48 protein-coding genes are annotated in these 57,142 nt (G+C 73.2%); 29 read left to right on the top strand and 19 right to left on the bottom strand.

Annotation, left to right across the window (positions count from 1 at the left end):
* Positions 1–221: 221 nt before the first annotated feature.
* Positions 222–893: a DNA-binding response regulator gene (locus ACIG3E_RS20370; RefSeq protein ID WP_399618110.1), complete on the bottom strand. Its 672-nt coding sequence runs from the start codon at positions 891–893 to the stop codon at positions 222–224.
* Positions 894–1,009: 116 nt separating this feature from the next.
* On the opposite strand from ACIG3E_RS20370, the gene ACIG3E_RS20365 reads away from it, so the two are divergent.
* A complete protein-coding gene (locus tag ACIG3E_RS20365) occupies positions 1,010–1,903 on the top strand; it encodes an oxidoreductase (RefSeq protein WP_399618108.1) in 894 nt (297 codons plus the stop codon).
* Between the two features lie 11 nt (positions 1,904–1,914).
* On the opposite strand, the gene ACIG3E_RS20360 is transcribed toward ACIG3E_RS20365, so the two are convergent.
* Complete coding sequence (locus ACIG3E_RS20360; RefSeq protein WP_399618105.1) at positions 1,915–2,361, bottom strand: acyl-CoA thioesterase; 447 nt, start codon at positions 2,359–2,361, stop codon at positions 1,915–1,917.
* Positions 2,362–2,913: 552 nt separating this feature from the next.
* Between ACIG3E_RS20360 and ACIG3E_RS20355 the strand changes: the two genes are divergently transcribed.
* From ACIG3E_RS20355 to ACIG3E_RS20345, 3 genes are all read left to right on the top strand, one after another.
* Positions 2,914–7,344 (top strand): RICIN domain-containing protein, encoded by a 4,431-nt coding sequence (locus ACIG3E_RS20355; RefSeq protein ID WP_399618103.1) that lies wholly within the window; start codon positions 2,914–2,916, stop codon positions 7,342–7,344.
* Between the two features lie 66 nt (positions 7,345–7,410).
* Complete coding sequence (locus tag ACIG3E_RS20350) at positions 7,411–7,869, top strand: hypothetical protein (RefSeq protein ID WP_399618100.1); 459 nt, start codon at positions 7,411–7,413, stop codon at positions 7,867–7,869.
* Positions 7,870–7,899: 30 nt separating this feature from the next.
* Positions 7,900–8,511, top strand: coding sequence for a hypothetical protein (locus ACIG3E_RS20345; protein WP_399618098.1), 612 nt, complete (start codon positions 7,900–7,902; stop codon positions 8,509–8,511).
* A gap of 370 nt (positions 8,512–8,881) precedes the next feature.
* On the opposite strand, the gene ACIG3E_RS20340 is transcribed toward ACIG3E_RS20345, so the two are convergent.
* The 4 genes from ACIG3E_RS20340 to ACIG3E_RS20325 form a co-directional block, all read right to left on the bottom strand.
* Positions 8,882–9,481 carry a histidine phosphatase family protein gene (locus ACIG3E_RS20340; protein WP_399618096.1) on the bottom strand — a complete coding sequence of 200 codons (600 nt, stop codon included), beginning with the start codon at positions 9,479–9,481 and terminating at the stop codon, positions 8,882–8,884.
* Between the two features lie 89 nt (positions 9,482–9,570).
* Entirely contained in the window at positions 9,571–10,788 is a 1,218-nt protein-coding gene (locus ACIG3E_RS20335; RefSeq protein WP_399618832.1) for an FAD-dependent monooxygenase, read from the bottom strand.
* A gap of 48 nt (positions 10,789–10,836) precedes the next feature.
* Positions 10,837–11,454: a C39 family peptidase gene (locus ACIG3E_RS20330; RefSeq protein WP_399618093.1), complete on the bottom strand. Its 618-nt coding sequence runs from the start codon at positions 11,452–11,454 to the stop codon at positions 10,837–10,839.
* Between the two features lie 44 nt (positions 11,455–11,498).
* Positions 11,499–12,710 (bottom strand): pyridoxal phosphate-dependent aminotransferase, encoded by a 1,212-nt coding sequence (locus ACIG3E_RS20325; RefSeq protein WP_399618090.1) that lies wholly within the window; start codon positions 12,708–12,710, stop codon positions 11,499–11,501.
* An 84-nt stretch (positions 12,711–12,794) separates the two neighbouring features.
* Between ACIG3E_RS20325 and ACIG3E_RS20320 the strand changes: the two genes are divergently transcribed.
* The gene (locus ACIG3E_RS20320; RefSeq protein ID WP_399618087.1) at positions 12,795–13,430 is read left to right on the top strand and encodes a winged helix-turn-helix transcriptional regulator; all 636 of its coding nucleotides are present in this window, start codon (positions 12,795–12,797) and stop codon (positions 13,428–13,430) included.
* Between the two features lie 114 nt (positions 13,431–13,544).
* Here the strand turns inward: ACIG3E_RS20320 and ACIG3E_RS20315 are convergent, their stop codons facing one another.
* Positions 13,545–14,297, bottom strand: coding sequence for a hypothetical protein (locus ACIG3E_RS20315; protein ID WP_399618085.1), 753 nt, complete (start codon positions 14,295–14,297; stop codon positions 13,545–13,547).
* Positions 14,297–15,586: a VWA domain-containing protein gene (locus ACIG3E_RS20310; RefSeq protein ID WP_399618083.1), complete on the bottom strand. Its 1,290-nt coding sequence runs from the start codon at positions 15,584–15,586 to the stop codon at positions 14,297–14,299. The genes ACIG3E_RS20315 and ACIG3E_RS20310 overlap by 1 nt, the downstream gene beginning before the upstream one ends.
* A 71-nt stretch (positions 15,587–15,657) precedes the next feature.
* Here ACIG3E_RS20310 and ACIG3E_RS20305 point away from each other — a divergent pair, with 71 nt between their 5' ends.
* Both ACIG3E_RS20305 and ACIG3E_RS20300 read left to right on the top strand, forming a co-directional pair.
* The gene (locus ACIG3E_RS20305; RefSeq protein ID WP_399618080.1) at positions 15,658–16,572 is read left to right on the top strand and encodes a HipA family kinase; all 915 of its coding nucleotides are present in this window, start codon (positions 15,658–15,660) and stop codon (positions 16,570–16,572) included.
* Between the two features lie 162 nt (positions 16,573–16,734).
* Positions 16,735–20,310 carry an AAA family ATPase gene (locus ACIG3E_RS20300; protein ID WP_399618077.1) on the top strand — a complete coding sequence of 1,192 codons (3,576 nt, stop codon included), beginning with the start codon at positions 16,735–16,737 and terminating at the stop codon, positions 20,308–20,310.
* Between the two features lie 58 nt (positions 20,311–20,368).
* Here ACIG3E_RS20300 and aceB read toward each other — a convergent pair whose 3' ends face one another.
* Together aceB and ACIG3E_RS20290 are read right to left on the bottom strand one after the other, a co-directional pair.
* Positions 20,369–21,991 carry a malate synthase A gene (gene aceB, locus ACIG3E_RS20295; RefSeq protein WP_399618074.1) on the bottom strand — a complete coding sequence of 541 codons (1,623 nt, stop codon included), beginning with the start codon at positions 21,989–21,991 and terminating at the stop codon, positions 20,369–20,371.
* Positions 21,992–22,290: 299 nt separating this feature from the next.
* A complete protein-coding gene (locus ACIG3E_RS20290; RefSeq protein ID WP_399618071.1) occupies positions 22,291–22,914 on the bottom strand; it encodes an NTP transferase domain-containing protein in 624 nt (207 codons plus the stop codon).
* A 97-nt stretch (positions 22,915–23,011) separates the two neighbouring features.
* On the opposite strand from ACIG3E_RS20290, the gene ACIG3E_RS20285 reads away from it, so the two are divergent.
* Positions 23,012–23,323 carry a DUF5955 family protein gene (locus ACIG3E_RS20285; RefSeq protein WP_399618068.1) on the top strand — a complete coding sequence of 104 codons (312 nt, stop codon included), beginning with the start codon at positions 23,012–23,014 and terminating at the stop codon, positions 23,321–23,323.
* Positions 23,324–23,537: 214 nt separating this feature from the next.
* On the opposite strand, the gene ACIG3E_RS20280 is transcribed toward ACIG3E_RS20285, so the two are convergent.
* Positions 23,538–25,007 carry a PLP-dependent aminotransferase family protein gene (locus ACIG3E_RS20280; RefSeq protein ID WP_399618067.1) on the bottom strand — a complete coding sequence of 490 codons (1,470 nt, stop codon included), beginning with the start codon at positions 25,005–25,007 and terminating at the stop codon, positions 23,538–23,540.
* Here ACIG3E_RS20280 and ACIG3E_RS20275 point away from each other — a divergent pair.
* Positions 24,984–25,814, top strand: coding sequence for a universal stress protein (locus ACIG3E_RS20275; RefSeq protein ID WP_399618064.1), 831 nt, complete (start codon positions 24,984–24,986; stop codon positions 25,812–25,814). The genes ACIG3E_RS20280 and ACIG3E_RS20275 overlap by 24 nt on opposite strands.
* On the opposite strand, the gene ACIG3E_RS20270 is transcribed toward ACIG3E_RS20275, so the two are convergent.
* A complete protein-coding gene (locus ACIG3E_RS20270; protein WP_399618062.1) occupies positions 25,741–26,553 on the bottom strand; it encodes an IclR family transcriptional regulator in 813 nt (270 codons plus the stop codon). The genes ACIG3E_RS20275 and ACIG3E_RS20270 overlap by 74 nt on opposite strands.
* Before the next feature lie 299 nt (positions 26,554–26,852).
* Between ACIG3E_RS20270 and allB the strand changes: the two genes are divergently transcribed.
* Together allB and alc are read left to right on the top strand one after the other, a co-directional pair.
* Positions 26,853–28,190, top strand: a complete 1,338-nt coding sequence (gene allB / locus ACIG3E_RS20265) for an allantoinase AllB (protein ID WP_399618060.1) — start codon at positions 26,853–26,855, stop codon at positions 28,188–28,190.
* 5 nt (positions 28,191–28,195) lie between these two features.
* Positions 28,196–29,308 (top strand): allantoicase, encoded by a 1,113-nt coding sequence (gene alc / locus ACIG3E_RS20260; RefSeq protein ID WP_399618057.1) that lies wholly within the window; start codon positions 28,196–28,198, stop codon positions 29,306–29,308.
* Positions 29,309–29,483: 175 nt separating this feature from the next.
* On the opposite strand, the gene ACIG3E_RS20255 is transcribed toward alc, so the two are convergent.
* Positions 29,484–30,224 carry an SDR family NAD(P)-dependent oxidoreductase gene (locus ACIG3E_RS20255; RefSeq protein WP_399618054.1) on the bottom strand — a complete coding sequence of 247 codons (741 nt, stop codon included), beginning with the start codon at positions 30,222–30,224 and terminating at the stop codon, positions 29,484–29,486.
* A 239-nt stretch (positions 30,225–30,463) separates the two neighbouring features.
* Between ACIG3E_RS20255 and ACIG3E_RS20250 the strand changes: the two genes are divergently transcribed.
* Both ACIG3E_RS20250 and ACIG3E_RS20245 read left to right on the top strand, forming a co-directional pair.
* The gene (locus ACIG3E_RS20250) at positions 30,464–31,072 is read left to right on the top strand and encodes a dihydrofolate reductase family protein (protein ID WP_399618051.1); all 609 of its coding nucleotides are present in this window, start codon (positions 30,464–30,466) and stop codon (positions 31,070–31,072) included.
* Between the two features lie 175 nt (positions 31,073–31,247).
* Positions 31,248–31,682, top strand: a complete 435-nt coding sequence (locus tag ACIG3E_RS20245; RefSeq protein ID WP_399618048.1) for a ribonuclease domain-containing protein — start codon at positions 31,248–31,250, stop codon at positions 31,680–31,682.
* A gap of 16 nt (positions 31,683–31,698) precedes the next feature.
* Here the strand turns inward: ACIG3E_RS20245 and ACIG3E_RS20240 are convergent, their stop codons facing one another.
* On the bottom strand, positions 31,699–31,908 hold the full coding sequence (locus ACIG3E_RS20240; RefSeq protein ID WP_399618045.1) for a hypothetical protein: 210 nt from the start codon (positions 31,906–31,908) through the stop codon (positions 31,699–31,701).
* A 283-nt stretch (positions 31,909–32,191) separates the two neighbouring features.
* Between ACIG3E_RS20240 and ACIG3E_RS20235 the strand changes: the two genes are divergently transcribed.
* From ACIG3E_RS20235 to ACIG3E_RS20210, 6 genes are all read left to right on the top strand, one after another.
* Entirely contained in the window at positions 32,192–33,409 is a 1,218-nt protein-coding gene (locus tag ACIG3E_RS20235; RefSeq protein WP_399618042.1) for a histidine kinase, read from the top strand.
* 123 nt (positions 33,410–33,532) lie between these two features.
* The gene (locus ACIG3E_RS20230) at positions 33,533–34,738 is read left to right on the top strand and encodes a hypothetical protein (protein ID WP_399618039.1); all 1,206 of its coding nucleotides are present in this window, start codon (positions 33,533–33,535) and stop codon (positions 34,736–34,738) included.
* A complete protein-coding gene (locus ACIG3E_RS20225) occupies positions 34,735–35,922 on the top strand; it encodes a hypothetical protein (RefSeq protein ID WP_399618036.1) in 1,188 nt (395 codons plus the stop codon). The genes ACIG3E_RS20230 and ACIG3E_RS20225 overlap by 4 nt, the downstream gene beginning before the upstream one ends.
* A 59-nt stretch (positions 35,923–35,981) precedes the next feature.
* Entirely contained in the window at positions 35,982–36,650 is a 669-nt protein-coding gene (locus ACIG3E_RS20220) for a response regulator (protein WP_399618034.1), read from the top strand.
* Between the two features lie 305 nt (positions 36,651–36,955).
* Positions 36,956–38,140 carry a cytochrome P450 gene (locus ACIG3E_RS20215; RefSeq protein WP_399618031.1) on the top strand — a complete coding sequence of 395 codons (1,185 nt, stop codon included), beginning with the start codon at positions 36,956–36,958 and terminating at the stop codon, positions 38,138–38,140.
* Positions 38,141–38,224: 84 nt separating this feature from the next.
* On the top strand, positions 38,225–38,659 hold the full coding sequence (locus tag ACIG3E_RS20210) for a PaaI family thioesterase (RefSeq protein WP_399618028.1): 435 nt from the start codon (positions 38,225–38,227) through the stop codon (positions 38,657–38,659).
* Positions 38,660–38,689: 30 nt separating this feature from the next.
* On the opposite strand, the gene ACIG3E_RS20205 is transcribed toward ACIG3E_RS20210, so the two are convergent.
* Positions 38,690–39,709, bottom strand: a complete 1,020-nt coding sequence (locus ACIG3E_RS20205) for a Gfo/Idh/MocA family oxidoreductase (RefSeq protein WP_399618025.1) — start codon at positions 39,707–39,709, stop codon at positions 38,690–38,692.
* Positions 39,710–39,850: 141 nt separating this feature from the next.
* On the opposite strand from ACIG3E_RS20205, the gene ACIG3E_RS20200 reads away from it, so the two are divergent.
* The 8 genes from ACIG3E_RS20200 (at position 39,851) to ACIG3E_RS20165 (ending at position 47,997) form a co-directional block, all read left to right on the top strand.
* Complete coding sequence (locus ACIG3E_RS20200) at positions 39,851–40,600, top strand: GntR family transcriptional regulator (protein WP_399618829.1); 750 nt, start codon at positions 39,851–39,853, stop codon at positions 40,598–40,600.
* A gap of 132 nt (positions 40,601–40,732) precedes the next feature.
* A complete protein-coding gene (locus ACIG3E_RS20195; RefSeq protein WP_399618022.1) occupies positions 40,733–41,422 on the top strand; it encodes a substrate-binding domain-containing protein in 690 nt (229 codons plus the stop codon).
* Between the two features lie 161 nt (positions 41,423–41,583).
* Positions 41,584–42,597, top strand: coding sequence for a sugar ABC transporter substrate-binding protein (locus ACIG3E_RS20190; protein ID WP_399618019.1), 1,014 nt, complete (start codon positions 41,584–41,586; stop codon positions 42,595–42,597).
* Positions 42,594–43,652 carry an ABC transporter permease gene (locus ACIG3E_RS20185; RefSeq protein ID WP_399618016.1) on the top strand — a complete coding sequence of 353 codons (1,059 nt, stop codon included), beginning with the start codon at positions 42,594–42,596 and terminating at the stop codon, positions 43,650–43,652. Before ACIG3E_RS20190 ends, ACIG3E_RS20185 begins: the two co-directional genes overlap by 4 nt.
* Entirely contained in the window at positions 43,649–44,485 is an 837-nt protein-coding gene (locus ACIG3E_RS20180; protein ID WP_399618013.1) for an ATP-binding cassette domain-containing protein, read from the top strand. The genes ACIG3E_RS20185 and ACIG3E_RS20180 overlap by 4 nt, the downstream gene beginning before the upstream one ends.
* 239 nt (positions 44,486–44,724) lie before the next feature.
* Entirely contained in the window at positions 44,725–45,882 is a 1,158-nt protein-coding gene (locus ACIG3E_RS20175; protein ID WP_138962531.1) for an ROK family glucokinase, read from the top strand.
* Positions 45,883–46,473 (top strand): sugar kinase, encoded by a 591-nt coding sequence (locus ACIG3E_RS20170; RefSeq protein ID WP_399618010.1) that lies wholly within the window; start codon positions 45,883–45,885, stop codon positions 46,471–46,473.
* Positions 46,474–46,728: 255 nt separating this feature from the next.
* Positions 46,729–47,997 (top strand): sulfite oxidase, encoded by a 1,269-nt coding sequence (locus tag ACIG3E_RS20165; protein WP_399618007.1) that lies wholly within the window; start codon positions 46,729–46,731, stop codon positions 47,995–47,997.
* 6 nt (positions 47,998–48,003) lie between these two features.
* On the opposite strand, the gene ACIG3E_RS20160 is transcribed toward ACIG3E_RS20165, so the two are convergent.
* Complete coding sequence (locus tag ACIG3E_RS20160; RefSeq protein ID WP_399618004.1) at positions 48,004–49,002, bottom strand: ornithine cyclodeaminase family protein; 999 nt, start codon at positions 49,000–49,002, stop codon at positions 48,004–48,006.
* Positions 49,003–49,246: 244 nt separating this feature from the next.
* On the opposite strand from ACIG3E_RS20160, the gene ACIG3E_RS20155 reads away from it, so the two are divergent.
* Positions 49,247–51,370 carry an ATP-binding protein gene (locus tag ACIG3E_RS20155; RefSeq protein ID WP_399618001.1) on the top strand — a complete coding sequence of 708 codons (2,124 nt, stop codon included), beginning with the start codon at positions 49,247–49,249 and terminating at the stop codon, positions 51,368–51,370.
* Here the strand turns inward: ACIG3E_RS20155 and ACIG3E_RS20150 are convergent.
* Positions 51,341–52,612: a hypothetical protein gene (locus ACIG3E_RS20150; protein WP_399617998.1), complete on the bottom strand. Its 1,272-nt coding sequence runs from the start codon at positions 52,610–52,612 to the stop codon at positions 51,341–51,343. The two genes, ACIG3E_RS20155 and ACIG3E_RS20150, sit on opposite strands and share 30 nt — an antisense overlap.
* A 13-nt stretch (positions 52,613–52,625) precedes the next feature.
* Positions 52,626–53,135: a hypothetical protein gene (locus tag ACIG3E_RS20145; RefSeq protein WP_399617995.1), complete on the bottom strand. Its 510-nt coding sequence runs from the start codon at positions 53,133–53,135 to the stop codon at positions 52,626–52,628.
* Positions 53,136–53,331: 196 nt separating this feature from the next.
* Here ACIG3E_RS20145 and ACIG3E_RS20140 point away from each other — a divergent pair, with 196 nt between their 5' ends.
* Positions 53,332–55,425, top strand: coding sequence for a hypothetical protein (locus ACIG3E_RS20140; RefSeq protein WP_399617992.1), 2,094 nt, complete (start codon positions 53,332–53,334; stop codon positions 55,423–55,425).
* Here the strand turns inward: ACIG3E_RS20140 and ACIG3E_RS20135 are convergent.
* A complete protein-coding gene (locus tag ACIG3E_RS20135) occupies positions 55,413–57,026 on the bottom strand; it encodes a translation initiation factor 2 (RefSeq protein WP_399618826.1) in 1,614 nt (537 codons plus the stop codon). The two genes, ACIG3E_RS20140 and ACIG3E_RS20135, sit on opposite strands and share 13 nt — an antisense overlap.
* Positions 57,027–57,142 lie beyond the last annotated feature (116 nt).

The following is a 57,142-nucleotide window of genomic DNA, read 5'->3' as shown; positions in this document are numbered from 1 at the left end:
CCCCCCCCCCCCCCCGGGAGCCCGGCCGGGCCCCCCCCCCCCCCCCCCCCACCCCCCCCCCCCCCCCATAAATGCCCCCCGGCAAACCCCGCCCCCCCCGCCCCCCCCCCCGCGCCGCCCGCCCCGCCCCCCCCCCCCCCCCCCCCCCCCCCCCCCCCCCCCCCCCCCCCCCCCCCCCCCCCGGATCGGGAAGGGGCGGGCCTGGGGCGCCCCCGCGAGGCCTACCGCCCCCGCACCCGCACCCCCGCCTGGAAGCGAGACGTCGCCCCCACCCCCGCCATCAGCTCCGCCACCCGCCGCCGATACGTCCGCAGGGACATCCCGAGCCGCCGGGCCCCGGCCTCGTCGGTCAGCCCGTCGGTCAGCGCCCCGAGCACCAGCCGAGCCTCCTCGTCGAGCGCGGGCCCGGACGCCCGCAGCGCGTCGGCGAGGGGCTCGGCCGCCTCCCAGGTCGCGTACAGCAAGGACCGCACTCCGTCGACGACTTCGGGCACCCGTACCACCGTGTACGTACGGGGGCCGCGGGACTCCGACCCGGCGAGGACGGCGATGCGCCGGTCGATGACGATGGCCTCGCGGGCGAGGGGCGCGGACGAGATCCGCACGTCCGCGCCGGAGGCGGCGATCGCCGCGAGCCGCCGCTCCGAGTACGCGTCGCCGAGGGCCCGCCGCGTGTACACCTTGCGCATGGCGAGGCCGTCGCGCGGCGCGGGCTTCGGCAGGGGCGGGCGCTTGCCCTCGGCGAAGACGGCGTTGACGCCGCCCGACCAGGTGACGAGGTCGGCGGCCCCGCACAGGAACTCCTCGCGCGCGGCGGCGAACAGGTCCCCGGCGCGCAGCACCAGCTCCCGCTCTCCGCGCAGGGTGACGACGTCCTCGTGGCCCTCGCTCATCCCGCCCACCTCTCTCCCCGGCCCCTCTCTCCCCGGCCTCTCCCGGCTCGCGCTCCGGCTGGCAACAACCTGCCACCCTCCCCGCCCCGGTCCGCACCGGCTCCAGAATTGTCCCCATGCCGCACGAGAACACCACCCCGCACGAGACGAAGTCGCCCGCTGCCGCCGCCGGGCGCTGGAACCTGGGCGGCGACCTGCCCGTGAACCGCATGGGCTTCGGCGCGATGCGGCTGCCCGGCCGCACCTGGGAGGGCCCCGCGGGGGACCCCGAGGCGGCCGTCGCCGTGCTGCGCCGGGCCGTCGAACTCGGCGTCGACCACATCGACACCGCCGCGTTCTACTTCTACAAGGACCTGTCGGCCAACGCGTTCATCCGGCAGGCCCTGCACCCCTACCCGGACGACCTGGTGATCGCCACGAAGGTCGGCCCCGACCGCTCCCCGGACCACGACTGGCTGGACGCCGCGGGCCCCGAGAAGCTCAAGGCCGACGTGCACCGGAACCTGCGCCAGCTCGGCGTCGACCGCCTCGACCTCGTCTACCTGCGCTTCCTCAGCAAGGACGGCCCCGGCGACGGCCGCTTCGAAGCCCTCGCCGCACTGCGCGAGGAAGGCCTCATCCGGCACCTCGGCGTCAGCAACGCCACCGCCGCGCAACTCGCCGAGGCCCAGCGGATCGCGCCGGTCGCCGCCGTGCAGAACCGCTACAGCCCGGTGTCCCGCGACGCCGAGGCCGACGCCCTGGTCGAGCTGTGCGCCCGCCAGGGCATCGCCTTCGTGCCGTTCTTCCCCCTCGGCGGCGCGGGCGCGCCGCACCTCGCCGCGCTGCGCAAGGTCGCCGAACGGCACGGCGCAAGCGCCGCGCAGGTCGGGCTCGCCTGGTCGCTCTCCGTGTCCCCGGCGGTCCTCGCCATCCCCGGCACGTCGTCGCTCGCGCACCTGGAGGAGAACGTGGCGGCGGCCGCGCTCACCCTGGACACGGAGGACCTGACGGCACTGGGCGCGGCCTGACCGCCTGAGGTCTACAGGCCGAGGACCCGGGCGTCCGTCGCGAGCGCCCGGAAGTACTCCGTCGGGTCGTCGACCATCCGCCGCTCCTTCAGGTCGAGCAGCCCGGCCACACCGGTCAGCTCCGCGGCGACCGTGCCGTCCGGCTTGGTGAAGACCTGCTCGATCCGGAAGGTCTTCCGCTCGCCCCACAGGAACCGGCACGACACGGAGACCTCCTCCCCGGCCCGCAGCTCACTGCGGTACCGCAGCGTGTTCTCCAAGGCGACCGGCCCGACGCCCTTCTCGATCAGGTCCGCCTGCCGGATCCCCGCCGCCATCAGGATCGACCACCGCGCGTGCTCCGCGTACTGGAGGTACACGGCCTGGTTCAGATGCCCCTGCGTATCCGTCTCGTACCCACGGACGGTGATCCCGACGGAGTACACCCCCACCCCGGACTCCCCCTGCTGCTGCGCCACGGTGCTCCCTCTCCTGTCCGGTACACGACTTGCAGGGCGTTCAACTCCCCACGGCCACCGGGCATTCCTGACCACGCTGCCCGAGCCCGCCCCACCCGGGAGCAACCCTTTGCGTCGGCGAAGCTGGCCGCCGACAGACACACCTTTCCAGCCAACCGCGGCTCGCCGCCACCACGGTGCGATCTGTCGAGGTTCACACATGCTTCACGGAATGTGGTCAGGCAGGACACGGAATTCACACAAGCTCGACTGGGGGCGGACGAGCGATCCCTTCGCGTCAACCGACCGCGCATACGCCGTTACCCCTTGTTAAGTGCTAGTGGCATCTACCTAAGGTGACTCCGGCGCCTCGCAGGTCTGGACCACCCTGTCGCACCGGCGCCGACTGGACCGGCACACCGGGGGGCGTGCCGCGCGCACCCGGCTTGATGCCTCCGTACGCCTTCATGCCTTCCCCCGGTGTGCCTTCACTCCACTTGTGAAGGGATCTTCGTGGGTTCCGTAAGACACCTCTTGCCGACTCGGGGGCGGAAGAGACGTACGTACGTCTTCTTGCTTCCCTTGCTCCTGGCCCTGGCCGTTCTGGCGACGCTCGCCGTCCACCCGGACCTGACGACGCGCGACCGTGGCGCTCCCGTGGCGGACTCCTACGACGGGTTCGACCCCAAGGGGGCCGACCAACTCCGGCAGGACCAGTGCCTGATGGCCGAAGTGCTGCGGATGGGCGGACCGAGCATGTTCGCCACCGCACAGGAGGCGCTCGGGCAGTCACCGGACAAGCTGCGGGTGGCGGCGAACCGCGACTACTGGGAGGGCACCCCCCTCAGCAAGGCGTTCGCGAAGGACAAGGCGGCGGCGGACAAGAAGGCCGACGAACTCGACGAGCGGGCGGACGTCTGGGAGGAGCCCCTCAGCGGGCTGCCCACTCCCGGGGGCTTCACGGAGAGCGGATTCCACTGGGCCCCCGACGGCGAGAAGAGCTTCTTCAACCAGGTCGGCTACCTCTCGTGGATCAGCGAGCAGTTCTGGAAGGACGAAGGGGGCTTCTACGACGACCCGACGCCGAAGGCCGGGAAGACGGAGGCCGCGAAGGTCCGCGAACTGGGCGGCCCGCTGTACGGGAAGGACCCGGATGCGTCGCTCCCCACCGACGAGTGGCGGAAGGCGTACGCCGAGCACGAGGCGTGGGAGGCCCTCACCAAGGACACGTTCCGCCCGCTGTCGGCCGACGACGCCCGGCTGTTCCTGACGACCGGTGGGTTCACGCGCGTCGCCTCCGAAGAGGGCAGCCTGCCGTTCCGGGTGGCGGTGGAGGACCTGAAGACGCGGTTCGGCGCCTGCGCGTGGCAGGGCCCGTTCGACCCGAGCCGCGTGCTGGGCAAGGAGGTCGCCACCGCGACGAAGGAGTGGCAGGAGGAGATCGCCTCCCAGGCCACCCAGCGCGACGACATCCTGACCGCGAACAAGGAGACGACACAGGCGCTGTCCACGGGCAGCCAGGCCCTGGGCGAGATGCTGGGCCAGTCCTGGGCGGCCGACCACCTCACCCGCTGGCAGAACTACTGGTCCCTGGGAGGCCCGGGGGCGATCGGCGACAGCCCCATGGTCGTGTACGTGCACGACGCCCAAGGCAAGTGCCTCGACGTCCAAGGGGGAGGCAAGGCCAACGGCACCCCGGTGCAGCTGTACACGTGCAACGGCTCGCCCGCACAGAAGTGGCAGATCGACGGGGAGCGCCTGCGGAACGTCAACTCCGGCAAGTGCCTCGACGTCAAGGGCGCCAGCACGGCCAACGGCGCGGCCGCGCAGATCTGGCGGTGCAACGGCTCGGCGGCACAGAGGTGGCAGTACTCCACGCGCGGGACGAGCACGCTCAAGAACGTGGGCACCGGAAACTGCCTCGACCTGCCCAAGTACGAGAACGGGTCCAACGCACGGCTGTGGGACTGCGGCGGCACCGGGCACCAGGAGTTCGACGTCAAGCCGTCCGGGAACAACGGCACCGGCGACCTCGAATACCCCACGAAGCCCCAGTTCGCGCAGGCGAAGAAGGGCATCGCGGACGCCGAGGAAGAAGCCAAGCGCCAGCTCGGCGTGCTCAACGCCCAGTTGGTGATCGCCTCCAAGGCCGCCACCCGGACCGAGCTGGCCAAGCGCGCGTCCTACAAGATCGCTGACTCCCACGGGGCGCCCCGCGGCCGAGGGCTCATCGTGGGCGAGCAGAAGGCGCAGGTGACCCAGGCGTCCCTCGCGGCCCTCCAGGCGATGGTCGAAGCGGGGAAGACCGCCTACCAGGCCACCAAGGCGTCCGCCTCGGACAGCGCGACGATCGCCGACCGGGCCCGCGCCCAAGCGTCCGCGGTCAAGGCCCAGTTCCGCAACGCCGCGGCCAAGGAGGCCGAACAGCAGGCCAAGGACGCGGCGGAGGGCGCGGCCGAGCAGGAGAAGATCGCCAAGGAGGAGCGGAACACCGCCAGGGCCAAGCTCAAGGAGACGGAGGACGCCGAGGCCGACGCGAAGGCCGCCGCGGCGACGGCGCACGCCAAGCGGGTGGCCGCCGAGAAGGAAGAGGCCACGGCGAAGGCGGAGAAGCTGACCGCCGCCGCGAAGCAGGCCGAGGCGTCCAAGCACAAGACCAGCGCACAAGAGCACGCCACGAAGGCCAAGGACGCCAAGGACAAGGCGGAGTCCGCGGCCTCCACCGCGGCGACCAAGCGCAAGAGCGCCGAAGAGGCCAGCGACAAGGCGCGCGAGGCCCGCGACGACGCGTGGGACGCCGAGCAGAAGGCCGACTCCAAACGCGCCAAGGCGGACGCGAAGGAAGCGTACGCCCAAGCACACGACTCGTCGGACGACGCCAAGGGCGCCCGGGAAGCCGCCGACGCGGCCGACGCCGCAGCCGACAAGGCCGAATCCGAAGCGGGCAAGGCCCGGGCGGACGCGGACGCGGCCACCAAGGCGGCCGCGGAGGCCGACGCGGCCGCCACGCGCGCGGAGGCCGCGGCCAAGCGCGCCCGCTCCGACTCCGACGCGGCCCAGGCCGCGAAGCTGAAGGCCGACGCGGCGGTGAAGACCGCCACGAGTGCCGCAGCCGACGCCATCAGCGCGGCAGGCGCGGCGGCGACGGCGGCCAAGACCGCCGTCGAACTCGCCGACAAGGCCGAGGAGCAGGCCAAGACGGCCAAGAGCAACGCCGACGCGGCGAAGAAGGAGGCGGCCAAGGCCATCTCCGCGTCCGCGGACGCCGCCGGGCACGCCTACGTCACGGCGCAGGCCGCCGTCGCGGCCGGTCACTCCGCCCAACAGGTCGCCGCCCCGGCCAACGACGCCGTCCAACTCGGCTCCCCGTACATCACCAGGGACGCCGCGGCCGGTCTCGCCGTACTGACCGGCCAGTCGTCGAAGACGATCGCGGAACAGCAGCGGGCCGTCGCCCAGGCGCACGCGGACAACGCGGAGGAGAACGCCAAGCAGGCCGACAGCCTCGCGAACGCGGCCACCGGCGACGCGAAAGCCGCCTATGTCTGGGCCGCCAAGGCCGCCGGTCACGCCGCGGACGCCCGGAAGTCCGCCAAGAACGCGATCACGTACGCCGCCGAGGCAGCGGACGCGGCGTCCAAGGCCGCGGCCTCCCTGGCGCGCACCATCGAATACGACCGACAGGCGACCGAGGACGCCGCGGCCGCCGACCGGGCCGCGACCCGCGCCGAGAACCACGCCAAGGACGCCCGCGACTCCGCCGACCAGGCCGCACTCGACGCCGAAGCGGCCCGCGAGGCCGCGGCCCAGGCCGAGGCGGCGGCGAAGGAGGCCCGCCAGGCCGCCGACCGGGCCGCGGAGGACGCCGCAGCGGCCGAACAAGCCGCCAAGGACGCCCAGAAGTACGCGGACGAGGCCCAGCAGGCAGCCGAGGAGGCCGCACGCAAGAAGGCCAACAAACAGGTCAAGGACGGGGCCGGTACCGGCATCGGCAACGCCTTCTACGTCGTCGACGGCATCGAGCTGTCCGGCGACCCGAAGCAGCTCAACGACTGCGTCATCGACATCGGACTCGGCGGTTGCACCGTCGACTTCAAGGTGACCTTCGACGCCACCGTCGACTTCTACCTGTGCACCAACCCGGAGGTGCCCGCCACCAAGGCCGGCTGCCCGTCGAAGGACACCGCCTTCCTGGGCACGCAGACCTTCAAGAACCTCTCCAAGAAGATCACCCGCAACTTCACCAAGCTGGAGATCCTCGAAGGCATCGCCAAGGTCATCGCGAAGTTCGCGTACGACCTCCTCATCAAGGACTTCGTCGACTGCTGGCACGGCAGCGCCGACGGCTGCGCCTGGGCCGCGGCGAACTTCGTTCCCGGCAAGAAGATCGAAGACGCCGTCCGGGCCATCACCAAGCTGGACCGGGCGCTCAAGTCGGGCGACGACATCGCCGGTGCCTGGGACGGCTTGAGGGGTGCGGGCCTCAGCGATGAGGCGGTCGAGGGCATCGGTTCGAAGCTCCTTGACGGCTTCGTCAAGGCGTGCACCCGGACCGGGATCCGCGCGTCGGCCGCACGCGGCGGCGATCCGTGTGCGGGGATGATCGTCTACGGCAGTACCGACCTCAGTCGCATGGCGTACAAGGCCAGAACCGCGGCTGGCTTCACGTCCGGCCGGAACGTGGCGGTCGCGCGGGTCCCCGGGTGGAACGACCCCAAGACCGGTGACCTCGTGGTCGGTTTCAGCAAGGGGGGCGGCTACCACTCGGAGAACCACATCCTGGACCAGCTGGCGGCGAAGGACGTCAAGCCGTCTAAGATCACGGAGTTCTACACCGAACGGAGCCCCTGCTCGGTGTGTGGGCCCTTGCTGGAGGACAAACTCGCCGCGGGGACCCCGATCTCTTGGTCCGTCCCCGAAGGCCCCGGTTCGTCAGACCTCCTCTACCGGATGATCCGGGGGTTCGGAGGGAGGAAGCTGGCGCCGCGGTCCGCTGAGCAGTAGGGACCTCGTGTGAGTGGTGGGCGTCCGAGGGGCGCCCACCACGCTCTGTCAGTGAAGAAGGGTGCTATGTCTGAGTACGGATTTGTTCGCGCGTCCCCTGAAGTCCTCGCTGCCCGGAACGCGCTGGCCGCCCAGGTGGTCCAGGCACTCCACAGTGCCGGTCTGCCTGCCTTCCGCGAAGGGGAAGCGGGTACGGAAGACCGGCCCGGGGCCGTGGTCCACGTCGACCCCGACGGTGAGACGGCCTCGGCTTCTGTATCGGTGGTGTGGAGATGCGACCCCGCCGTGGTCCAGGCCGCCGTCGACAGTCTCACCGCCGGGAACCCCGAAGCGCCGGTCGTCCGGTACCCCGGGACGGTAGGGCTCCATATGCAGAGCCCCTTGATCCAGATCCTGCTGACATCGGGAATCATCGCGACACCGGACAACGACAGCGCGAACCCTGACAGCGTTCTGGTGTTCGGAACCATGGCCGACCTTCCACCCGCGCTGCGGCCCACCTTCGTTCCACCGGCAAGCGGCTGACTGTCAGTGCCGTGCGGCACCATCACCAGCATGGCCAAGCCGATGACAGCAGGGCAGCGGCGGATCATCGCGGGCGCGGATCCCGTGACGGGGCGGTTGCGGGGGACTGAGGCGCAGCTCGCCGCGCTCGTGCGGTTGCGGCTCGCCTTCCGGCACCCCCGCCCGCCGCACGCGTACTTCCTGACGCCCGCGGGCCACCGTGTGCGCGAGGAGCCGGTGGCGGCCGTCCCCGAGACGGCGCCCGTGGAGGCGCCTGCCGGTGTCTTCACGCCCCGCACCGGCGCCGCGCAGGACCCGCCTGTCGAGGACGGGGCCGCGCGAGCCCGCGAGGTGCGGAGCGCCTGGCTCGGCATCGTCGAGATGCGGCGCATGACGAACCCCGGCGGTGACCGGGAGGTCCCCTGCGCGTGGGAGCGGGCGCACCGGGTGCGGGCCGTGGCGATAGCCCTGGAGGCGGCGGGCCGGGAGGGGTATCGCGTGGTGGACGCGGTGCAGCCGGGGGTGGTGGAGGTGTGGGAGGCCTCGGGGGAGGGGGTGCGGGCCTGCGGTGCGGTGCTTGAGCGGGTGGGGTGGCTGGTCAGCGAGCATGGCGACGCGCGGACGGGGCGCCGGTTTCTGCTGGTGTCCCCACGCCGCGCCTAGCCCTCGCGGTGGCGCCCCAGACCCGCCCCTTCCCGATCCGGGGGCTCCGCCCCCGTGCCCCCGTTTGTCGGCGCTCCGCGCCTCGTCCTCAAACTCCCCCAAGCTCTTAAGGAGCAGGGGGTACCCCCTCGACGGGCTGAAAGTCTCCGGTGCGGGCCGGATTCCGTCTGCGGCCGAGACGCGATCCGCAGTCGAGATCCGGCCCGCACCGGCACCATCCAGCCCGTCCGGCGTTTGAGGACGAGCGCGCCAGCGCGATGGAGGGGCGGGTGGGTGGGGAAGAGCCCGCCCGGCGATTGAGGGCGAGCCCGGAGGGCGAATGGAGGGCGGGTGGGTGGGGGAGAGGCAGCGCGGCGGAGGTGAGGGGGCGCTATGCCGAGGGGCGTAGGTTCCAGGTGGCTACTACTGGGCGGCCGTGCTCGAAGCTGAGGCGACTGACCGTGCCCGTGGCCAGCTGGAAGTGCGCCCCCGCCGCCGCGGGAAGCCCCAGCCGCCGCGCGGCCAGGACGCGCAGGAAGTGCCCGTGGGCGACCAGGAGCACGCTCCCCTCCGTGTTGGCGAGGGCCGCGTCGACCTTGGCCAGCATCCGGTCGGCCCGCGCCCCGACCTGCGCCGGAGACTCCCCCGGATGCTCCGGGGACCCCGCCGCCACGCCGTCCGTGAAGAGGAACCAGTCGGGCCGCGTCCGGTGGATCTCCACCGTCGTCACGCCCTCGTACGCCCCGTAGTCCCACTCGGCGAGATCGTCGTCCACGCGCGCGTCCGCGAAGCCCGTGAGCGCGGCGGTCTCCCGCGCCCGCTGGCGCGGGCTGGTGAACGCGGCGTCGACCCGGTACTTCCCGACCAGCGGCGCGAGGGCCCGCGCCTGCTCGCGGCCGTGGTCGGTGAGGGGAATGTCGGTCCAGCTGGTGTGCTGGCCGGACAGCGACCACGCGGTCTCGCCGTGCCGGACCAGGAGGAGGTCACCCATGCGCGCGTTCCGTTCTGCTCGGTTCTGCCTGGTGAGAACCGTCGCGGCGGTGGCCGTATTCCATGATCGGTCCACCGGCGCCGCAGCCGTCACCTCCGCCGCAGCTCCCGCCCCCCGAACGCCCCCGCGCCGTCCGCCCGCTGCCACCACGCCTCAAGGCCCGCCTGCCCGAGGGAGCGCCAGTCGGGGGTCTCCTGCACGAAGGCGCGGCCCAGGCGCCGCCCCAGGTCGACCATCGTGCGGCCCGCGACCGTGCGGTCGGCGTCGTAGGACTCCAGGGCGTCGGGCCAGGTCACCGCCGTGGTGATGGCGGACTCCAGGACGGTGGCGTCCTGGAGGGCCTTCACCGCGCCCGCGCCCGTGTGCGGCCGGGCCACCGTCGCCGCGTCGCCCGCGAGCAGCACCCGGCCCTGGGTGTAGCGCGGCGCGGTGTAGTCGTACATGGGCTGGAGGAAGAGCTCGGCCGGTGCGGTGGCGCGTACCACCGCGCCCCAGTAGGGCGGCAGGAGCACGTCGGCGACGTACGACAGATGGCCCCTGAGGGTGTCGGTGAGGCCGCCGGGCGGCAGGCTCCGGGGATCGTCGAAGGCCAGGTCCGCGTCCAGGCCGCGCGGCGGCGCCGTGTACAGCACCCAGTTCACGCGGCGCCCGCCCATGCCGTCGGGGATGCGGTAGAGGATCAGGTGGCCGCCGTCGAACACGGCGTACACGCAGTCCTCGGCGCCCCACAGCTCCGGATCGGGAAGCCGCTCCTCGGGGTACGCGCCGCGCCAGGCCAGATAGCCCGCGTACGCGGCCCGCAGGCCGGGGAAGGCCGACTCGCGCACCACCGAGCGGTAGCCGTCCGCGCCGACCACCACGTCGAACCGCTCCGTGCCGTCGTCCGTCTCCACCACGGCCCCGCCCGGACAGGCCCGCACCCCGGTGACCGCCGTGGCGGTGCGGAACGTGACCGTCTCGGGCACCCGGCGCCGCAACTCGCCCCACAGCGGGCCCCAGTTGTACGTCCGGAACGGGAAGGGCGTCACCGCGATCGCGTGCCCGCGCGGGTCCGGTGCCGCGTCGTCGCGCACGTACCAGCGGCGCCTGACGAGCTGCACCCACTGCATGTCCGCGTCCAGATAGCCCGCCGACTCCAGCTCCGCGTAGCGGGAGTTGTGGACGGCAAGACCCACGCCCCGGTCGGCGAGGCGGCCCGCCGCCCGCTCGTACACGGTGATCTCGTCCGCGCCGCCCCGGTGCGCGGCCAGTGCGGACGCGCAGCCCGCGACGCTGCCGCCCACCACGGCGACCCTGCCCGAATGCATCATCGCGCCATCCTGACAGGGCGGGTGACGTCCTGTCATGACCATCGGTCAGCGCATGGATACACCGCGTCCGGCGAAGAACGGCTCGAACTCCGCGCGCGGGAGCTGTGCCGTGCGCGTGGGCGCGTCGATCCCCGAGGGGTTGTGGAAGTGCAGGCTCCCGTCCGCCGTGCGCGCCGTGACCAGGACCAGATGCCCGCCGCGGCCGGGCGCCGGGCGCCCCGGGCGGCGGATCTCGAAGTGCACGGACGTGATCACCGTGTGCCCGGAGTCGACGAGGTCGCCCACCTCGTCGAGCGTCAGGTGCCGGTGCACCGCCGCTTCCATGCCGTGCGTCTCGCGCACGTACTCGACGAACGGCGCGTAGATCAGGCCCTTGATCGTGCCGTCGCCGGGGTCCTCCGTGTACGCGCCGTACTTGAGGGCCCCGTCGCGCAGCTCGAAGAGCGAGGGCGCGCCCTCGCCGAGGGCCATCCGCAGACAGGTGAGCCCGCACAGGTGCTTGCACCAGCGCGCGTAGTCGTCGAGCGTGGCCGCGCCCGAATCGCGCCAGGCGGGGTCGTCGGCCGCGTCGTGGGCCTCGTACACGATCTTCCCGACCAGGCCGGGCGAGGCGAACTGGGTCAGGGACGGGACCCGGCAGGTGGGGCAGTCGGCCACGGGCATGCTCCTCGTCGCGGTGGCGGCCCCGGCGCCGGGGCCGCGCGGGGCTACTGGCGATAACCGCTCAGGAAGCGGCCGATGCGGCTGATCGCCGCGTCGAGGTCGTCAGCGTACGGGAGCGTCAGGATGCGGAAGTGGTCCGGGTGCGGCCAGTTGAAGCCGGTGCCCTGGACGACCTGGATCTTCTCCTGGAGCAGCAGGTCCAGGACGAACTTCTCGTCGTCGTGGATGGCGTGCACCTTGGGGTCCAGGCGCGCGAAGGCGTACAGGGCGCCCTTCGGCTTCACACAGCTGACCCCGGGGATCTCGTTGAGCTTCTGCCAGGCGCGGTCGCGCTGCTCGCGCAGGCGGCCGCCCGGCGCGGTCAGCTCGTGGATGGACTGCCGGCCGCCGAGCGCCGCCTGGATCGCGTACTGGGCGGGCGCGTTGGCGCACAGCCGCATGGAGGCCAGCATCGTCAGGCCCTCCAGATAGTCCCGCGCGTGCTGCTTCGGGCCCGTCACGACCAGCCAGCCGGAGCGGAAGCCCGCCACCCGGTACGTCTTGGAGAGCCCGCAGAAGGTGAGCACCACCAGGTCGGGGGCCAGCGCGGCGACGCTGTGGTGCACCGCGTCGTCGTACAGGATCTGGTCGTAGATCTCGTCGGCGAACACCATCAGGCCGTGGCGGCGCGCCAGGTCGAGGATGCCTTCGAGGACCTCGCGCGGGTAGACGGCGCCCGTCGGGTTGTTCGGGTTGATGATCACGACGGCCTTGGTGCGGTCGGTGATCTTCGCGGCCATGTCGTCGAGGTCGGGGTACCAGTCGGCCTGCTCGTCGCACAGGTAGTGCACGGCCTTGCCCCCGGAGAGGGTGGTCACGGCCGTCCACAGCGGGAAGTCGGGGGCCGGGATGAGGACTTCGTCGCCGTCCTCCAGGAGCGCCTGCACGGCCATGGTGACCAGCTCGGACACGCCGTTGCCGAGGAAGATGTCGTCTACGGAGACGTCGTCGATGCCCAGCGCCTGATAGCGCTGCGCCACCGCGCGGCGGGCGGACAGGACGCCTCGGGAGTCCGTGTAGCCGTGGGCGCTCGGGAGCATCCGGATCATGTCCTGGACGATCTCCTCGGGCGCCTCGAAGCCGAACAGGGCGGGGTTGCCGGTGTTCAGCCGCAGCACGCTGTGGCCCGCCTCCTCCAGGGCGTTCGCGTGCTCGATGACCGGGCCCCGGATCTCGTAACAGACCTCGCTGAGCTTGCTGGACTGCCGGAACTCCATGCGGTGTGCCTCCCGTAGCGTGGGTTCCTTGGTTTTACCAAGCGGGAGCTTGGAAAGTCCAACAGCTTGTCTAGACTGCGACGCATGCCATATCGACCGCGCCGTAGCTACGACCAGTTCTGTGCCGCCGCCCGTGCCCTCGACGCCGTCGGCGACCGCTGGACCCTGCTGATCGTCCGCGAACTCCTCCTCGGCCCGCGCCGCTACACCGATCTGCACGCCGACCTGCCGGGCGTCAGCACCGACGTGCTCGCCTCGCGCCTGAAGGACCTGGAGCAGTCGGGCCTCGCCACCCGCCGCAGACTGCCGCCGCCCGCCGCCGCGTCCGTGTACGAACTCACCGCGCGCGGCCGGGAGCTGACACCTGTCCTGCGCGCCCTCGCGGCCTGGGGCGCCCCCGAACTCGCCGAGCGCCGCCCCACCGACGCGGTCCGCGCCCACTGGTTCGCGCTGCCGCTCCTCGACGCCGTCGCCCTGGCGGAGGGGCTGCTTGAGCTGAGCCTGGAGGAGGGGGAGTTCCACGTACGGATAGACGGCGACGGGGTTGTCTCGTACGGGGACGGGGCCGCGCCCTCGGCGCCCGATGCGCGGATGACGCTGGACGCGGGGACGGCCGTGCTCGTGGGGCAGGGTGTGTTGAGTGTGGCTGATGGGGTGCGGGACGGGCGTATTGCCGTGACCGGGGACAGCCCGCTGGCCAAGGCGCTGCGGGACGGGTGAGGGGTGGGCCTGGTGCGGGGGTGGGCCTGGTGCCCTCGTGGGGCGCCCCAGGCCCACCCCTTCCCGAAACCTAGGGCGCTTTGCCCCCTAGGACCCCCGCTTCGCGGCTCGCCCTCACACGCCGGACGGGCTCGTGGGAGGCCTGCCGTTGCCGCGCGTCAGGGCGTAGCCGCCCACGCCCGCCAGCGCGGCGAGGACGCCGCCGACGCCCGTCCAGACCCAGCGGTCCGTCCACCAGCCCGAGGACCAGCCGTCCTCGGGCTCGGCGGCGGAGGGCTTGGAGCCCGGCACCAGCGGATCGCCCAAGGTGCCGTCCACCGCCGCCGAGCCGCCGACGTCCTTCGACGTGGCCTCGACCTCGGCGGTGACCGGCTGGCCCAGGTCGGCGGTGCGCAGGCCGGTCGCCGTCAGGCGCACGTAGTACGTGCCCGGCAGCGGGTCGTTGGCCCACGGCTCCGACCAGGCGCGCACCGTGCGCAGGGTGCAGGCGAGCTCGACCGACTCGCCCGCCGCCTTGCGCGCCTGCATGCCGTACATGCAGGACTGGCGGCGCCGAAGGCCGTCGTACACGTCGATCCGCCACTTGGCGCCGGACGCCTCCGCGGCGGACCCGGGCAGCTTCACTGTCGCCTTGACCGTGGGCCGCTGGCCGGAGTCCGCGGGGAAGGACCAGTACAGGTAGTCACCGGTCGATGCGCTCGCCGTGGCCTTGTGGCCCTGCTCGATCTCCGTCGCGGTACGGAAGGAAGTGCCCGCGTCGGTCCGCTCCTTGCCATCGTCACCGGAGGCCGCGAACGCCGGTCCCGAGGCCAGCAGCGCGCCGAGGCCGAGCAGGCCAGCGGCCGCCAACAGACGTGTCCTACGCATCAGTTGGTCCTCCAGACGGCGACGCGCCAGCGCGAGATCCAGCCCCACAGCACACCACCCACGAAGCCGGTGAGCACGAGCGCGCCGAGCAGCCACCAGCCGCGGCCGAGGCCGAAGGCCGCCACGTCGGACGAGCCGTCGGGCGCGTCCACGACGTCGACGGCCAGTTCGAGGGGCAGACCGGGCTTGCCCTTGGCCGCGGCCCCGGCGGCGGGAGCGAAGGAGTGGGACACCTGAAGGCAGACGGTCTCCTTCTCGTCGGCGTCGTCGTCGGAGTCGTCCCGCTCCGGCTTCGGATACCGGAGGCCCGTGGAGATCACGTCCGTGCGGCCGTCGCCCGCCTCCGAGCCGCGCACGATCTCGCGGTCGTGCTTCGTCACGGCCCGCAGGAGCACGCCGTAGTCGTTGCTCACGGCCCGGTCGGCGCCCACGCTCACCGACGCGCGCAGCTCCTTGCCGGGCGCCACGTCCACGCGGTACCAGCGGTGCTCGCCGAACCCGGCGCGGTCGGTGTACAGGCCGGGCTTGAGCTCCGGCGCGGCCGAGCAGCTGGCGGCGCCGTCGACGGCCACGGGGTTGACGACCGGGTCGGCCGCGCGGTCCACCAGCTGGCCCACCCGGTCGGTGAGCTCGTCGGTGTGCCGGACGGAGGTGTACGTGCCGCCGGTGGCCTCGGCGATGCAGCTCAGCTGCGCGCGCATCTTGGTGTTCGGGACCAGGCCCAGGGTGTCGACGGTCAGGTTGATGCCCTTGGCCGCGATCTCCCGCGCCACCTCGCACGGGTCGAGCGGCTGGCAGGTGTCCTCGCCGTCGCTGATGAGGACGATGCGGCGCGAGCCCTCGTCGCCCTTCAGGTCGTCGGCGGCCTTCAGGAGGGCCGGGCCGATCGGGGTCCAGCCGGTCGGCGAGAGCGTGGCGACCGCGGTCTTGGCGTCCGTGCGGTCCAGCGGGCCCACCGGGTAGAGCTGCTCGGTGTCCTTGCAGCCCGTCTTGCGGTCGTCGCCGTGGTAGTTGGCGCCGAGGGTGCGGATGCCGAGCTCGACGTCCTCGGGGGTGGCGTCGAGCACCTCGTTGAAGGCCTGCTTCGCCGCGGCCATCCGGCTCTTGCCGTCGATGTCGCGGGCCCGCATCGAGCCGCTCACGTCGAGGAGCAGCTCGACCTTGGGCTTCGCCCCGCCCTCGCTGTCGTCCGGTTCGTCGGCCGCGTGGGCGACGGTGGGCGCGATGCCCATGCTCAGGGCCGCGAACAGGGCACAGAGCCCCGCCGCGAGCCGTTTTCTGGTGATCATCAGCGGATCCTATGGATCAAGGCGGGTCCGCTCCAAAAAAGCAGTTGAGGGCGCCGGTTAGGGTGGCTGGTGTGCTGCGAGAAGTGACGGCTGTCCGATATCTGGAACCCCTGCGGGCGGGCGGCTCCGTGCCCGGCGTCGTCGAGGCCGACGACCTCGGGACCTACGTCCTGAAGTTCACCGGCTCCGCGCAGGGCCGCAAGGCGCTCGTCGCCGAGATCGTCGTCGGGGAGCTGGCCCGCCGCCTCGGCCTGCGCGTGCCCGAGCTCGTCCTCGCCCACTTCGACCCGGCCCTCGGCGCGCACGAGCCGCACCAGGAGGTCCGGGACCTGCTGCACCGCAGCGCGGGCCTCAACCTGGGCATGGACTACCTGCCCGGGGCGCACGACTTCACCCCGGACACCGACCTCGCCGTGGACCCGCTGGAGGCGGGCAAGGTGGTCTGGCTCGACGCCCTCACCGCGAACGTCGACCGCACCGTGCACAGCTCGAACCTCATGGTCTGGCCCACGTTCGGCGTCCGCCCGCCGCGCCTGTGGCTCATCGACCACGGCGCCGCCCTCGTCTTCCACCACCGCTGGGACGCCACGTCGGTCCTCGCCACCGCCGAGAAGCCGTACGACTTCCGCCAACACGCACTCGGCCGCTACGGCCCCGACACGCGCGCGGCCGACGCGGAGCTCGCGCCGCTGGTGACCGAGGACCTGCTGCGCGCGATCACCGCGGACGTCCCCGACGCCTGGCTCGCCGACGAACCGGGCTTCGCGACCCCCGACGCGCTGCGCGAGGCCTACGTCACCTACCTGACGGCCCGCGCCCGCGCCTCCGCGACCTGGCTCCCCACCGACTTCCCACCCCGCGCCCAACTCGCCGCCGAGGACGCCCTCCGCGCCCGCGCCACGGAGGCGGCCCGCCCGGCCTGGCTGAAGAGGGTGCCGAACCTCCACGGCAAGCCCGACCCGCGTCCCGCGAAGCGGTATCCGTGACGGACCGGTCCCGGCGGTGCCCGCGTACGTGTGGGCGACGGGACCGCGGGGGACCGTAAGGAGCGGGGCTTCCCGGAGCCGACCGCGCGGAGCGGGGGCGGGCAGCGGCACCGGACGCGTGGGAGGGGGCGCGAGGATGGGGTCGCCCGAGAGGGGGCGGGGGTGAGGGCGGCGCGCAGGACGTCGCGCAGGACACCGCTGGATCTGGCCGCGCTGCTCGTCGGCGTGGTCATCGGCTTCGGTACGAACCTCGTGACGGCGGACCCCGCCGGATGGTGGGGGCCGCTGCCGCTGGTCGAGCGGTACGCCGCCGTCTGGCTCCCGCTCGGCATAGGGGCGGTCGTCACGGTGGAACTGACACGGCGCCGAGCGGAGCGGCGCCGCGTGCCCTGGCCCCGGACGGAGAGCCCGTACCCGGGACTCGAACCCTACGGGCCGGGCCGGGCGGAGGTGTTCTTCGGCCGCGAGGCGGAGACGGACGAGGCCGTGGCCCTGCTGACCGAGGGCCGCGCGGCGGGGCAGCGCTGGGTCACCGTCGTCGGCCCTTCCGGCAGCGGAAAGTCGTCCCTCATCGCCGCAGGAGTCCTGCCGCGCCTGCGGCACCACCGCACGGTGCTCGGGCCGTTGCGCCCGGGCACCGTGCCCTTCCTCGCCCTCGCCCACGCTCTGCTCGCAGGTCACCCGACCGCTCCGGACGAAGTGCGGCGGCTCGCCACCGGCCTGCGCGCCGAAGCCCTGGCCCTGGCAGCCGCGCCGGGCCGACACCACCCCACCGCCCTGTCCGCCGCTCTCTTGACGGCCCAGGGGCACGGGGGCCGCACCGTTCTGGCCGTGGACCAGCTGGAGGACGTCTTCCGTCTGGTGCCGGAGGACGAGTGCGCCCTCTTCCTCGGCCTGCTGCGGGCGGCGCTGCGGACCCACCCCCAGCTCCACGTCCTCGCCGCGCTGCCCACTGAGAACCTGCGCGAGGCGGCCACGGGCCCGTACGCGGACCTCTTCCGCGCCCGGGTGCTGCTCCCTCCCCTGGGCGCGGTGCAGACCCGTGCGGTGATCACCGGCCCCGCTCGGGCGGCCGGAGTGGACATCGACGCCGAAGTGGTGGAACTCCTCGCCGCCGAGGCGACCGCGGGCAACACCCTGCCGCTCCTCGGCCAGCTGCTGCGCGACCTCTACGAGGCGGCGGCGCCCCGCTCCGTCATCGGTCTCGAACTCCTCGCTGACAGAGGGCCGTTGGCCGAGGCCATCGGGCGTCACGCGGAAGCCGCGTACCTGCGCATCGCCGAGGACCACCCGCCGGAGGCGATCGACGCGCTCCTGCTGAGGTTCGTCTCCTGGGACGAACGCGACTGTGCGCGCCGGTTCGTGGCCGCGGACGTCCTGGACGGAGCGCAGCGGGAGATCGTCGACGCGCTGCGCGACGCCCGCCTGCTCGCGGAGACCGCCTCCGGCGACGCCTTCGACTTCGTGCACGAGGCCGTCCTGCGGCACTGGCCGCGCCTGCGCGCCCTCATCACCCGGCACGAGGAGACGCTGCGCCTGATCACGGACCTCGAACGCCGGGCGGCCGCCTGGCTGGCGCAGGGCAGGACCGCGGAAGACCTGCTGCGCGGCCGTCACCTCGCCCGGGCCGGGGAGGTGACGGCCGAGCACGACGTGTCGGCCGCGGTCCGCGACTTGGTCGCGGCCTCCCGGCGGCAGCAGCAGCGCGAGGCCGACGAGCGGGCGGACGCCCTGGCCGTGTCGGCTCAACAGGTGTACGCCGCCGGGGAGGACCCGGCCCTCGCGCTCGCCCTGGCCGCGACCGCCGTGCGCGAGGTCAGCGCCACACCGGCAGCTGTGCTGACGCTCTGGGCCGCCCTCCGGCCACCCGAGACCGAGCGCCTCGCCCTCGGACACGCCGGGCGGATCCTCGCGCTCGGCTGGGACCGGGCATCCAGGACACTGCGGACCATCGGCGAGGACGGGCAGCTCGCCACGTGGACGCTCGAGGGCGACCTCGTCGGCCAGGAGGACGTGGGGCTCGGCCAGTTGGTCAAGGCCGGGTTCGGCGGTGGCGACACGTACTGGGCGGCGGCGCGGCGGCCGGGGCTGGTGGCGGTCCGGCGGTTCGGAGCAGCCGGACCCGTGGTGACGACGGACGCCTTCGGGCCGAACGCGGTGGCGGTCTCGCGCGACGGCCGGTGGGTCGCGGCCTGCGGCTCCAGCATCTCCGTGACGGAACTCGCCGCCACCGCTGACGGCCCGGCATCCAGGTGGACCCTGGACGTCCAGGGGGCGTCGGGGCTGACGTGGTCACCCGACGCGACCCACCTGTTGGTCATCGAGTACGACACGCTGCGCATGGTGCGGAGAGCGGACGCGACGACGCTCTGGACGCTCCCCCCGCGCGGCACCCGCGGGCTGCTCCGGGAAACCTGCGTCGACTGGTCCCCGGACGGCGAGAAGGTCGTGTCGGGGGCCGGTCAGGCCCTCGGCGTCGTGTCCGTCCGGGACGGTGGGACCGCCGTGGAACGGACGACGGCCGGGGCGATCCTGGCCCTCGCTTGGTCCCCCGACGGCCAGTTCCTCGCGGTCGCCGAGGCGTCGGCGTCCGGCACCCGCATTCAGGTGTGTGATGCCACCTCCCTGGCGGAGTGCGGGACGGTCGCCCTGCGCGAGCGTGTCGACGCCGTCCTGTGGAGCGGTGACGCCACGCGGTTGGTATGGGTGTCGGGCGCCGACGTCGGAGTCTGGGAGGTGTCCACCGGGTACCGGAACGCCCTCGCCACCGGGACGTTGAGGGGCGTGTCCTGGAACGGAGACCGCGTGGCCGTCACCGCGGGGCGCTCCGGGACCGTACGGATCGTCCGTACGGGAACCTCGTCGAGACCCGTGCGGGTCATGGCGGCGGAAGACCCCCGACCGGCCGGGGTGGCATGGCAGCCGGTCGGTGACCTCCTCGCCGTCGCGTTCAAGGACCGGGTCGAGATCTGGGACACGGCACCGAGGACACGCACCGCCCTGCTCCACCCGGTCTCGAACGTGCCCGCGGTCTGCGCGTGGTCCCCGGACGGCACGGCACTGGCCACGCTGGGGCGGGACTTCTGGCTGCGGGAGGCTCCCCGCGTCGAGGTGTGGGACCCCGTGACGGGACACCGCGTCGCGGTCATGGACGGCGAGGACCGGCTGAGCGGTGCCCTGGCGTGGTGTCCGGACGGCAGCGCGCTCGCCGGGGCGACGCGGGACGGGCTGCTCCTCGTATGGGACCCGCGGACGGGGGATCGGACGGCCGCCGTCCGGACCGCGGCCGGCGCGGTGAGCGCGCTGTGCTGGGCTCCCGAGAGCCGGGCGGTCGCTCTGCTGGGGCAGGACTGCCACGTCAGCGTCTACGACGTGGACTCGGGCGACGCACTCGTCCGCTCGGTCCGCGGCGGCAGTGGCGCCGCACGCGTGGCGTGGTCGCCGGACGGCCGCTACTTGGCGACCACCGGTATCCGTCGGGTGCGGTTCTGGCTGGCCGCCACGGGGGAGTGCCTGGCGGTGGGGCTGGTGGAGGTCGCGGTGGCCCTCGACGCCCGCTGGCTCGACAGCCGCCGCTTCGCGGTGACCGGCGAGGACCACGTCCGGTACACGTGGTCGCTGCCCGAGCGCTGCGACGCGGCCGTGGGCGCGTCCCTCCTGGAGTCCGCAGCCGACGCCCCGCGGGCCCTGACCGCCGAGGAGCGCAGGCGGTTCGGCCCGCAGCTGGAGGGGACCTGACGACGCGTCCGTCCCCGGCGCAGGGCGGCACCGGGGACGGTATGGGTCCGGCGCGGGCTCAGCGCAGCCGCTCGTACGCGGGCAGCGTCAGGAAGTCCGCGTAGTCGGCGTCCAGGGACACCTGGAGGAGGAGGTCGTGGGCCTCCTGCCACTTGCCCGCCGCGAAGGCGGCCTCGCCGAGGTCGGCGCGGATCGCGGCCAGTTCGGCGGCGGCGACCTCGCGGGTGAGGTCGGCGGTGGCGGTCTGGCCCGTCTCGAAGACGACGCCCGCGTTGATCCACTGCCAGATCTGGGAGCGGGAGATCTCGGCGGTGGCCGCGTCCTCCATGAGGTGGAAGATGGCGACCGCGCCGAGGCCGCGCAGCCAGGCCTCGATGTAGCGGATGCCGACCTGCACGGCGTTGACCAGGCCCGCGTACGTGGGCCTGGCGTCGAGCGAGTCGATGGCGATCAGGTCACCGGCGGCGACGGACACGTCCTCGCGGAGGCGGTCCTTCTGGTTCGGCTTGTCGCCGAGGACCTTGTCGAAGGACTCCATGGCGATCGGCACGAGGTCGGGGTGGGCGACCCAGGAGCCGTCGAAGCCGTCGCCCGCCTCGCGGTCCTTGTCGGCGCGGACCTTCTCGAAGGCGACCTTGTTGACCTCGGCGTCCTTGCGGGACGGGATGAAGGCCGCCATGCCGCCGATGGCGTGCGCGCCGCGCTTGTGGCAGGTGCGCACGAGCAGTTCGGTGTAGGCGCGCATGAACGGGGCCGTCATCGTGACCGCGTTGCGGTCCGGCAGGACGAACTTCTGGCCGCCGTCACGGAAGTTCTTGACGATGGAGAAGAGGTAGTCCCAGCGGCCCGCGTTCAGGCCCGACGCGTGGTCGCGCAGTTCGTAGAGGATCTCCTCCATCTCGTACGCGGCCGTGATCGTCTCGATGAGGACGGTGGCGCGCACGGTGCCCTGAGGGATGCCGACGTAGTCCTGCGCGAAGACGAAGATCTCGTTCCAGAGGCGGGCCTCCAGGTGCGACTCCGTCTTCGGGAGGTAGAAGTACGGGCCCTTGCCGAGGTCGAGCAGGCGCCGGGCGTTGTGGAAGAAGTACAGGCCGAAGTCGACGAGGGCGCCCGGCACGGCGCGTCCCGCCTCGTCCGTGAGGTGGCGCTCGTCCAGGTGCCAGCCGCGCGGCCGCATCACGACCGTGGCGAGCGAGTCCGCGTCCTTGAGGGCGTACGACTTGCCGGTGCGTTCGTCGGTGAAGTCGATGCGGCGCTCGTAGGCGTCGGTGAGGTTGAGCTGGCCGAGGACCACGTTCTCCCAGGTGGGGGCGGAGGCGTCCTCGAAGTCGGCGAGCCAGACCTTCGCGCCCGAGTTGAGCGCGTTGATGGTCATCTTGCGGTCGGTGGGGCCGGTGATCTCCACCCGGCGGTCGTTCAGGGCGGCCGGGGCGGGCGCCACCCTCCAGGAGTCGTCCGCGCGGACGGCGGCGGTCTGGGGCAGGAAGTCCAGGGACGACGTACGGGCGATCTCGGCGCGCCGCTCGGCGCGGCGGGCCAGGAGCTCGTCGCGGCGCGGCGTGAACCGCCGGTGCAGCTCGGCCACGAAGGCGAGGGCCGCCGGGGTGAGGACCTCTTCCTGCCGGGGCAGGGGCTCGGCGTCGACGATGGCCAGCGGGGACGGCGCTGGTGCGGACATGAGCTGTCACTTCCTTCAGCGAGCGGGCTTCACGGGCGGCGCGGCCGTGGGGGCGGGACGGCCGTCGGCCCGGCACCGTGGCACCGCGTGCCACGGTGCCGGGACACGGCCGCGGGCGCCGCCCACCGGGTCAGGCGCTTCTGAACAGTGGATACTAGTTTCCTCATAGTGGAAGTTCAATCGTTTGTTGATGTCGAGATTCTCTTCGTCGACAGAACGCGGCGCAGAGTGCCACCGCCGTCACTCCCAGTGGACCAGGGCTCCGCCGGGGCGGCCAGGGGGCACCGGCGCCCCGCCCGTCACTCCAGCCGCTCCAGGTCCGAGAACGTGTCGATGTCGTACGGCTCCGCGATGTCGCCGCACTCCACGAGCGTGAGCGCGCCCGCGTGCTCCTTGAGGTAGGCGCGCGCCCCCTGGTCGCCCGTCGCGGCCGCCGCGACGCCGTCCCAGTGGTCCGCGCCGAAAAGGACCGGATGCCCGCGCTCGCCGCCGTACGCGGCCGCCGCGAGGTCCGCGGGGGAGCGGTGCGCGGCGAGCAGCCGGGCCACCGCGGCCGCGCCGACGCCGGGCTGGTCCACGAGCGTCACCAGCGCCGCCCGCGCCTCGGTGCCGGACAGCGACGCCAGGCCCGCGCGCAGCGAACTCCCCATCCCCTCCCGCCAGTCCGGGTTGTCCACGAGTGCGCATCCCGGGAGCGTCGCCTGCTCCCGTACGACGTCGGCGGTGGCCCCGAGCACGATGTGCACGCGGGTGCAGCCGCCCTCGCGCAGGGCCCGCGCGGCGCGCTCCACGAACAGCTCCCCGCGGTGTTCGAGCAGGGCCTTCGGGCAGCCGCCCAGGCGCCGCCCGCCGCCCGCGGCGAGCAGGAGCCCGGCGACCTCGGCGGCGGGGGCGGACGGGGTGGGTGACAGTGATTCGGTCATGACCCTTGCTTACCGCATGCCTTCTGGGGACCCTGTTCCGGCCGGGGCGTGGCCGAAAGATGCGGCTGCCGCACAACGACGTGCGAGGGGGAGAGCTGTGTTGCGGAGCGTGGGGCGGAGAGTGGCGACGGGCGGCTGCGAGGATCCGCGGGTGACGGAGCTGCGCGCCGCGGTGTCCCGGCTGCGCCGTGAACTGGCCTCCTACCCCGGGGAGTTCCCCGATCGGGCGATCGCCGAGGACGAGCTGGCGGCGCTGGCCGCGATGGCGGCGGCGGGGGCGCCCGATCTCCGCCGGTTGCGGAGGTCCCTCTTACTGGTCGCGGGGTCGATCGGCTCGGTCAGTGCCTTGACGGGGGCGTTGGGTGGGGTGCGTGGCGCGGTGGAGCGGTTCCGCGAGCCCCGTGCCTGATCCCTCGCGGGTGCGCCCCAGACCCGCCCCTTCCCGATCCGGGGGCTGCCGCCCCCGTGCCCCCGCTTTTTTCGGCGCTGCGCGCCTCGTCCTCAAACGCCGGACGGGCTGAAAGATCTCCGGCTCGAGCCAGCGTAAGAATCAGCCTCTCCGGCGTTTGAGGAGCGGGGGTCTGGGGGCGGAGCCCCCAGGAAGCGGGCGCCGCCCGCGCGGGCTACGCCACCCAGTCGCCGGGCCGGGGCGTGCCCAGCGGGGCCTCGAGGTCGCCCGAGAAGGCGGCGGCCAGGCGAGTGGCCGCGTCGTCGCACTGCTGGGGCGGCAGCGTGAAGGGAATCCGCAGCCGGTGCTCATGCGTACCGGGATCCGCACCGAACCGCGAGCCCCCCTCGATCCGCACCCCCTGCCCCAGCGCGGCCCGAGCCACCGCGGAGGCGACCGGCGCCCCCAGGTCCACCCACAAGGAGAGCCCGCCGGGCGGCAGCTGCCAGCGCCACTCGGGCAGGTGCCGGGCCAGGGCCGCCGCGAGCGCCGCCCGCGAGGCCCGCAGCGCGGCGATCCGCGCGCGCAGCGTCGCGTCCATGCCGTCGAGCAGGTGCAGCGCCACGAGTTGCTCGATCACCGGCGTGGCCATGTCCGACGGCACCCGCGCCATGGCCAGCTCCGTGATCAGACGGGACCCGGCCCGCACCCACCCGATGCGCAGGCCGCCCCAGTGCGACTTGCTCAACGACCCCACGGTGACGACCTGTTCGGCCGCGCCGTGCGGCGCGAGCGAGGCGAACGGCGCGGGCGGCGGCACGTCCAGGGCGATGTCGGCGATGGTCTCGTCGACGAGCAGCCAGGTGCCCGTCGCACGGGCGGCCTGAAGGATCCGCACCCGCTGCTCCCGGCCCATCAGGGCCCCCGTCGGATTCTGGAAGTCCGGTACGAGGTAGGCGATGCGGGGCGCCGCCTGCCGCAGCGTCGACTCGATCAGGTCGGTGTCCCAGCCCGCGTCGGTGACGGGCACGGGCGTGGCGCGCAGGCCCGCACGCCGGATCGCGTCGAGCGCGTTGGGGTACGACGGGTTCTCGACCAGGGCCCGGTCGCCGGGGCGCCCGAGCAGCGCGAGGGCGAGGGAGATCGCGTGCTGGGCGCCGGTCGTGATGAGGATCTGGTCCGGCAGCGTCGGCAGGCCCCGGCGCGTGAACCGCTCCGCGACCGCCGCGCGCAACTCCGGTAGCCCGTAGGGGTGGTAGCCCGCCGTCGGGACGTGCTCGGGCAGCCGGGCGGCGGCCGCCGCGAGCGCCGCGCTCAGCTCCGCCTGGGGCGCGGGCGGCGCGGCCACCGCCAGGTCGATGATCCCGTCGCCGACGGGGAACGCCGCCACGCTGGCCGGGCGGCGGCCCTCCGGCAGCTCCGTCCAGGTGCTCGCGCCCCGGCGGCTGCGCGCGAACCCGCCGTCGCGCAGCAGGTCGTACGCCGCCGTGACCGTGGCCCGGCTGACACCCAGTGCCGTCGCCAGCTCGCGCTCGGCGGGCAGCCGGGTGTGCAGCGGGACGCGGCCGTCGAGCAGCAGGGTGCGGACCGCCTGGGCGAGGGCGCGGTAGCCCGGCCGGTCCCCGGCCAGGTCCGTCACCAGACCGGCGAGCCGCGCCCCGCCGAGCCGCCGGTCCACGGAGTGGACCACGTGCGCCTCCGCCATGCCAGATCCTCCCGATTGGCCCTGCTGTCCAGGCCAATCACCCTACACACTCGGGATCAGCCGCCGTTTTGGCCGACGTGCTGGCCTGGCGGCGGTAGGAGAGACGTACGAGGAGACGACGTGAACGGCGAGCGGGACGAAGAGACGGCAGGGCCCGGGCGGGTGGTGGTCGGGGTCGGCGGGAACTCGCTGGCGAGCCTCGCCGCGCTGTGGGTCGCCGCGCGGGAGGCGCGGCGCAGTGGGCGGGCGCTGGTCGCGGTGCTCGCGTGGGAGCCGCCGGAGGGGGAGGTGCTGTATCTGCGCCACCCCGACCCGGCGTGGGCCGCGCACTGGCGGGGCGTGGCGCGGGCGCGGCTCGCGGGGGCCTTCGACGAGGCGTTCGGCGGGGGGCCGCCGGGGGTGACGGTGGAGCGGCGGCTGGTGCGGGGGCGGGTGGGGCCCGCGCTGTGCCGGGTGGCCTCTCGGCCCGAGGATCTGTTGGTCGTGGGGGCGCGGGGCGGGTGGTGGCGGGGGCGGATCCGGCGCTACGCCGAGGCGCACGCCGGGTGTCCCGTCCTGGTCGTGCCCGCCCCGGCGGTACCGGTCGCCTTGCGGCGGGCCCTGCGCCGGGCCAGCCCCGCGGACTTCGCGGTGCGCCCCAGACCCGCCCCTTCCCGAACTGGGGCTCCGCCCCGGACCCCGCTCCTCAAACGCCGGAGGGGCTATTCATGGCCCGTCCGGCGCCGAAAGGGGGTCAGGCCGACGGGGCCGAGCTGGCCAGGGCCGTGGAGAGTTCGGCCGCGACCTGCTGGAGGACGGGGACGATGAGGCGCGTGGCCTCGTCGGTGACGCGGCCCGCGGGGCCCGAGATGGAGATCGCCGCGGCCGTGGGGGAGTCGGGGACGGAGACGGCGAGGCAGCGCACACCGATCTCCTGTTCGTTGTCGTCGACCGCGTACCCCGCTCGGCGGACCTCGTCGAGCGCGGCGAGGAAGCCGTCGGCCGTGGTGATGGTCTTCTCCGTGGCGGCGGGCATCCCCGTCCGCGCGAGCAGCGCCCGCACCTCGTCCGGCGGCGTGTGCGCGAGCAGCGCCTTGCCCACCCCGGTGGAGTGCGGCAGGACCCGCCGCCCCACCTCGGTGAACATCCGCATGGAGTGCTTGGACGGCACCTGCGCCACGTACACGACCTCGTCGCCGTCGAGCAGGGCCATGTTCGCCGTCTCGCCGGTCTCCTCGACGAGGCGGGCGAGGTAGGGGCGCGCCCAGGTGCCGAGCAGCCGGGACGCGGACTCGCCGAGGCGGATCAGGCGGGGCCCGAGCGCGTACCGCCGGTTGGGCTGCTGGCGGACGTATCCGCAGGCGACGAGCGTACGCATGAGGCGGTGGATGGTCGGCAGCGGCAGGCCGCTGCTCGCGGACAGCTCGCTGAGGCCGACCTCGCCCCCGGCGTCGGCCATCCGCTCCAGGAGGTCGAAGGCGCGCTCGAGGGACTGGACGCCCCCGCTCGCGGGCGCGGGAGTGGAGGACTTCGCGGCGTCGGTGGTGCTGGCGCTGGACGTCGGCACGGCGCGTTCCTTTCGACTGGCAGGCGGTATGCAGCCTACCGGGCGCCTGCGGGGACGTATCCGGCGCGGGCGGGACGTCCGTGCCGGTCAGTGCGTGTTTGTCCGGTCTCCCGCGAGGCGGTCGGAGCGCCTTCGACGGTATGCGTCGTACATAGCTACGTTCTGAAATACGGAATTGTACTTCCACTTTGTGGAAACGTATAGACCCTTGACGCGGCTCGCGGCGGAGTGAAAACTCCTTCAACAGAACGTTGAATTCCGCTGGTCGGCCGGTAGGGCCGCAGGAGAGAGGGGTCGCGGTGTCCGACGTCGAACTGGTGCTGCGCTCGACGCGCGTCATCACCCCCGAGGGGACGCGCGCCGCGTCCGTCGCCGTCAGCGGCGGCACGATCGTGGCGGTCCGCCCCCACGACGCGCCCGTGGAGCCCGGCGCCCGCCTGGAGGACGTCGGCGACCACGCGCTGCTGCCCGGGCTCGTCGACACGCACGTCCACGTCAACGACCCCGGCCGCACCGAGTGGGAGGGGTTCTGGACGGCCACGCGCGCGGCCGCGGCCGGTGGCATCACCACGCTCGTCGACATGCCGCTCAACTCCCTGCCGCCGACGACGACCGTCGGCCACCTCCGTACGAAGCAAGCCGTCGCCCGGCCCAAGGCGCACGTCGACGTCGGCTTCTGGGGCGGCGCGCTGCCCGACAACGTGAAGGACCTCAGGGCCCTGCACGACGCGGGCGTGTACGGCTTCAAGTGCTTCCTCTCGCCCTCGGGCGTGGACGAGTTCCCGGAGCTCGACCAGAACCAACTGGCCGCCTCCATGGGGGAGATCGCCGGGTTCGGCGGGCTGCTCATCGTGCACGCCGAGGACCCGCGCGAGCTGGCCGCGGCGCCCGCCCGCGGCGGACCCAAGTACGCGGACTACCTGGCGACACGGCCGCGCGTCTGTGAGGACACCGCCATCGAGGGCCTCATCGCCCTGGCCCGGCGCATCGGCGCCCGCGTGCACGTGCTGCACCTGTCGTCGTCCGACGCGCTGCCGCTGATCGCCGCCGCCAAGCGCGAGGGCGTCAAGCTGACCGTCGAGACCTGCCCGCACTACCTCACGCTCACCGCCGAGGAAGTCCCGGACGGGGCCAGCGAGTTCAAGTGCTGCCCGCCCATCCGCGAGGCCGCCAACCAGGACCTGCTGTGGCAGGCGCTCGCCGACGGCACCATCGACTGCGTCGTCACCGACCACTCCCCGTCCACCGCCGAGCTCAAGACGCCGGACTTCGCCACCGCCTGGGGCGGCATCTCCGGGCTCCAGCTCAGCCTGCCCGCCGTGTGGACGGCGGCCCGCGCGCGCGGCCACGGCCTGGAGGACGTGGTGCGCTGGATGTCCACCCACACCGCGCGCCTGGTCGGCCTGGACCGCAAGGGCGCCATCGAGCCCGGCCGCGACGCCGACTTCGCGGTCCTCGCGCCCGACGAGACCTTCACCGTGGACCCCGCCCGGCTCCAGCACCGCAACCGCGTCACCGCGTACGCGGGCAGAACCCTCAGCGGCGTCGTCAAGTCCACCTGGCTGCGGGGGCAACGCATCGTGTCCGAGGGCGAGTTCACCGCCCCCTCGGGCCTCCTACTGGAAAGGAAGAACTGATCACCGTGACGGCGATACCGAGCTTCACCGGCGACGCGAACCCCTACGGCGGCGGCGAGCCCTACGCCGACTACCGCACCGCCGACTTCCCCTTCACCCAGTACGCCAACCTCGCCGACCGGCAGCTCGGCGCCGGAGTCATCGCCGCCAACGACGAGTTCTTCGCGATGCGCGAGAACCTGCTCCTGCCGGGGGCCGCCGAGTTCGACCCCGAGCACTTCGGCCACAAGGGCAAGGTCATGGACGGCTGGGAGACCCGGCGCCGCCGGGGCGTGTCCGCCGAGCGGCCCTGGCCCACCGAGGACGACCACGACTGGGCCCTCGTCCGCCTCGGCGCGCCCGGCGTCGTCCACGGCGTCGTCGTCGACACCGCCCACTTCCGGGGCAACTACCCGCAGGCGGTGTCCATCGAGGGCACGGCCGTCGAGGGCTCGCCGACGCCCGAGGAACTCCTCGCCGACGACGTCAAGTGGACCGTGCTCGTCCCGCGCACGCCCGTCGGGGGCCACGCCGCGAACGGCTTCGCCGTGGACATCGCGCAGCGGTTCACCCACCTGCGCGTCAACCAGCACCCCGACGGCGGCATCGCCCGGCTGCGCGTGTACGGCGAGGTCATCGCCGACCCCGACTGGCTCGCCGCGCTCGGCACCTTCGACGTCGTCGCCCTGGAGAACGGCGGGCAGGTCGAGGACGCCTCCGACCGCTTCTACTCGCCCGCCACCAACACCATCCAGCCCGGGCGCTCACGCAAGATGGACGACGGGTGGGAGACGCGGCGGCGGCGCGACCAGGGGCACGACTGGATCCGCTACCGGCTCGTGGCGCAGGCCTCCGTGCGGGCCCTGGAGATCGACACGGCGTACCTCAAGGGGAACTCGGCGGGGTGGGCCGCCGTGTCCGTGCGCGACGGCGACGACGGCGCGTGGGTGGAGGTCCTGCCGCGCACCCGGCTGCAGCCGGACACGAACCACCGCTTCGTGCTGCCCGAGACCGCCGTCGGCACCCACGCGCGCGTGGACATCTTCCCCGACGGGGGCATCTCCCGGCTCCGCCTCTACGGCCGCCTGACGGAGACGGGCGCCACGACGCTCCGCGCCCGCCACCGCGAACTGGGCTGAGCCCCGCGCTCTTTCGGCGCTGCGCGCCTCGTCCTCAAACGCCGGACGGGCTGAAAGATCTCCGGCTCGGGCCAGCGTAAGAATCAGCCCCTCCGGCGTTTGAGGAGCGGGGGTCTGGGGGCGGAGCCCCCAGGAAGCGGGAAGGGGCGGGTCTGGGGCGCCCCCCCCGCGAGGGCTACGCGGCGTGGCCGCCGTCGACCGACAGCTCCGCCCCGGTCACGTACGCCGCCTCGTCCCCGACGAGATACGCCACCATCGAGGCCACCTCGGCGGGGCTCCCGTAGCGCCCCAGGGCGGTGTCCGCGGCCTGGGCCGCCGCGTAGGGCCCGTCGGCCGGGTTCATGTCGGTGTCGACGGGCCCGGGGTGCACCAGGTTCGCCGTGACGCCCCGCTCACCCAGCTCCCGCGCCAACGCCTTGGTGAGGCCGATGAGCGCCGCCTTGCTGGTGGCGTACAGCGTCCCGCCGGGACCCGGCACCCGCTGGGCCATGCAGCTGCCGATGGAGACGATGCGCCCGCCGCGCGGCAGGCGCGCGGCCGCCGCCTGGGAGGCGAGGAACGCCGCCCGGACGTTCACGGACAGGACGCGGTCGACGTCGGCGAGGCTGAGGGACTCCAGCGGCGCGATGACACCGGCGCCCGCGTTGTTGACCAGGATGTCGAGGCCGCCCAGGTCGTCCGCGGCCCGGGCGACGCAGCCCGCTGCGTCCCCGGCGTCGGCCGCGTCGGCCCGGATCGCGAAGCCGCGCCGCCCGGCCGCCTCGATCTTGGCGACGACCTCACGGGCCGCGTCCTCGCCCCGCACATAGGTGATCGCCACATCGGCGCCGTCCTGGGCCAGACGCAGGGCGATCGCCGCGCCTATGCCGCGGCTGCCGCCGGTGACCAGGGCCTTCTTACCGGTGAGTGAAGACATGTCCGTACCGCGCTTTCACATGGGTTCCTGGTGGCCGCCGGTGGCGGCCCCGTGCTTGCGTGCTCCATCAAAGTCGCGGGCGCGCACCGGAGCTAGCGGGAAACGGACGCCGAGGCACGGGGTGCCGGACGGCGCCCGCAGAGCGATGAGTTCCGGGCGGTGCGAGGGTCGACAAGAGGTGAGGGCGGGCGCGCACGGCGCCCCGTCGGCCACGCGGCACGAGACAGAAGGCGGTCGCCATGAAGATCACGCTCACGCAGTTCCAGACCCTCGACGGCGTCATCCAGGCCCCGGGCGGCCCCGAGGAGGACACCAGCGACGGCTTCCCGCACGGCGGCTGGTCGGTGCCGTACGGGGACGACGACTTCGGCCGCTTCGTCGAGGAGGTGTTCGGCCGGGTGGACGCCTTCCTCCTGGGCAGGCGCACGTACGAGATCTTCGCGGGGTACTGGCCGAAGATGACCGACCCCGCCGACCCGATCGCCTCCCGGCTCAACGCGCTGCCCAAGTACGTGGCGAGCCGCACGCTGACCGGCGCCGACTGGGCGGGCACCGAGATCATCGGCCGTGACGACCTGCTGCGGGACGTGGGCGCGCTCAAGGAGCGGCCCGGCCGCGAGCTCCAGCTGCACGGCAGCGCGGACCTCGCGCGGAGCCTGCTGGCGCACGACCTGATCGACACGCTGCACCTGCTGACGTTCCCGGTGGTCCTCGGCACCGGCAAGCGCCTGTTCGCCGAGGGCGGCCTGCCCACGGCGTTCCGGCACACCGCGTCCCGGACGACGTCCAAGGGCGTCGTGATCACCTCGTACGACCGCGCGGGCCGTCCGGAGTACGGGAGTTACTAGGTACTCGGGCCGCTCCCCAGTCACCAGGGCCGCTCCCTCGGGCAGGTCCTGGGCGGCGCCACGGGCGAGGCCGTCCGTGGCGGGCGGCCGGGCCCGGTTAACTCCAGGGAAATTCCCCGGACTTATGCTCCATTGTCATTGACACATCAACCTCTACGCGCGTCACACTGGGCCCATGCGAATCCCCCCACGGATCAGCCGTCTCGTCAGTGTGTCCGCCCTCGCCGCCGCGTTCCTCGTCGGCGGCTCCGTCACCGGCGTCGCGAACGCCGCCCCGCAGCCGGTCCCGGCCGTCGTCGGCCCGGCCGGGTTCTCCGTCGCCTCGGTTGGCGACATCTGCTACTCGGCCCTGCCCTCGCAGGCCCACGACACGCTCCGCCTGATAGCGGAGAACGGGCCGTTCCCGTACCCGCAGGACGGCACCGTCTTCCAGAACCGGGAGGGCGTCCTGCCGAAGCAGAGCACCGGCTACTACCACGAGTACACCGTCAAGACCCCGGGCTCCTCGACCCGTGGCGCCCGGCGCGTCGTCACCGGCGAGCGCAGCCAGGAGGACTACTACACCGCCGACCACTACCGGACGTTCGACCTGATCGACCGGGGCTGCTGACCGGCGCCCAGGGGGCTCACCGGGTCTTCTCGGTGCTCTCCGCCGCCGCGAACAGGGCGACCGCGAGCACCACGAGCGCGATGCTCAGATACAGCTCGTAGCCGTCGGCGAAGCCCAGGTGCTGGATCACGCCCCAGCCGCGCGCCCAGCCGGTGAACTCGTGCACAAGGCCCGCGGCCCCCTGGACGAGCAGCAGGAAACCGATCCCTTCGAGAAGCTTCTTCATGGCACCGATCCTCGTCCCGCGGACCCCCCACGGACATCGGCCGCGGGGCGAGGGCCACTCCGTCGGGCGGCCGCGCCGGCGCCCGCCGGGATGCGCCCAAAGTCGCGCGTGACGTGACTTTGGTCGACGATCACCGCTGGTGGGAAGCCATCCGACCGGACGGTGCGTAGATTTGTCGCTTGTGAACGACAGCGCTGCCACACGACCGGCCGTCGACGGGGGACGGCCGGTCGGCGTGGACCGCCAAGCCGCGACAGAGCCCCCAGGAGGGGCCGAGCCCGTGATGTCCAGCACCTGGTTCCTGCCCTCGGCCGTCACCGCCGAGCTGGACCCGGACCGCCGCGACGGCGCGGGCGGGCGCGTGCGGCGCACCCTGCGGGACTGGGTCGTCGACTTCGGCTTCTTCCTGGTCGCCGTCGTCATCGGCCTCATCGGCGCGGACAGCGTCGCCAAGAACCCGGCCCTCTCCGACAACACGGTCGCGCTCGACCAGCTCATCGGCGCCGCGTCCTGCGCCGCCGTGTGGCTGCGCAGGCGCTGGCCGGTCGGCCTCGCCGTGGCGATGCTGCTCGTCGGCCTCGTGTCCGACTCCGCGGGCGGCACCGCGCTCGTCGCCTACTTCACGCTCGCCGTGCACCGGCCGTTCAAGTACAGCGCGCTGATCGGCGGCCTCGGGGTGGCCACGCTCCCGGTCTTCTTCTGGGTGCGGCCCGACGGCGAGACGCCGTACCTGGTGTCGGTCGTGCTGACCTCGATGCTCATCCTCGTCGTCCTCGCCTGGGGCATGCTCGTACGCTCCCGGCGCCAGCTCCTGATCGCCCTGCGCGACCGGGCCCGGCGCGCCGAGAACGAGGCCGCGCTCCGCGCCGAGCAGGCCCAGCGGCTCGCCCGCGAGGCCATCGCGCGCGAGATGCACGACGTGCTCGCGCACCGCCTGACGCTGCTCAGCGTGCACGCGGGCGCCCTGGAGTTCCGGCCCGACGCCCCCCAGGCGGAGATCGCCCGCGCCGCGGGCGTCATCCGGGAGAGCGCGCACGAGGCCCTCCAGGACCTGCGCCAGGTCATCGGGGTGCTGCGCGGCGGCGCGGCGGAGACCTCCTCCGGGCGGCCCCAGCCCACCCTCGCGGCCCTGGACACGCTCGTCGCCGAGTCCCGCGACGCGGGCATGAAGGTGGCGCTCGACCTGCGCGTGGCCGACCCCGGGGCGGTGCCCGCCGCGATCGGCCGCACCGCGTACCGCATCGCCCAGGAAGCCCTGACCAACGCCCGCAAGCACGCGCCGGGCGCCGAGGTCACCGTCGCCGTCGCGGGCGCGCCCGACGAGGGCCTGACCGTGACCGTCCGCAACCCGGCGCCCCCCGGCGAGGTGCCGCCCGTGCCCGGCTCGGGCCAGGGGCTCATCGGGCTCACCGAACGGGCGTCGCTCGCGGGCGGACGGCTCTCCCACGGCCCCCGGCAGGGCGGCGGCTTCGTCGTCGAGGCATGGCTGCCCTGGGGGTGAGGCCCTGAGGGGCCCGGCCCTGGAGGCGAGTCCGCCGCCCGGCTACGATCGGCCGCCGCACAGAAGCAAAGGCCCCACAGCAGGGGCGGGCCGTGACGGCTCGGTACCGGAGAGGTGAAGGCAGTGACGGGGGAGAGCGCGCCGGACGACACCGGCCGCCCACAAGAGGGCAAACGGTTCATACGCATACGGCAACGCCTTAAGGCCCGGCGCGGCGCGCTCGCGGTCGGCACCGTGGTCACGCTGCTCGCCGCGGGCCTCGGCACCTGGGCCACGGACACCTGCCCCTTCGACGGCCACGACCGCTACTGCTGGGGCGCCTGGGAGCAGGACAGCGGCCCCGGCATCCTCGGCGACGAGGCCTTCGACGGGGACGACGCCCACAGCCGCACGGCCGAGGAGACCGCGCCCACCCGGGCCCGGCCCCAGGGGCGGTGCGTGCTCGCCGTGCGCTCCGAGCACACCTTCAGCGACGGCGACAAGGGCGTGCAGGACACCCGGGTGACGGTGACGTACGGACCGGCGCCCGCGAAGGCCGCCGCCCGCCTGGAGTGGATCAACACCTTCGTCGGCGGCCGCGCGATGCCGCTGCCCGAGGGGCTGCCCGGCGCCGTCGACGGCAGCCACGGCCTGCTGGTGCTGCCCAAGCGCTGCGACACCCGCGACGGGCGGCCCACCGCCGTCACCCTGCGCGCCGAGGAGAAGGAGCCGGACGACGTCATCGGCGGCACGGACCTCGGCGGCGCCGACGCCGCCGTCGAACTCCTCCTGGCCGCCGCCGACCAGGGCATGCGGGCCGCGGGCTGCGCCCCGGCGCGGCCGCCGCGCGTCACCTCGCCCCTGCTCAGGCTCCCGGAGAAGGACGACACCAGCCCGTCGAGCGCCGTCTGCCGCATCCCGGGTCTCGACGTCGGATCCGGCCTCGGCAGGGAAGCGGCCCTGCGGCTCGTCGCCCAGGTCGGCGCGGTCACCCCGGACAGACAGGCCTGCTCCGTACGGATCGGCCGCTCCCCGCGGCTCGGCGAGCGCGAGGACACCCGGATCTTCGACGCCCTGATGATCCGCGAGCCACGCATCGGCGCGCTGCTCGACGGCGTGACCGGGAGCAGGCCGCCCGCGCGCGGCTGGCGCGGCACCGGCGTCTTCGCCGCCGGGCACCAGGTCGTACGCGCCCGGTGCGCGGGCCGCCCCACGACGTTCCTGATGCTCGGCTCGTCGGCGCGCGACACCGAGGGCTACTTCACCACGTTCACCGACGCGGTGACGCGACGCCTGGGGTGCGCGCCCCTCGCGCCGAAGTCGCCTCCTGCCGCTGGGGAGCACCGATGAGCGAGCACCGCACGACGGCCGCGGCGGACACCGCGGACGGCGGGGGCGACGTGGCGGCCGCCGTCGCGACGGCCGCGCCGCGCCGCCCCTGGTGGCACTGGCGCCAGCTCACGCGCGGCCGCCTGCGGCCCGCGCTCGCCGCCGCCCTCGCCGGGGCGCTGCTCGGCGGCACGGGCGTGGCCTGGCAGGCGCAGGCAGGACCGTTCGCCGAGGAACGGGCCTGCTGGGGCGCGTTCGACGAGGACGACGTGGCCGACCTGTTCCAGGGCAAGCGGGACATCGAGGCCTCCGAGGTGCCCGTCACCACCAGCAGGACCGGCTCCGAAGGGCCCTTTGGGCTCTGCCGGTTGACGTCCCCGCGCGGGGCCCGCGTCACCGCCCGGCTGCACCAGTTGGACGTACGCTTCGGCGGCGCGGGCGACACCTGGGCCGACGAGTACCTGTCCGCGCGCATGACGCCCCTCGGCGGCGGACTGCTCGGCATGGTGTCCGACACGCGCGCGTGGCTCGCGGTCCCCGAAGGCTGCGTCGGCCGCCAGCGCGAGGACGACGGCCCGCTCGTCGTCGACATGGAGACCGGCTGGACGGTGTACGACGACGAGGTCGACACCGACGAACGGGCCCGGCTCGCCCGCGCCGTGGTCACCCTCGTCAACGACTACATGGCGGACCAGGGCTGCACCCGCACCCTCGCCGACCCGACCGAGCGGCTCGGCGCCCCCGCGCGCTTCACCGACGAGAAGCCCGACGCGATCTGCGGCGTCAAGGGCCTGCGCACGCACGACGGAAAGGACGCCGACCACTACCGCCGCCCCCTGGTCACCGCGGGCGACGCCCCCGTGCGCACCTGCGACCGCGACGTCCTCTTCGGCCATCCGTCGCTGCGCCTGATGACGGTCGCGGACCCGCGCCTCGCCGTGCTCTACAAGGACCTCTCCTACGACGGCGGGCAGCGGCGCATCACCGCCGAGGGCGACACCCGCGGGAACTCCCGGGGACACGGCTTCCTCCGCGACGACATGGCCCTCTACCAGGCCGAGTGCCAGACCGGCGACGTCACCTTCCTGATCCGGGCCGACGACGGGGAGCGCGCCGCCGACCTCCGCGCGCTGATGCCCCGTTACGTGGCGGCGGAGGCCGACCGCGTGGGCTGCGGCCCGCTGCGGATCCGGCTGCCCCGGTGACCGCCCCCCGACCCGGACCCCGGCCGGGGCCGGTGACCGGGATCGCTACGGTAGGGCGCATGAAACCGATCAGGCTCCTGCTCGTCGACGACGACCCGCTGGTCCGCGCCGGACTCTCCTTCATGCTCGGCGGCGCCGACGACATCGAGATCGTGGGCGAGGCGGGGGACGGCGGCGAAGTCGCCGCGCTGGTCGGTGAGGTGCGCCCGGACGTCGTCCTCATGGACATCCGGATGCCCACGATGGACGGCCTCGCCGCCACCGAGCTCCTGCGCAAGCGCCCCGACGCCCCCGAGGTCATCGTCCTCACCACGTTCCACGCCGACGAGCAGGTGCTGCGGGCGCTGCGCGCCGGGGCCGCCGGGTTCGTCCTCAAGGACACCGCGCCCGCCGAGATCGTCGCGGCGGTACGGGCCGTGGCCGCGGGGGAGCCCGTGCTCTCGCCCACGGTGACGCAGCAGCTCATCTCCCAGGTGACCGGGGGCGGGCCGCAGCTCGACCGACGGCGGCGCGCCCTCGCGCGCCTCGGTGCCCTCGGGGAGCGGGAGCGGGAGGTCGCCGTGGCGGTGGGCCGGGGCGCCTCCAACGCGGACATCGCGGCGGAGCTGTTCCTGAGCGTGGCCACGGTGAAGGCCCACGTCTCCCGCATCCTGACGAAGCTCGACCTCAACAACCGCGTGCAGATCGCCCTCTTGGTCCACGACGCAGACCTCCTGGACCAGCCCTGACCCTCGCGGTGGCGCCCCAGACCCGCCCCTTCCCGAACCATGGGCTGCCGCCCCTGGCACCCCGCCCTTCATCGCGCTGGCGCGCTCGTCCTCAAACGCCGGACGGGCTGAATACCTACGGCCCGAGCCGGAGACGTTCAGCCCGTCCGGCGTTTGAGGACGAGGCGCGGAGCGCCGAAAAACGGGGGTACGGGGGCGGAGCCCCCGGATCGGGAAGGGGCGGGTCTGGGGCGCACCGCGAGGGAACGGCCCGGTCGTCCCGTTCGTTCCGCGAACACCAGGTAACCCGCAAGAGGGGACGCCCCATGACAGCCGCAGTCATCGACCTCGCCTCCTACCACGACTTCACCACCAACCCCCACCGGGCCTACGCCGAGTTGAGAGCCAAGGGCCCCGTCCACCGCGTCCGCTTCCCACCCCCGGACCACGACAGCGACCACTACTTGGTGGTGGGATACGAAGCCGCCCGCGCCGCCCTCGCCGACCCCCGCCTCACCAAGTCGAGCACGGGCATCGACGTGGCGTTACCGGACGAGGCGCTGATCGGCCCGCACCTGCTCACCGTCGACCCGCCGCACCACACCCGGCTGCGCTCCCTGATCGCCCGGGAGTTCACCGCCCGCCGCGTCCAGGCGCTGCGCCCGCGGATCCAGGAGATCACGGACGGCCTCCTGGACGGGATGCTCGCCAAGGGAAGCCGCGCCGACCTGGTGGAGGCGCTCGCGTTCCCGCTGCCGATGACGGTCATCTGCGAACTGCTCGGCGTCCCCGACCTGGACCGCGAGCGCTTCCGCCAGCTGTCGAACGAGGCCACCTCGCCCACCACCGAGGAATGGGAGGAGACGGTCTTCGTCGCCCTCGCCGCCTATTTGGACGAGCTGATCGAGGCCAAGCGCGCGCTCCCCGGCGACGACCTGCTCAGCGCCCTGATCCGCACCCGCGCGGAGGACGGCGACCGGCTCTCCCATGAAGAGCTGCGCGGCATGGCGTACCTCCTGCTCATCGCGGGACACGAGACGACGGTCCACCTCATCACCAACACCGTGCACGCCCTGCTCACCCGCCCCGCCCAGCTGGCCGCGCTGCGGGCCGACCCGGGCCTCCTGGACGGCGCGATCGAGGAAGGCCTGCGCCACGAGGGCCCGGTGGAGAACTCCACGTACCGCTTCACCACCGAGCCCACGGAGATAGCGGGCACGCTGATCCCGGCCGGTGCCATCGTCGTGGTGAGCCTCACCGCCGCCGACCGCGACCCGGGCAAGTACGGGGCGCCGGACGACTTCGACCTCCACCGCGCCCCGCAGGGCCACGTCGCCTTCGGGCACGGCATCCACTTCTGCCTGGGCGCCCCGCTGGCCCGCGTCGAGGGCCGGATCGCCCTCGCCTCGCTCCTTGAACGCTGCCCGGACCTCGCCCTGGACGGCCCCGCGACGGACTGGCGCCCGGGCCTGCTGATGCGGGGCCTGCGCCGCCTGGACGTCCGCTGGTAGCACCCGCCCGGGTGATCCGTCAGGCCCCCGCCACCCCGGCCCAGGCATAGGCAGCAGGAGTTACCGAGTGGTAGAAGTCCTGCCATGACCGAAGCCGTGGAACACGCCCCGCCCCTGGACCTGACCCTCGCTCAGCAGACCCTCGCCGCCCAGCCGTTCAGCCGCTTCGTCGGAGCCGAGCTCACCGCGTTCGGCGACGGCGCGGCCACCCTGGAGATCCCCCTGCGCCCCGAACTGCTCCAGCAGAACGGCTTCGTACATGGCGGCGTCCTGTCGTACGCGGCGGACAACGGCATCACGTTCGCCGCGGGCACGGCCCTCGGCCCGGCGGTCCTGACCTCCGGCTTCTCCATCCAGTACGTGCGCCCGGCCACCGGCGTCCGGCTGCTTGCCCGCGCCACGGTCGCCCACGCGAGCCGCCGTCAGGCCGTCGTCCGGTGCGACCTGCTGACCGTCGACGACCAGGGCGCCGAGACGCTCTGCGCCCTGGCCCAGGGCACGGTCCGCGCGACGGGCTGAGCCCCGGCCCGAGGAGGGGCGGGCCGGGGCTCAGGCCCCGGGGATCTCCGTGAGCCGCACGGGCCGCCGCTCGGCCCGCGACAGCTCGCACGCCTCGGCGATGCGCAGCGCGTGCAGCGCCTCCCGGCCGTCGCAGGGGTTGGCGAGCTCGCCGCGCACGACGTCGACGAACGCGGCGAGCTCCGCCTCGTACGCGGGGGCGAAGCGCTCCAGGAAGCCGGGCCACGGCTTGTCGGGGCCGCCGGGCCCGTCCGGCTCGGCGGAGGTGAGCGGGGTGCGGGCGGTCACGCCGACCGCGATCTGGTCGGCCTCCCCGGCCAGCTCCATGCGGACGTCGTAGCCCGCGCCGTTGCAGCGGGTCGCGGTCGCCGTGGCCAGGGTGCCGTCGTCGAGGGTGAGCAGCACGGCCGCCGTGTCGACGTCGCCCGTCTCGCGGAACATCGCGGGACCGGCGTCGGACCCCGTCGCGTACACCTCGGTCACTTCGCGCCCCGTCACCCAGCGCAGGATGTCGAAGTCGTGCACGAGGCAGTCCCGGTACAGGCCCCCCGACAGCGGCAGATACGCGGCGGGCGGCGGCGCCGGGTCCGAGGTCATGGCGCGTACGGTGTGCAGCCGCCCGAGCTTCCCGGCGCGCACGGCCGCGCGCGCCGCCGCGTACCCGGCGTCGAAGCGGCGCTGGAAACCGAGCTGGAGGATCGTTCCGGCGGACTCGACCTCGGCGAGCGCGGCGAGGGTGCCCGGCAGGTCGAGCGCGATGGGCTTCTCGCAGAACACCGGCAGGCCCGCCCGCGCCCCCCGGGCGATGAGCGGCGCGTGCGCGGCCGTCGCCGCCGTGACGACCAGCGCGTCCACGCCGGGACCCGAGGCCCCGCCCGGGAACAGCGCGTCCACCGAAGGGGCCGCCGTCGCCCCGAGCCGCGCCGCGAGGTCCGCCGCCCGCGCGGTGTCCACGTCCGCGACGACGAGCGATTCCACCTCCGGACGGCGGACGAGGGCCGCCGCGTGGAAGGTGCCGATACGTCCCGTTCCGATCAGTCCGATGCGCATGGGCCCCACCCTCGCGACGCACCCGCGCTCCTGTCAATGCTTTGTCCTGACAACAGAACTTCCGAACTTCCCGTCATCATCTCCCCGGACTACGCTCGCTCCGTGACCGAACAAGGAGCAGCCAAAGCCGCGAAACCGGCCGTGGACCCCACCGTGGCCCTGCACCTCGGCGTCGACCGCAGCAGCCCGGTCCCGCTCTACTTCCAGCTGTCCCAGCAGCTGGAGGCGGCGATCGAGCGCGGTGCCCTGACGCCCGGAAGCCTGCTCGGCAACGAGATCGAGCTCGCCGGGCGCCTCGGCCTCTCCCGGCCCACCGTCCGCCAGGCCATCCAGTCGCTCGTCGACAAGGGCCTGCTCGTGCGCCGCAGGGGCGTCGGCACCCAGGTCGTGCACAGCCAGGTCAAGCGCCCCCTGGAGCTCAGCAGCCTGTACGACGACCTGGAGGCGGCGGGCCAGCGCCCCGAGACCCGGGTCCTGCGCAACGTGGTCGAGCCCGCGTCCGCCGAGACCGCGGCTGCCCTCGGCGTGGCCGAGGGCAGCGACGTCCACCTGGTCGAGCGCCTCCGGCTCGCGCACGGCGAGCCCATGGCCCGGCTGCGCAACCACATCCCGGCCGGGCTGCTCACGCTCGACACCGCGGCCCTGGAGGCCACCGGCCTGTACCGGCTGATGCGGGCCGCGGGTATCACGCTGCACAGCGCCCGGCAGTCCGTGGGCGCCCGCGCCGCCGCGGGGGAGGAGGCGGAGCTGCTCGCCGAGCCGGAGGGCGCGCCGGTGCTCACCATGCGGCGCACGACCTTCGACGACACCGGCCGCGCGGTCGAGTACGGCTCGCACATCTACCGCGCCTCGCGGTACTCCTTCGAGTTCCAGCTTCTCGTACGCCCCTGACCTCGCCCGGCGCCGCAGAAGTAAGAATGTTCTGACAAAGTCATTGACGGTGGGCCGCGCCCCCGGCTACAACTCCCTCCAGCCGCACAGGAGCGGCGGCCGGGAGCAAGCCGGGAGAAGGGTGGCACCACCATGCGTACAACCTCCGGCGGCAAGCACGAAGAGGACGGCGCGGACGGCAAGGGCGGCGGCTCCGGCGGGCAGGCCGCAGGCACCCCGCGCCTGAAGATCGCGATGGTCACGCACTCCGGCGAGGGCGACACGTTCTGGGACATCGGGCAGGACGAGGCCGTCGCGGGCGAGGCCGTCGGCGACGAGCTGAACAGCCGCGGCAGGAAGAAGGCTCTGTGTGTGATCCACGAGCAGGGCAACGTCTCCTTGGAGCAGCGCTGCGCGGGGGTGCGGAAGACCTTCGGGGGCTCGGTGGAGAACCTGAACGTCGACGGCACCAACCAGCCCGGCGCCCAGTCGTCCATCAGCGCGAAGCTCCAGGCCGCCCAGGGCATCGACGCGGTCGTCACGCTCGGCGCGCCGGTCGCGGCCGTCTCCGTGACGGCCAAGGAGGGCGCGGGCAGCAAGGCGGAGATCGACACCTTCGACCTGAACGCCGAGGTCGTCCGGTGGCTCAGGGCGAAGGAGGTCGGCTTCGCCGTCGACCAGCAGCCCTACCTCCAGGGCTACCTCGCGGTCGACGAGCTGTGGCCCTACCGGACCAACGCGAACGTCGTCGGCGGCGGCAAACCGGTCCTGACCGGGCCCGCCGTGGTCACCGGGAAGGACGTTCCGAAGCTGGAGAAGTACACCGCCCGCGGTACCCGATGACCATGCGGGGCGACGGCGTGACCGATACTTGGGCGGCTGGGTCCGGTCACCGGGCCCAGCGGCACGAGAGGCTCGGCGGGGCGCGGCACACTGTGCACACCGCGAACGCGGCGATCTCGGCAGGCACTGCAAGCACGGCACAGCAAGAAGGGCACGGCGACGTGGCAAGGGTTCGAACGGGAGTACGTGCGGTGGGTGCCGTGCTGGTTGCGGTGCTCGGGGCGTCCCTCGTGGGATGCAGCAGCACCGGCGGCAAGCGCGCCGAGGACGCGCGCAAGGCGGCGCAGGCGTCGGGCAGGGCCGCGGTGGACACGCCGCGCTGGACCTTCGCGATGATCACCCACTCGGGCGACGGCGACACGTTCTGGGACATCGTCCAGAACGGCGCGAAGCAGGCCGCCGTCAAGGACAACATCAAGTTCCTGTACTCGCACCACGACGAGGCGCAGCAGCAGGCCCAGCTCGTGGACGCGGCCATCGACAAGAAGGTCGACGGCATCATCGTCACGCTCGCCAAGCCGGACGCGATGAAGGCCGCCGTGGCCCGCGCCCGCAAGGCGGGCATCCCGGTGGTGACCGTGAACTCGGGCTCGGAGGAGTCCAAGGCGTTCGGCGCCCTGACCCACATCGGCCAGGACGAGCGGATCGCGGGCGAGGCCGTCGGCGAGGAGCTGAACAAGCGGGGCAAGAAGAAGGCCCTGTGCGTCCTGCACGAACAGGGCAACGTGGGCCACGAGCAGCGCTGCGAAGGCGCCAAGAAGACCTTCGACGGCGAGATGAAGAACCTGTACGTGGAGGGCACCAACATGCCCGACGTGCAGTCCGGCATCGAGGCCAAGCTCCAGGCCGACAAGGACATCGACGCGGTCGTCACGCTGGGCGCCCCGTTCGCCGACACCGCGGTGAAGGCGAAGGAGGGCGCGGGCAGCAAGGCGGAGATCGACACCTTCGACCTGAACGAGAAGGTCGCCGGGGGCCTGAAGTCCGGCACGCTCGGCTTCGCCGTCGACCAGCAGCCCTACCTCCAGGGCTACGAGGCCGTGGACCTGCTGTGGCTCTACAAGTACAACGCCGACGTCCTCGGCGGCGGCAAGCCGGTCCTCACCGGCCCGCAGATCGTCACCAAGGACCAGGCGGACGAGCTTGAGGACTACGCGAAGCGGGGCACCCGATGAGCGCGACCGCACCGGCACCGCACCAGCCCGCGAAGGCCGCGGACGAGCGCCTCCTGACGACCTCGCCGCTGAAGAAGCTCCTTGGCCGCCCCGAGCTGGGCTCGGTGGTCGGCGCTGTGGCCGTCTTCCTGTTCTTCGCGATCATCGCGGACAGCTTCCTCCAGGCCACCAGCATCGCCACCGTCCTGTACGCGGCCTCCACGATCGGCATCATGGCGGTCCCGGTGGCGCTGCTCATGATCGGCGGCGAGTTCGACCTGTCAGCGGGCGTGATGGTGACGACGTCCGCGCTGATGTCGTCGATGTTCAGCTACCAGATGACCGCGAACGTCTGGGTCGGCGTCGGCGTCTCGCTGCTCGCGACGCTCGCCATCGGCGTGTTCAACGGCGTCATGCTGATCCGCACCGACCCGCCGAGCTTCATCATCACGCTCGGCACCTTCCTGATGCTGACCGGCATGAACCTCGGCTTCACCAAGCTGATCAGCGGCACGGTCTCCACCAAGTCGATCTCCGACATGGAGGGCTTCGCCTCCGCCAAGGACGTCTTCGCCTCGACGATCACCATCGGCGGCGTCGACTTCAAGATCACGATCGTGTGGTGGCTCGCGATGGTCGCGATCGCCACCTGGATCCTGCTGCGCACCCGCGCGGGCAACTGGATCTTCGCGGTCGGCGGCGGCGAGCAGGCCGCCCGCGCGGTCGGCGTCCCCGTCGGCAAGACCAAGATCGGCCTCTACATGGGCGTCGCCTTCGGCGCCTGGGTCTCCGGCCAGCACCTGCTGTTCAACTACGACGTCGTCCAGTCCGGCGAGGGCGTCGGCAACGAGCTGATCTACATCATCGCGGCCGTCATCGGCGGCTGTCTGATCACCGGAGGCTACGGCTCGGCGGTCGGCGCCGCCGTCGGCGCGCTGATCTTCGGCATGACCAGCAAGGGCATCGTCTACGCCGAGTGGAACCCGGACTGGTTCAAGTTCTTCCTCGGAGCGATGCTGCTCCTCGCGACCCTGCTGAACGCCTGGGTCCGCAAGCGCGCGGAGGCGACGAAATGACGACTGAGGCCGTACCCAAGGACGCCACGGCCCCCGCGGACGGTACGCCGCTCGTCGAGCTCGACGACGTCAGCAAGTACTACGGCAACATCCGCGCCCTCGAAGGCGTCTCCCTGGAGGTGCACGCGGGGGAGATCTCCTGCGTGCTCGGCGACAACGGCGCGGGCAAGTCGACGCTCATCAAGATCGTCGCGGGTCTGCACCGGCACGACGCGGGCACCTTCCGCATCGAGGGCGAGGAGACCCGGCTCGCCAGCCCCCGCGAGGCCCTGGACCGCGGCATCGCCACCGTCTACCAGGACCTGGCGGTCGTCCCGCTCATGCCGGTGTGGCGGAACTTCTTCCTCGGCTCCGAGCCCACCAAGGGCGCGGGCCCGTTCAAGCGCCTGGACGTGGAGTTCATGCGCAGGACCACCCACGCCGAGCTCCTGCGCATGGGCATCGACCTGCGCGACGTCGACCAGCCCATCGGCACCCTCTCCGGCGGCGAGCGCCAGTGCGTGGCGATCGCCCGCGCCGTCTACTTCGGCGCGAAGGTCCTCGTCCTGGACGAGCCGACGGCGGCGCTCGGCGTGAAGCAGTCCGGCGTCGTCCTGAAGTACGTGGCCGCGGCGCGGGACGCGGGGCTCGGCGTGGTCCTGATCACCCACAACCCCCACCACGCCTACCTCGTCGGCGACCGCTTCGTCCTCCTCAAGCGCGGCCGGATGTCCGGCTCCTACTCGCGAGCCGACGTCACCCTCGACGAACTGACCCGCCAGATGGCGGGCGGCTCCGAGCTGGATGACCTCCGTCATGAACTGGAACGCTCCCCGGGGAACACCGCCCCCTAAGGGGCGCGGGGAACTGTGCGACCAGCCACAACGAAGCCGCAGACGCATCTGCCGAGTACTGAGCAGACGCGTCTGCGGCTTTTCGCGCGCTGAGCGCGCCCACGCGGCGGAGCCGCACATCGACACAGCCCCGCGCCCCTGGAGGGGCACCTCCCCCAGCCCGGGCGGGAAGCCCGGGGCGGCCGCGCCCCGGGTCCCCGTTGTGCGCGCCCCCGCGAGCGTGAGGCAGAATCGGCGCGATGAGCACCTACCGCGACCTCACGCACCGCGGCTCCGCCCGAGCCACCGTTCTGCGGACCGTGGGCACGCGTGAGCGCCGTTCGCACCTGACGGCCCCCCGCGTCCCCACGGTCGGCATCGACATCGGCGGCACGAAGGTGATGGCGGGCGTCGTGGACGCCGACGGCAACATCCTGGAGACCCTGCGCACCGAGACGCCGGACAAGTCCAAGAGCCCCAAGGTCGTCGAGGACACCATCGTCGAGCTGGTCCTCGACCTGTCCGACCGCCACGACGTGCACGCCGTCGGCATCGGCGCCGCGGGCTGGGTCGACGCGGACCGCAACCGCGTCCTGTTCGCCCCGCACCTGTCCTGGCGCAACGAACCCCTCCGGGACCGCATCTCCGGCCGTCTCGCGGTGCCCGTCATGGTCGACAACGACGCGAACACCGCCGCCTGGGCCGAGTGGCGCTTCGGCGCGGGCCGCGGCGAGGACCACCTGGTCATGATCACCCTGGGCACCGGCATCGGCGGCGCGATCCTGGAGGACGGCCAGGTCAAGCGCGGCAAGTTCGGCGTCGCGGGCGAGTTCGGCCACATGCAGGTCGTGCCCGGCGGACACCGCTGCCCGTGCGGCAACCGCGGCTGCTGGGAGCAGTACAGCTCCGGCAACGCGCTCGTCCGCGAGGCCCGCGAGCTGGCCGCCGCCGACTCCCCGGTCGCGTACGGCATCATCGAGCGCGTCAAGGGCAACGTGCCCGACATCACCGGGCCCCTCATCACCGAGCTGGCCCGCGAGGGCGACGCCATGTGCGTCGAGCTGCTCCAGGACATCGGCCAGTGGCTCGGCGTCGGCATCGCGAACCTCGCCGCGGCCCTCGACCCGTCCTGCTTCGTCATCGGCGGCGGCGTCAGCGCCGCCGACGACCTGCTGATCGGCCCCGCCCGCGACGCCTTCCGCCGCCACCTCACCGGGCGCGGCTACCGCCCCGAGGCCCGCATCGCCCGCGCCCAGCTCGGCCCCGAGGCCGGGATGGTCGGCGCCGCCGACCTGGCCCGGCTCGTCGCCCGCCGCTTCCGCCGCGCCAACCGCCGCCGCGTCGAGCGCTACGAACGCTACGAGCGCTACGCCGAGGCCCGCCGCGCCAATGACCGCACCGCCCAGGGAAGCCAGTAGATGACCGTCCCCCGCCAGCCCTCGTCCCCGGACCTGCCCGGGCCCGCGGAGCCGGAGCCGCGCCCCGAGGACCGCCGCCACATGCTCCGCCGCCGCTGGCTCACCGCGACGATCATCGTGCTGCTCATCGGCGTGCCCGCGGTCTATCTCCTTATCTCCGCGAACCAGTCCCGCGACAGCGGCCGCGACAAGGAGAAGAAGTACTCCGCGACCGGCCTCACCGCGGGCTGGCCCTCCAAGGTCCAGCGCCGCCTGTACGACGTGGCGGTGCCGCCGTACTCGGCGGAGGTCGCCTACTACGAGACGAACAACTGGCGCACCAGCAGGCTGTACGTCCAGTTCCTCACCAGCAACGAAGGCCTGGAGAAGTTCCTCAAGGAGACCGGCACCAGCGCGAGCGAGCTGAAGAAGGACGACATCACCATCAGCAAGCGCGACCAGAACGTCGTCGGCTGGGAGTTCACGGGCCCCGGCCCCTGGTGGGGCGTGACCCACGACCAGGACAACCCGGCCCCCACCCAGGACATCGTGGTGAGCCGCGCCAACCCCAAGCACCCGATGGTCTACGTGGTCTCCGCGACGACGCCCTAGGCAGCGACCGCAAGGACAGGAAGAGGCCGTGGCGGGTTCCGCCGCGGCCTCGTAGCATGGCGCCGTGATCCTCGGCCGCGGCAGCTTCGCCCCCGGTGCCCACCGGGCCCGTGCGCTGCCTTCGCGCGGCTGTTGTTGATCCTCCAGCGCACCCCCGCCGAGCACGTCCCGTACGCCGTGTGACCTCCGCCTGGTCCGGCGTACGCGCCACGCCGCACCCCTCCTGTCACGTCACGCCGCGCGGAAGGCCGCCCCATGACGCTGCCCCACCCCTCCTTGACCGAAGCCGACCACGACCGGCGCAGGCTGCGCCAGTGGCTCGCGGGCGAGGCCCGCGCCGACGGCGTGGCCCGCCGCGACCTGCTGCGCCTCGCGTCCGCCGCGGGCCTCACGGCCTTGGCGCCGGGCATCTGGAGCGCCCCGCGCGCCCACGCCGCCACCGCCCCCGGCATCGTCAAGGCGCTGCCCGACGAGCTGTTCACCCCGCGTGGCACGAACGCCGAGACGAAGTTCGAGGCCCTCGCGGGGACGGGCCACCTCACCCCCGCGTCCCACTTCTTCGTCCGCAACCACACCGCCACACCCCAACTCACCGCCGACAGCTGGAAACTCACCGTCTGGGGCGACGGACTCACCGGCGGCCCCCGGGAGTTCACCCTCGCCGACCTCCACCGCCTGCCGTCGACGACCCGCACCGCGTTCGTCGAGTGCGCGGGCAACGGCCGCAGCCTGTTCACCGCCCAGCAGGGTCAGCAGGTCTCCGGCACGCCCTGGACGCTCGGCGCCATCGGCCAGGCGCGCTGGTGCGGTGTGCGCCTCGCCGACGTGCTGCGCCGGGCGGGCCTCGCCCGCGACGCCGTCGACGTCATGCCCCGCGGCCTCGACGGCGACTACGTGACGGCGGACGGCACGAACCTCGGCCGGGTGCGCCGCCCGCTGCCCCTCGCCAAGGCCCTGGACGACGTACTCCTCGCGTACGAGATGAACGGCGAGCCGCTGCCCGCCGACCACGGCCACCCGGTGCGCGTCCTCGTGCCCTCCTGGATCGGCGTCGCGTCCATCAAGTGGGTGGGCGACATCGAGGTCTCGGCGACCCCGCTCTACTCGCCCTGGAACACCGACTTCTACCGCCTGTTCGGCCCCGGCCACCCGGCCGAGGGCTCCGCGCCGCTCACCCGCCAGACCCTCAAGTCCGCCTTCGAGCTGCCCTGGAACGCGCCACTGGCCGCGGGCGTCCGGCACCGCCTCACCGGCCGCGCCTGGTCCGGCGCGGCGGCCGTCACCCGCGTCGACGTCAGCACCGACGGCGGCGCCACCTGGCACCCGGCCCGGCTGCGCGACGAGCCGCGCCGCGGCTCCTGGGTGCGCTGGAGCACGACCTGGCGCCCGCGCGCCACGGGACGGGCCACGCTGCTCGCCCGCGCCACCGACGCGACGGGCCGCACCCAGCCGCCCACGACGCCGCACAACAGCCAGGGCTACCTGTTCGACGCCGTCGTACGCCACCCGGTGACGGTGGTGTGAGCCCCCTCAGCCCTGCGGGCCCGCGCCCCGCCTCTCGTACGCCGCCACGGCCACCGCCAGGTCCTGCCACGCCATCCCCGCCGACTTGAACAGGCGCGGCCGGTCCTGGGCGACCGGCACCTCGCCGCGCACCAACTCGCCGAGCGTGCGCAGCCGTCGCGGGTCGAAGGCGCCCGCGGCGACGGCCTGGACGAGGTCGCCGCACTCGCGCAGCGCCACGGCCCTGGCCTCGGCGACGACCGTGGCCCGGCCCACGAGCCGCTCGTCCACCTCGCGCGCGTCGGGCTCGTGCGAGCCGACCGCCGCGACGGCCGCGTGCGGCGCGAGCAGCGCGCTGTCGAACAGCGGCTCGCGCGCCGTCGTGCAGCAGCACACCACGTCGGCGTGCGCGACGTCCTCGGGCGTCGCGGCCGCCGCCGTGAGCCCCGCGCCCCGGCAGCGCTCCACGAACGCCGCGCGCCGCCCCGGGTCCCGGCCCACCACGTCCACGTGCGCGAGCCCGGGCCGCACCGCCCGCACCGCCTCCACGTGCCCCCAGGCCTGCGGTCCCGTCCCGAACACCAGCAGCCGCCGCGCCCCGGGCACGGCCAGGTGCCGCAGCGCCGCTCCCGACACGGCGGGCGTGCGCAGCGACGTCAGCGCGATGCCGTCGAGCAGGGCCAGCGGGGTGTGGGTCACCCCGTCGAGGAGGAGGTAGAGACCCTGGATGCGCGGCAGCCCGCGCGCGGGGTTGTCCGGCGTGACGGAGGCGACCTTCACACCCGCGTACGCCGCCGTGGCCGAGGGCATCAGGAGCAGCTGCCCACCCGGCACCCCGACCACGGCCCGCGCGGGCTCCGCCTCCGGATCGAGACCGCCCCCGGCCAGCGCGGCCTCGACGGCGTCGACAGCGGCGGCCATGGGAACGAGCCGGGCGACGGCGTCGGCGCCGATGTGGAGGAGGAGATTCCCTGAAGACTCCAGGGGGTCCCTAGGAGGCTCCGCGGAGACAGACTGTGGACTCATCCGGTGATCCTCACCGAACCCACCCCACCGGAAACCCCGTACGGGAGTTCCCCGAAGGGACGCGAGGTCCGCGCGACGAGCCACAACAAGACCGCAGTCGCATGCGCACTGATGCCGTACACGGGGCGGAGGGGCCCGATGAGCCGCAGTGTGGTTCCTGCTGTCTGAAATGCTTCTGCGCGTCAGCGGCGCGAGGATACAGTCCGGCCAGTGGTGGACGGGAAGACGTGGGGGAAGGGCCGACATGCTGGAGACCGTGGCGCTGAGTACGCTGACCGTCTTCCTCGCCTCGGTGGGCAACGGCGCGGCCGGTGAGATGGGCAAACAGCTCCTGCTGTCGACGGGTGCGCTCGCGAGAAGGGCAACCGGGAGGGACACACCGCTGCCGACCGACCGCGAGGGCTGGGAGGCGCTGGCGGCCCATGTGCACGCCCGGCTGGGCGATGACCCTCGGCAGGCTCAGGAGTGGGCACTGCTCCTGCGGAGCTTCGCGCGCCGTGCGACGGAGCTGCCTTCAGGCAGCGGGCTTCCCCCCGCTACACGGCACTTCACCGACCGCAAGCAAGTCGTCAGTCAACTGAGGCGTGAGGCGACCCGCCCCGCCGGAGGCAGACCACGGGTGGCCCTGCTGCACGGCCCGCCAGGAATCGGCACCACCGAGACAGCGCTGCACCTGGGCGCCACGTGTCACGACCTCTTCCCTGATGGGCAGTTCTACGTCGACCTTCGTGACGGCCCGGGAGACACGGGACCGGCCCCCGCGGCCGTCCTGCTGCGCCTCCTGCGGCGCATGGGCGTCGAACCCGACCGGATTCCGCCCACCGAAGCAGGCCGGGAAGACCTCTACCGTCGGCTCACCGCCGGTCGAAGGGCGATGGTGGTGATCGACCACGTGACCTCGGTGGCGCAGGTGCGTGGCCTCATTCCGTCCACCCCCGAAGTCTTCTTGCTGGTCGTCGTGTCCGGCTCGCCAGTCGCCCTGGAAGCGGAGCTGGTTCCGGTGTCACCGCTGGGCGACCGGGACGCGTGGAAGATGGTGGGGAAGATCGCCGGTCAGCAGAAGGCCGCGCGGGCCAAGCGACACAAGGCGGACGTACTGGCCCACTGTGGAGGCAACGCGTTCGCCCTCAGGTCCTCAGCGATCCGCCTGAGGGACGAGGACGAGCAGGCGCCGGAACCCGTGCCTCAGGCGTCAGGGGGTGACGACCCGGTGCGCACGGCGGCGCGGATCGGTTGCCTCCGGGTCCGGCCGGAGACCGCCCGGCTCTGTCGGTTGACAGCCCTGGGCGGCTGGCCGACCATCACCACCCACCTTGCCGCGGCCGCGGCGGGGATCGCGGAGGCGGAGGCGGCTCTTCTTCTGGCCGACGCCGCCGACGCCCAACTCCTGGAGTCCCTTCCCGACGGGCGCTACCGGTTCCGGCCCGAGGTGCGGCGCTACCTGGCGGACACGGCAGGGTCGGTGCACGGAGTTCCCGAGTGCTCCGCGGCGGTCGCCCGCACCCTGGAAGCCCTGTTGAACAGGGCGCTGCACGCGGCTCACGCGGCTCTGCCCCAGAGCTGGCGAACCGAGCCGGTGCCCGCGCGCGGGGAGGCGTACCTCGACGAAGAGCAGGGAGTGGGGGCGCTCGCGGCCGAAGCGGACAACGTCGTTCGCTCCGTGTTCCTGGCCCAGGAGTACGGGCAGACCGACACCGCGCTGCGCTTGGCCCGAGCGCTGTGGCCCCTCCAGCTCAAGGCCGGACACTGGGACACGGTGCTGCCCGCGCTCCGGGCCGCGGCCCGCCTTGCCGACGAGGAGCTGCCGGGCTCCCGTATGGCGGGCGCGCTGCACTTCCAGCTCGGCCTCTGCCTGGGCGAACTCGGCCGCTGGGAAGAGGCGCACCAGGAAGCGGACGCCGCCGTCAGGGCCGAACGCGGGGCCGGACACCTGCGCGGTGAGGCATCCGCCACGGAGCTGCAGGGCCTGCTTCACCTCTACCGCTGGCAGTACGAGGCGGCCTACGCGCGGTTCGTGGCGGCCGAGGCCGTCTACCGCAGGATCGCGCCCGGTGACGAGGGCGAGGAAGACCTGCCGCGCGCCTTGGCCCTGTCCCGGCGGCACCGGGGCAGGGCGCTGCGCGGCATGCGACGGTTCGACGAGTCGGGCGGCCTGCTGCTGGCGTCGGCGGCGTTCTTCGCGGAGCAGGGGGAGGCGTACAACCAGGCCCGGGCCCTTACGGATTTGGCTGAGACCTTGCACGACGCGGGGGAGAACTCCGAGGCGCTGGTGAGGATCGCGGAAGCCGAACGGCTCCTCCCCTCGAACGCGATCCCGCACCTGGGCTACCTGGCGGTCCTACGCATGCGCTGCGAAGTCGCCGGGTAGCGCACGCCGCACGGCCACCGGATGCATGCCGTAGGACGTGTGCATCCGGAGGGTGATGCCCCCTTCTGGCACCCTGTTGCCTGCGGCGAGCCACGCGGCCAGAGCGGAGGCGTAGGCGGTGGGATCGGCGTCCGCGCCGCTACGGGCGGCGAGTTCGAACATGCCGTGGTCCCGGCTCTGGACGGTGCACGTGTGGGGACTCGTGACGAACGCGGCGACGGGGCAGTGCCGGTACCGGCGCAGCACCTCGGAGGTCCATGCCTGCGGGCCGCCCAGTCGGGGATCGTCAGGCTGTCCGTCACGTGTGATCACGTCGGCTGACTCCAGGCTGCTGGGGTCCAGGCAGTCCTCGTGGACGACGAGGTGTGAGTTCCCGTCGGCTCGGTTCGAGCGTCTGGTGGAGCGTTCGACCCTCACGTCCACTCCCTGGACGCGTGTCCACACGTGCAGGGGGGCCGTACGTTGTGGCGGAGCGTAGGGCGGGAGCGCCAGTGGTTTCAACAACGCGGGGGTCCCGGGCTCCGGGAGGTCCATCAAGGTGTAGAAGTGCCGTCGCAGCAGGGTCGCGGAGGCGCCGGGTGCGGAGGTGGTGGACTCGGCGGGTTCGGTGAGCGGGCGGTGTTCGACCAGCAGCCGTTCGATCTGCCCGCGCAGGAGTCGGTGCGGGTCGAGCCGGGGTGCGTCCCGTACGAACGACGCGAGCGGTGCGTCGGGGTCCAACCGGTCTTGTGCGGCTGCCGCCAGGAGGACGGGCAGTCCCAGGGCCGCGGCGTAGTAGGAGACCGCGCCGAAGTCACCCAGGACGATGTCCGCCGCCATCAGTGCCTGCCGCCAGGCGTGCACCGGGTCGATCAAGGTCAGGCCGCTACGGAGCGCTTGGTCCAGCCAGGCCCGGATCTGCCCCGGGCCGTGTCCGTACCAGATGTTCGGGTGGAGGATCGCCGCCAGGCGGTACTCGTCGGCTGGCAACTCGGCGGTGAGGCGCGGGAGCAGGCTCGGGAGCACGTCCTGCCCGCCTCCGTTCCCGAAGAGCCCTTCCGGGTTCCAGGTGGAGTTGAGCACGACGAGCCGCTGCCCGCGGCGTACGCCCAGAGCACGTCTGAAGCGTTCACGATGGGGGCGGGCGGCCAGCATGCGGTCGTAGCAGGGGTCCCCGGCGAGCACAGCGGATCCCTCGGCCTCGGGGCACGCTCGACGCAGTCGCTCCAGCTGTTCGGGGTGGGAGAGGACGAGTCCGTCCACGAAGGGCTCGCCGTCAGCCAGAAGCCACTCCGGCGACAGTCCGAATGTCGGCTCCCGGCTCCCGGCTCCCGGCTCCCGGCTCCCGGCTCCCGGCTCCCGGCTCCCGGCTCCCGGCTCCCGGCTCCCGGCTCCCGGCTCCCGGCTCCGCTAGCTTCTTAGTGTATCCCACACCGTGTGACAAAATGCTCAATTTGCCGTGCAGGTGGTGCAGTTGGCCGCCGAAGCTCGCGGCGATCGCCAGGTCGACCGGAGTCTTCTGGGCTTGCTCCCACGGCAGGACGGGCAGTTCCAGCTCGGCGAAGAGCTGGGTGAGCCCGGCCTGGAAGGCGGACGACTCCGTCGAGGTGGCCAGCAGCTGTACGCGGAAGTCGTCGTGGAACAGCGGCAGGATGTCCCGCAAGCGCCCGGCGGAGGTGACGTTGTGCGCCACCAGCAGCACCCTGCGGCTCGTCGACCGGCTGGTCCACAGGTGGGAGTCCTCGCCGACCGGCACTCTCACGGCCAGGCTCTCGGCCGCCCCCATGTGCTACCTCCTGCTGGCTGCGCGGCGTCTGGGATGCTGAAGATCACCCTAGCCCGGCTGCCGTGGGTGCCAGCACTGTGAGGCGGCCTGAGACCCTGACCGGGTTCGCTCCGCACCTCCAGAGCCGGAGCCGACCCCCGGCCGTTGGTGCTGGTCACGCGTCGTCATGTAGGGGCTGAGCCCCTAGTGTTGACGCATGGTTGAGGAGACGCGGAACAGTCTGGACGGCCGCGCGGAGGTGGTCGTCCAAGCGGGAAGCATCGGGGCGGTTCACCAGCACCTGCACGGCGCGGCGGCCGCTGGCCTGCCGGTGCCCTTCCAAGTCCCGCCCATGCTGGCTCGTTTCGAGAACAGACACGACGAGCGGGCACGCATCATCCGTGCGGTCGAGAGCCACCCGGTGCGCCGCGGTCCACTGGTCGTCGCGTTGACCGGCATCGGCGGCATCGGCAAGACCGCGCTTGGGTTCCATGTGGTGCGCGAACTTGCCGACAGGTACCCCGACGGAGTGCTGTACGTAGACCTTGACGATCTGCGCCGGGACGGTGTCGTCGAGGTCTCGGACGCCGTCGGAGGACTCTTGACGGGGATGGGTGTGTCGCCGGAGTGGCTGGAAAGGTCCCTCGGCGGTCGCACGCGGCAGCTGTGGACCAGGACGAGGGACAAGCGGCTCATCGTGGTCGTCGACAACGCCCGCTTCGGAGCCGAGGTGATCCCGCTCCTCCCGGCGTCGGACCGTGGTCTCGTGATCGTCACCAGCCAGGGCGCCCTGTACGACCTCGATGGCACCGCCGCTGTCGAGGTGCCGGTGGGGCCGCTTGCCGTGGACGACGCCGTGCGGCTGCTGGGGCACCTCGTGGACGACGCCCGGCTGACCGCGGATCCCGACGCGGTGCTCGACCTGGCGCGGGGCTGCGACGGCCTGCCCGCGGCGCTCCACGTCGCCGGACAGTGGGTGCGCAAGTACCGCAGACGCAGCCTCTCCCGGCTCGTCGCGGACCTGACCGCCGAGTTGCACGGGAAGGGCATTCCCATGGTCGAAGCGGTGTGGGACGCGGCGTACGCCGCTCTGACCCCCGAGGCCGCGCGTCTGTACCGCCTGCTGCCGCAAGTGCCGGGTCCGAGCATCGAGGAAACGGCTGCCGCCGCTCTGCTCGGCCGGGGACTCGTCCCCGCGGGCGACGCTCTGGAGGAACTGGAGTCCGCGGGCCTGCTCGACGGCCGGGCCGAGGGCTGGCGCATGCATGGCCTCCTGCGCGGGCATGCCGACCGCCGTGCCCCGCGGGAGGATCCGGACGGTACCGAGCGGGCTTGGGCACGGCGTTCACTGATCGTCTGGTGCAGGCGCCAGGCCGCCCGCGCGGATCTGCTGGCCGCCGGGCCGAGGATGACGTTCGCGGAGATCCCACAGGCGCTGGCTCCCGACGTTCCGGACATCGAGTTCGCAGGCAAGCCGGAAGGGTTGCGATGGCTGGAGGCCAGGAGGCACGCCTTGTACGGGTGCGTGCGATTGGCCTTCGAGGACGGGCTGTACGACGACGCCTGGGCACTGTGCGAGTCGCTGTGGACCCACTTCCTCGACCACCCGCACTACGCGGACGTCCTGGACGCGTTCCGTACGGGGGTGGCCGCCGCCGACCGCACCGAGTACCTGCCCGCCATGGTGCGGATGAGATGTCAGCTGGCCCGCCCGCTGTGGGAGCAGGGGCTGCACGAGGAGGCGGCCGAACACCTGCGGCATGCCCTCAGCGCCTCCCAGGGGCTGGGAGCGTCGGTTCCTGAGCGCAAGCTGCGGGCGTCGACGTTGGAGTTCCACGGGCTGCTCAAGGCCGAGACCGGGGACTGGTCCGGGGCCGCCGCGGACTTCGAGGCGTCGATGGCGGTCCACGCGGAGATCGGCAACGAGTACGGAGTGCTGCTGCAGACGTATCTCCTGGGCCGGAACGCGCTGCGGAGCGGGCGGTACCAGGAGGCGCTGCCCCTGCTGAGCCAGGCCCACGCCATGGCCCGGCTCCAGGAGCGTGAGCGCATCGTGTCGAGAACGGCCTTCGCATGGGGGCGCGCCCTGCGACTGAGCGGCCGACCCGATGAGGCCCGTCCGTTGGTCAGGGAGGCGCTCGACGGGGCTCGCAGGCGAGGCTCCCGCGCGGATGAGGTACGCGTCTTGGAGGAGTTGGCCGAGCTGGCGGACATGGTCGGCCAAGCACGGGATGCCGAGGCACATCGCACGGCTGCCCGCAGCATCGCGGCCGAGTGCGGGGCAGTGGGCGGTGAGGATCAGAGCTCGTAGTCGAGGTCGTCGGTGCTCGCGGCGGCCAGTCGCACGCGTACGGTGACCGGCCCCGTGTCGCACAGCAGCGACACCGGCAGGATCCGCGTCGCGTTGCCACCCAGCCAGGCGTGCACCGCGGATGCCACGGCACCCGGATCCGGGTAGGTGACCCGGCCCGCGTCCTTGTGAGGCTCCCAACGGAGACTGATCAGGCCGGTCGTACGATGCCTGAGCAGGCATCGCGTGCGCGTCAGGACGGCTACCGCCGTCCTGCAACCCGGCGCCTCGGCCAGGACGTGGGCCGTCCACCCCTCCGCCGTCCACGCGGTCGCGGGGGTGTGACTGACGGGATCCGGCGCTCGGCGCCAGAGTACGGTCGCACTCTGCACCTGGCGGAGCCCGGCGCCGGGGTACTCGGCCGCCACATGGTGCACGAACTCCGTCGTGTGGACGGGAAAGCGCTCGACGGTGACCCGGTCACCCGACACCTCGGCCCGTACGGCGAATGCCCTCGGCTGGCTGGGCGCCGCGGAGGGCACGGGGAACGCCCGGGCTTCCAGCGGGCGGGCCGGTGGGCGCAGTCCGAGCATGCGGTAGAGGTGCCGCTGGAGCAGCGGCAGCGCCTGGCCGCGCTGGGCGAACGCGTCGGCGGCGTAGTCCCGTGTGGCCACCGCCAGGGAGGCTTGCAGAGCGTCCGGCAGGTCCGCGGCCGTCGCGAGTGGGGGAGCGGCGGCCAGCAATCGTCCCATCGGGCTGTCGGCGAGCAGTTCATGACCGCCGTCGTACGCGTTGATGACCGGGCGGCCGAGGGCCGCGGCGTACAGCGCGGTGGATCCGTGGTCGGTGACCACCGCGTCGGCCGCGACCAGCAGCGCGGCCCATTCCTCGTAAGGGCGGGGGAGAACGAGCCCCGCCGCGAGGGCTGGGGCGAGCCATCGGGAGAGATCGAAGCTCCCGCTGCCGCTGTACTCGTTGGGGTGCAGGACCAGAGCGAGTTGGAAGGAGTCGTGCGGCAGGAGCGCGCTGAGGTCGGCGGGCAGTTCGGGGCGACGGGCCAGCAGTGACTCCGGGCCCCACGTGGACGAGAGGACGACGAGTCTGCGTGGTCCCGTGCCCAAGGCCGCACGGTAGTCCGTTCGCAGGGGGACGGATGACAGGAGCCGGTCCAAGGTGGGATCGCCGACCACAGCGGCCCGGTGAGCGGTGCCGGGGCAGTGGTGTGCCAGTCGGGAAACCTGCTCCTCGTGTGCCACGGCGTGCAGGTCGGCCCAGGGCTCGCCCTCGGTCAGGAGGTAGTGGGGATCGAGACCCGATGGGACGCCGGGCGAGCCGTCCTCGGCGACTGTCTTGTTGAAACCGGCGCCGTGTGGCAACAGCGCACGGAGTCCCGGCAATTGCCCCACCGGCCCCTTCGGGCTCGCGGCCAGGACCAGGTCGTGCCGCGTCCGAAGGGCCTCATCCCAGGACAGCGTCCGTATGCCAGCCCGCTCCAAGGCCGACAGCGCGTCGACGTCGAAGCGCGAGCCCGGGACCAGCGTGAACCGGGTCGATACCCGGTTGTCCCCGTCGAACGCCGGCAGGACGTCGAGAAGCCGGTGCAGGGCACCTGCCGATCGCACCGCGACCAGTACCGCCCGCTGCCCGCTGCCCGCTGCCCGCTGCCCGCTGCCCGCTGCCCGCTGCCCGCTGCCCGCTGCCCGCTGCCCGCTGCCCGCTGCCCGCTGCCCGCTGCCCG

Origin of the sequence: Streptomyces sp. NPDC053474, assembly GCF_044544845.1 — a bacterium.
GTDB lineage: Bacteria > Actinomycetota > Actinomycetes > Streptomycetales > Streptomycetaceae > Streptomyces.
This window is presented reverse-complemented; position numbering and strand designations above follow the sequence as displayed.

Coding starts and splice junctions, on each gene's coding strand:
- ACIG3E_RS20170 (WP_399618010.1), top strand. CDS start 45,883: ATGACCGTCCCCCGCCAGCCCTCGTCCCCGGACCTGCCCGGGCCCGCG.
- ACIG3E_RS20315 (WP_399618085.1), bottom strand. CDS start 14,297: ATGCGTAGGACACGTCTGTTGGCGGCCGCTGGCCTGCTCGGCCTCGGC.
- ACIG3E_RS20350 (WP_399618100.1), top strand. CDS start 7,411: ATGTCTGAGTACGGATTTGTTCGCGCGTCCCCTGAAGTCCTCGCTGCC.
- ACIG3E_RS20345 (WP_399618098.1), top strand. CDS start 7,900: ATGGCCAAGCCGATGACAGCAGGGCAGCGGCGGATCATCGCGGGCGCG.
- ACIG3E_RS20155 (WP_399618001.1), top strand. CDS start 49,247: ATGCTGGAGACCGTGGCGCTGAGTACGCTGACCGTCTTCCTCGCCTCG.
- ACIG3E_RS20175 (WP_138962531.1), top strand. CDS start 44,725: ATGAGCACCTACCGCGACCTCACGCACCGCGGCTCCGCCCGAGCCACC.
- ACIG3E_RS20160 (WP_399618004.1), bottom strand. CDS start 49,002: ATGAGTCCACAGTCTGTCTCCGCGGAGCCTCCTAGGGACCCCCTGGAG.
- ACIG3E_RS20370 (WP_399618110.1), bottom strand. CDS start 893: ATGAGCGAGGGCCACGAGGACGTCGTCACCCTGCGCGGAGAGCGGGAG.
- ACIG3E_RS20195 (WP_399618022.1), top strand. CDS start 40,733: ATGCGTACAACCTCCGGCGGCAAGCACGAAGAGGACGGCGCGGACGGC.
- ACIG3E_RS20325 (WP_399618090.1), bottom strand. CDS start 12,710: ATGGAGTTCCGGCAGTCCAGCAAGCTCAGCGAGGTCTGTTACGAGATC.
- ACIG3E_RS20245 (WP_399618048.1), top strand. CDS start 31,248: ATGCGAATCCCCCCACGGATCAGCCGTCTCGTCAGTGTGTCCGCCCTC.
- ACIG3E_RS20235 (WP_399618042.1), top strand. CDS start 32,192: ATGTCCAGCACCTGGTTCCTGCCCTCGGCCGTCACCGCCGAGCTGGAC.
- ACIG3E_RS20180 (WP_399618013.1), top strand. CDS start 43,649: ATGACGACTGAGGCCGTACCCAAGGACGCCACGGCCCCCGCGGACGGT.
- ACIG3E_RS20340 (WP_399618096.1), bottom strand. CDS start 9,481: ATGGGTGACCTCCTCCTGGTCCGGCACGGCGAGACCGCGTGGTCGCTG.
- ACIG3E_RS20330 (WP_399618093.1), bottom strand. CDS start 11,454: ATGCCCGTGGCCGACTGCCCCACCTGCCGGGTCCCGTCCCTGACCCAG.
- ACIG3E_RS20290 (WP_399618071.1), bottom strand. CDS start 22,914: ATGACCGAATCACTGTCACCCACCCCGTCCGCCCCCGCCGCCGAGGTC.
- ACIG3E_RS20320 (WP_399618087.1), top strand. CDS start 12,795: ATGCCATATCGACCGCGCCGTAGCTACGACCAGTTCTGTGCCGCCGCC.
- ACIG3E_RS20220 (WP_399618034.1), top strand. CDS start 35,982: ATGAAACCGATCAGGCTCCTGCTCGTCGACGACGACCCGCTGGTCCGC.
- ACIG3E_RS20215 (WP_399618031.1), top strand. CDS start 36,956: ATGACAGCCGCAGTCATCGACCTCGCCTCCTACCACGACTTCACCACC.
- aceB (WP_399618074.1), bottom strand. CDS start 21,991: ATGTCCGCACCAGCGCCGTCCCCGCTGGCCATCGTCGACGCCGAGCCC.
- ACIG3E_RS20225 (WP_399618036.1), top strand. CDS start 34,735: ATGAGCGAGCACCGCACGACGGCCGCGGCGGACACCGCGGACGGCGGG.
- ACIG3E_RS20280 (WP_399618067.1), bottom strand. CDS start 25,007: ATGGCGGAGGCGCACGTGGTCCACTCCGTGGACCGGCGGCTCGGCGGG.
- ACIG3E_RS20145 (WP_399617995.1), bottom strand. CDS start 53,135: ATGGGGGCGGCCGAGAGCCTGGCCGTGAGAGTGCCGGTCGGCGAGGAC.
- ACIG3E_RS20255 (WP_399618054.1), bottom strand. CDS start 30,224: ATGTCTTCACTCACCGGTAAGAAGGCCCTGGTCACCGGCGGCAGCCGC.
- ACIG3E_RS20365 (WP_399618108.1), top strand. CDS start 1,010: ATGCCGCACGAGAACACCACCCCGCACGAGACGAAGTCGCCCGCTGCC.
- ACIG3E_RS20335 (WP_399618832.1), bottom strand. CDS start 10,788: ATGCATTCGGGCAGGGTCGCCGTGGTGGGCGGCAGCGTCGCGGGCTGC.
- ACIG3E_RS20240 (WP_399618045.1), bottom strand. CDS start 31,908: ATGAAGAAGCTTCTCGAAGGGATCGGTTTCCTGCTGCTCGTCCAGGGG.
- ACIG3E_RS20185 (WP_399618016.1), top strand. CDS start 42,594: ATGAGCGCGACCGCACCGGCACCGCACCAGCCCGCGAAGGCCGCGGAC.
- ACIG3E_RS20210 (WP_399618028.1), top strand. CDS start 38,225: ATGACCGAAGCCGTGGAACACGCCCCGCCCCTGGACCTGACCCTCGCT.
- ACIG3E_RS20140 (WP_399617992.1), top strand. CDS start 53,332: ATGGTTGAGGAGACGCGGAACAGTCTGGACGGCCGCGCGGAGGTGGTC.
- ACIG3E_RS20205 (WP_399618025.1), bottom strand. CDS start 39,709: ATGCGCATCGGACTGATCGGAACGGGACGTATCGGCACCTTCCACGCG.
- ACIG3E_RS20310 (WP_399618083.1), bottom strand. CDS start 15,586: ATGATCACCAGAAAACGGCTCGCGGCGGGGCTCTGTGCCCTGTTCGCG.
- ACIG3E_RS20165 (WP_399618007.1), top strand. CDS start 46,729: ATGACGCTGCCCCACCCCTCCTTGACCGAAGCCGACCACGACCGGCGC.
- ACIG3E_RS20250 (WP_399618051.1), top strand. CDS start 30,464: ATGAAGATCACGCTCACGCAGTTCCAGACCCTCGACGGCGTCATCCAG.